We start from the raw sequence: 49277 nt of genomic DNA on the forward strand, positions 1-49277 counted from the left end.
ATAGTTCAGTGACAACAACTAGCGATTCATTATTTGCTTTTAGCTCATTAGATGATGTGTATGTTAGTGCAGTCTATCCACCAATTGAAAACTATAAAACAATCGCTACTGTTGGACAAGAGCCATTAATTCAGCGTTCACCTAAAGGAGATATTGTTATATTAGCGGATATTGAGGATACTGACTGGCCACTTCATCCATCGTTCCCATTATTTTTATGGAGTGTTGAGCAGGCGTTATCAGAATCAATAGGCTCAATCGGACTTTTCGTACCAAATGAAGAGCGGGCTGTTGCGTTAGCACAGGGTGACTGGAGTGTATATTCACAAGAGGATGAGTTTTTATCCATAATTGATAATGGCTCGTTGACAGCACCTATGAAACCTGGAATATATACTGCACGTACCAATGACGAAGAAAAACATCTAATTGTACAACTACAGTCACAGGAACGCGTTATCGAAAAAGGCACGAGTTATACGCTTGGTGAACTACAGGAAAATGGCAAGGAAGAACAATCAAAATCTTCATTTATGCCATGGCTTATTCTAATAATTTTAGTGTTACTCGTTATGGAGTGGGAGGTGCAACGACGTCGTGGATTTACGAATTGATGTTCCAATAGCCTTGCTATTATTACTACCACTTCTTGCGTATTTTGTATGGACGTTTTGGCGTGAACGTCAGCGTCTGAAAAAAAATCATATGGTCGTGCTAACCATACGAATCTTAGCAGTTTGCTGTTTAGTATTTGCCTTGGCCGCGCCGTATATCATATTGCCAGTGAAGGAAGAACAAGTACTGTTTTTAGTAGACCGTTCTGCTTCGATGAATGGTACAGAGACTGCTATGACAAGTTTTATAGAGGAAAGTTTGCAATCGAAAAAGGATGAACAACTTGCAGGGATTTATTCTTTTTCATCAACACTTAGAACAGAAGCGATTCTCTCAAATACGTTAGATGAAGTTCCAAAATTTACAGCAATGACAGCAACTGATCAAACGAATATTGAACAAAGTTTGCAATTAGCAACAGGAATTGTTGACCCGAAAAAAGCGACAAGACTAGTTTTATTAACGGATGCTAATGAAACAAATGGCAATGTCCGTGAATTTATGACGAAACTAAAGGGCTCAAATATTAGCGTGGATGTTGTACCATTCAATAGACCTGTTGCGAATGATGTATCGTTAAAGAGCTTTGTATCACCTCAAGTTGCCTATGTTGGCGAACAACAGCAGCTTGTTACAGAAATTAATGCGACAACAGCAATACAAGGTGAAATATTACTATACGAAAATGATGCTTTGATTCACCGTGAGGCAGTCGAGTTAGCAGAAGGCTCAAATGTATTTACGTATAAGCACGCTGCAACAGCAGAAGGTCTTGTGAAATATGAAGCACTTGTACAAGTAGGACAGGATGCTATCTTTGAAAATAATAAATTGACGAGCGTTACGATGGTACAAAGTGAGCCGAAATTACTGATTGTCAATGGTCATGAAACAGCATCACCAATTGCGGCGGTGCTTGGACCAAATGCAATTTCCTATGATGTGGTAGATGCAAGAAGCTTGCCGAATGAACTCTCAAGTTACCTACAATACAATGCTATTATTTTTGATAATGTACCTGGCCATTTAGTCGGTGAGGCAAAAATGAGTGTGATAGAGCAGGCAGTTAAAAACTTTGGAGTTGGCTTCATGATGACAGGTGGGGAGAATAGCTTCGGCTTGGGTGGCTATTTTAAAACTCCAATTGAAACACTACTACCAGTTGAAATGGAGATAAAAGGCAAAGAACAGTTGCCTTCGCTTGGTTTAGTAATCGTCTTAGACAGATCAGGTAGTATGCATGGTTCAAAGCTAGAACTAGCTAAGGAAGCAGCTGCACGTTCTGTGGAGATGCTACGTGATGAAGATACGCTTGGTTTTATCGCCTTTGATGATCGACCATGGGAAATTATCGAAACAGGACCACTAGCCAATAAGGAAGAGGTGGTTGACACTATTCTATCGGTAACACCAGGTGGCGGTACAGAAATTTATAGTTCGCTCGCCGTGGCATATGAAAATTTAGCTAATCTAAAACTACAACGAAAACATATTATTTTGTTAACTGACGGACAGTCGCAGGCTGGGAATTATGAGGGGTTAATTGAGGAAGGTAAGGAAAACGGAGTGACGTTGTCAACGGTTGCGATTGGGCAAGATGCAGATGGCAATTTACTTGAAGCTTTGAGTGAAATGGGTAGTGGACGTTATTATGATGTCATTGATGAACAGATGATACCTTCGATTTTATCTCGTGAGACAGCGATGATTTCACGTACTTATATTGAAGACAACCCATTTTACCCGACAATTTATAATGCGCCGGGCTGGAATCAATTATTTGCAGGCGGTGTTCCGCAAATGAATGCTTATATTGGCACAACAGCAAAGCAAGGAGCAACTGTTATCGCAGAAAGTGAGAAAGAAGATCCAGTGCTTGCACAGTGGCAATATGGTCTTGGAAAAACTTTTGCTTTTACGTCTGATTCGACAGGAAAGTGGACAGGAGACTGGGCAAGATGGCAGGAATGGGGTACATTCTGGCAAACAGCCATTTCGCAAATGCTACCAAGTTATAATGATGTAGCTTACGATATACGTTTAGATGCAGACGGCTCATTCGTTATAACAGATCCGACTAATGAAGCAGCGTTTTTAGACATCGTAGCAGTTAACGAAGCGGGTGAAGAGCTAGAGATGCAACTTGAAACAATTTCTGCCTCGCAGATTCGAGCAGTCGTTCAGGCTGAGCCAGGGCTTATTTTCTTCCGTATTACGGATGAACAACAGGCTATTTATCAGGCAGGACTCAGTGTACCGTATAGCGCAGAATATGAATTGCGACCAGTGAACGACAAGCTGGTAGAGGAATTAACCAAGCAAACGGGCGGTGCAGTATTAGAAGAACCACAAGAAGTATTCCGTGACTTTACAAAAAAAGGGGCTGAACGTCAAAATATTGCAACGTGGCTATTATTGGCGGGAATGTTATTATTCTTCATCGATATTACCATTCGTCGATTTGGCTGGAGCATCTTCACTACCAAGAAACGTAAGGAAAAAGTTGTTGCTGAAACACCAGTGAAGGAAGAGGATACGAATGTGGCACAGTTATTAAAGGGAATGAAAAAACGTTAATAGTTGAAAATGAAAAACGATGGTTCATACATACGGGGTATATATGAACCATCGTTTTCATTGTTTTAGAGTTAAAACGGAGCATGTCGAGTGGTAAAAAAACACTTTGATGTCGTATTACAATGTTGAGTTAAGTTTATTAGCAATAACAGATTTTTGAAGACTTTTAGCAATGACTACGCCCAAGGTAGCCCCAATAACGCTAGATGTTATAAAAGCGGGCATGAAAAAGAATGTAGCTACAGATGTACCCAAAAGAAGGTGAGAATAGGGTACGGCTACGAGAGAAGCAAGAATACCCGTACCGAATATTTCACCAGCCCCAGCTAGCCACGCTTTTCCACTGTATTTAAAGGTAATAGATGCAAGGAGGGCGCCGATAACACTCCCGGGAATTGCTAAGAGTGAGCCTGTACCTGTTAAGATTCGGATGAGCGCTGTTACAAAGGCAATCATTACGGTAGGGATAGGTCCGAGCAAGATGGCGCTTATGACATTAATTGCATGTTGCACAGGGTAGGCGCGGGCAATACCTGTTGGAATGGAGACAAACGTTGAGCCAGCTACTGCAATCGCTACTAATAAGGCCATAATAGTTAATTTTTGAATAGACAATTTTTTCACTCCTTCAATAATCGTAAAAAAACCGCTTCCTTACAAATAGAAGGAAGCGGCTTTGCGTTTAAATATAAAAAAAGCAAGTAGTCGCCACTTCCCTACGCTAGTGTGAACTAGATCAGGTTCGAAGGGTCCGTATGAAATAAATACGTCTCAGTCTTAAAAAGACTCCCCTAGTGGTTTTGAAGCGATTTGATTTTCATTAATAATGTAACATGTTACTAATAATCGTCAATAAATATTCACGTTATTCTGAATCGGGCTTCATTAAATGTGGTGCTTTTTTTATTGTCCAGATAAGGGCAAGAAGGAAGCACGCAAATAAAATAATAGCACCGAAAATATAAGGGCTGTCCATATTCCAGTCAAATAATATGCCAGCTAATGCTGGACCAATCATATTACCAAGACTCATATAGGCATTATTGAGTCCAGCGGCAAAACCTTGTTCTTTACCTGCTAACTTGGAAATCAGCGTATTGACTGCTGGACGAATGAGCGTTGTTGCAGTAGAGAAAATCGTTGCAACAACTAAAATTAAAGCAAAGCCTGATACATATAAAATTAAGAAGATTGATATTGATGCAATGAGCAAATTGACTAAAACGACTTTCATCTCACCGAAACGCTTAAACAGTGGTGTAATGATAAACATTTGAACAACGACACCTACAGCACCACCAACTGTTAGAATTATTGCAATATCTGTTGGTGTGTAGTTGAATTTCTGTGTGACGAATAAAGATAAAGTCGCTTGGAAATTTGCGATGCCAAACGAGAAAACAAGCATGATGATCAGCATAACAAAGTAGGGCATTTTGACTGAGCGTACCATCTGCTTAGCGAGATTGTCCTGTTTTTGTGTTTTTTGTGATGCGTTTGGTTTTGTGTTTGGTAATAACACAAATGATAAGATGGCTGCTAAAACTGCAGCAACTCCAGCCATATAAAATGGAAAGTGAAGACTAACTGTAGATAAGAAGCCGCCAATTCCGGGACCAATCATAAAGCCTAATGACATGGCAGCCCCAAGCATCCCCATACCTTTACCACGTTCTTCATATGTAGTGACATCCGCTACAAACGCCATAATCGGGGGTGCGATGAAAGCAGAACCTAAACCTCCTAAAAAGCGAGCGACAAAGAGCATCCAAACTTCCGTAGAAAGTCCAAAAGCAATTTGTGAAAGACCAGTTACCACAAGTCCAAAAATAATAAGATTTTTACGACCATATTGATCTGAAAGGTTCCCAGCTATCGGTGAAAACACGAATTGTGCTAGTGCAAATGTTGCAATGAGCATGCCGAGAACTTGTCCTGCTGCACCAAAAATTTTCAAATACTCAGGCATGACGGGAATGATGATACCAATGCTTCCCATGGCTATGAACATATTAAACATTAAAATATATAGAGCGGTTTTATTTGATGTCTGTTGGGCCATTTTATAGCCTCCTTTTGTGTAATCTATTCAAATATACTACAGTCTAACATAACGGGTACTCAGTTGCTATTGACTAAAAGTCTGACTGTATACTTTTATTTTCAATTACAAAAAGCTATCACTCCAGTGACTAACTGGAGTGATAGCTCTATTTAATTTAACGAATACTCATTTTAAATTCTAAAAACAATTCGTTGTATTTGCCTAAATAATCAGGTCCTAAGTTTTTATAAACCTCTAACGTATCACGTTGTTCTTCAGTTGGATAATAACGTTCGTCCATGACAACTTCCTCATCCATTAATGCCATAGCAGCAATGTTTGGTGTTGAGTAGCCAACAAAATCAGCATTTTTCGCACCAGAGTCAGCATCTAACATGAAATTAATGAAAGCATGTGCACCATCTATATTTTTCGAAGTTTTTGGAATGACCATATTATCAAACCATAAGTTTGAACCTTCTTCTGGTACTGCAAAGTCCAAGTCTTCATTTTCATACATCATGTCAGCGGCTTGGCCAGACCAAGTAAGTGCAACTGTCGCCTCGTTATTAACCATTAGTGGTGTTATTTCATCACCGATAATGGCTTTGACGTTTGGTGCAAGTTTAATTAACTTATCCGTCGCTGAATGTAACTCATTATTATCTAAAGAATTTAATGAATAACCAAGACTGTTTAAGCCCATTCCGATAACCTCACGTGCACCGTCTACTAAAAAGACTGTTCTTTTTAATGAAGGATCCCATAAGTCTTCCCAAGAAGAGAAGTCTAAATCTCCAACCAAACTGGGATTATAGACAATCCCAACTGTACCCCAAAAATACGGGACAGAATATTTATTGTCGTCGTCGAAAGGTAAATCTAAAAAGTATGGGTCAATATTTTTCATGTTCGGAATTTTTGAATGGTCAAGAGGAATGAGTAAATCTTCCTCTTTCATTTTTTCAATCATGTATTCAGAAGGAATCGCAATATCGTAAGCTGTTCCACCTTGTTGAACCTTTGTCATCATGGCTTCATTTGAGTCAAATGTTTCGTAAATAACATGGATACCTGTTTCTTTTTCAAATTGCTTTAGTAAATCAGGATCGATGTATTCACCCCAGTTGAAAATGGTAAGCGTATCTTTTCCACCTTTTCCACTACCAGCACTCATTGCGTTCCCAGCATACATTAAAAGGGCGGTAACGACAAGAATGGCGATTGTTGCTTGAATTAATGATTTCATTAATGTCCCCCCGTTCTTTTACTTGTACGACTTGTCACGAAGTAATAACCGATTACGATTAACACAGTCACGAAGAATACTAAACCAGAAATTGCATTTACAGTTAAGGAAATTCCGGCACGTGCCATCGAGTAGATTTCAACTGATAGCGTACTGAAGCCGTTACCCGTTACGAAAAATGTCACCGCAAAGTCATCTAAAGAATACGTTAAGGCGAGGAAGAATCCTGCGAAAATACCTGGCTTAATATAAGGCAAGATGACACGCATCATCACATCTTTTTTTGTTGCACCAAGGTCAAGTGCAGCATCAATTAAAGATTTATTCATTTCAAGTAATTTTGGTAATACCATTAAAACGACGATTGGTACACTAAACGCAACGTGCGCTAGTAGTACAGATGCAAAGCCCAGCTTAATACCAACCATTGTGAATAATATTAAAAAGCTAGCTCCAATAATAACGTCTGGGCTGACGATTAATACATTGTTTAACGATAGTAATGTATTGCGCATTTTTGAATCTTTCACTGTCACAATACCGATAGCACCTAATGTACCGATAATTGTAGAAATTAAAGCCGATAACAATGCCACAATAACGGTATTGATTAAAATCACAAGTAACCGAGTATCCTCGAAAACAGCCTTATAATGATCAAATGTGAATGATTCAAAGCTATTCATCGAGCCGCCACTATTAAAGGAGTAAAAGATTAAGTAAAATATGGGCGCATATAAGACGATAAAGACAATCGTTAAATATACTTTTGCTGTTTTAGAAAGTTTAGTCATTATACGCGACCTCCTTTATTCTTTTGGCCCGTTACTAACATGATGATGACCATGAATAAAATTAGGAATACAGCGATTGTTGAACCCATGCCCCAGTTTTGTGTGACAAGGAACTGTTGTTCAATGGCTGTACCAAGTGTAATCACTCGGTTACCCGCGATTAAACGTGTAATCATGAATAGTGATAACGCAGGGATGAAGACCACTTGAATACCTGCTTTTACGCCATCCATTGTCAGTGGCAGTACGACACGACGGAATGTAGTAAAGGCAGAAGCCCCTAAATCACGTGCTGCATATACCAATGCCGGATTCAAACGGTCTAATGAGTTGAAAATCGGTAAAATCATAAATGGAATGAAAATATATACAGATACGAAAACAAAGCTCATATCAGTAAAAAGCATCTGCTGCGGATCAAAGCCAAATACTTCGATAAATGCATTGATTGGCCCATATAGACCAAAAATCCCGATAAATGCATAAGTTTTCAATAATAAGTTAATCCAAGATGGGATAATAATCAGCAATAACCAAAGTTGCTTATGCTTAGTCTTTGTTAAGTAATAAGCCGTTGGATAAGAAATTAATAATGTAAAGAACGTGATTAAAAACGCATACCAAAACGAGCTTAACGTCATTTTTAAATAAACTGATGTAAAGAACGCTTTATAGTTATCGAGCGTGAAATTGCCATGTAAATCTAGTAGGGAATAGTATACAACGAGGGCAATTGGCGCAATAACGAATAATGCAATCCATAAAACGTATGGGAATAAGGCCGATTTTGAAGCCTTAGTTTGCATCTTCGTCGTCCCCATAAGCTTCTAAACGTTTATCGAATTCCTCTTCTGTTTCGTTTAAGCGCATTACATGAATCGCTTCTGAATCGAAGTCTAAGCCGATTTTTGCCCCTACATCAGCTTTTTTAAGTGAGTGCACTAGCCACTCATTGCCGTCTTCGTCATACGTAGAAATTTCATAGTGAACACCACGGAATAATTGTGTATCGACTGTTACGATTAATTTCCCTTTATCGGCTGTCGTAATTTCTAAATCCTCTGGACGGATCACGATGTCAATTTTCTCGTTAGCTTTCATTCCTTGGTCCACGCATTCAAAGACTTTGCCAGCAAACTTAACTTTAAAGTCTTCAATCATTTCACCTGGTACGATATTGGATTCACCGATAAAGTCTGCTACAAATCGGTTAATTGGTTCATCATAAATATCTACTGGTGTTCCTGATTGTTGAATTTCGCCTTCACTTAAAACGAAAATTTCATCACTCATCGCAAGGGCTTCTTCTTGGTCATGTGTAACGAAGACAAATGTTTTACCAAGGCGTTGCTGTAGTTCACGTAGTTCATATTGCATTTCCGTACGTAGCTTTAAGTCAAGTGCAGATAGTGGCTCGTCGAGTAAAATTACTTCAGGGTCGTTGACAATCGCACGTGCGATAGCAACACGCTGACGTTGACCACCTGACATTTCAGAAATTTCACGGTTACCATAGCCAGCTAAATTTACAAATTTCAGTGCTTCAGCGACACGTTCTTGCACTTCATGTTCAGGTTTCTTTTGAATACGTAAGCCGAATGCCACGTTTTCAAAGACATTTAAATGAGGGAATAGTGCATAGTCTTGGAACACTGTATTAACTTGGCGTTCATTGGCAGGAACTGAATTAATTCTTTTATCGTGAAAAAACACATTTCCTGTTGTTGGCTCTGTGAATCCAGCGATAATACGTAGAATTGTTGTTTTCCCACAACCAGATGGGCCGAGTAATGTATAGAATTTTCCTTTTTCAAGCTCTAAATTAATATTTTTTAAAACGACTGTGCCGTCATCATATGATTTTGATACATTTTCAAATCGAATAATTGAATTCGTTGTCATCGATGCGCCTCCTTAAGCTATAAGTATGAATCCGTTGCGACGAGTAAAATTTTTGTCTCTTCGTCTTGAGCATTAAAAATTTGATGATGGTCTGCCGCATCAAAATATACGGCATTGCCTTCACTTGCTATATATTGTTCTTTCCCTAAAACGAGACGAATACGCCCTTTGACAACATAAATAAATGTTTCAGACAGTGAAGGTTCGAATTGTTTAAATTCACCACCAGCTGCTAGTGTTAAGAATATAGGTTCCATTTCTTTTTCATTCGACGTTGGAATAAGCCATTGAATTTCATATTTCTTATCTTCATCGGTATATATCGATTGGTCTTCTTCTGTATAAACCACTTTTTGTTCAGGTGCCTCGTCATCAAAAAATTCTTTAGGTGTCGATCCTAACACTTCTAACAATGAAAAAAGTGTTTCAATGGAAGGTGAATTTAAATCACGTTCTAATTGTGAAATATAGCCTTTACTTAAATCTGTTCGTTCGCCAAGCTCTTCTTGGGTGAGACCTTTTGTCAAACGAAGCGCTTTGATTTTACTTCCAATTTGCATTATTTCCCTCCTAGAAGAAGTTTATGATTGCTAAACTTCAGATAATTGAAGTTTACTTTAACAAAACTTTTAGTTTACAAAAACATTATTATTATACATAATCAAAAAAAAAAATCAATCGTTTTTATGTAAAAAATATAGATTAAAATTAATGAGTGATTTTTTGAAAAATGAAATACTAAATATGTGTAATATGTAGAAAATATTGGTGTTAAATAGCTAGTGAATAAGATTCGTTTTCGGAATAATTGTGTAATTGAAAAAATGACTTAACTTTGTTATGGTAGAAGGTGGATTCGCATCACTAGCGAATGAGCAAATATTACATAATTGTATTCGGAGGGAATTAACATGGCAGAACGTATGGTAGGTAAACTAGCACCAGACTTCACAATGGAAGCAGTACTTGCTGACAAATCTTTCGGTAAAGTATCTTTAGAAGAAATCAAAGGGCAAGATAAGTGGACTGTACTTTTCTTCTATCCTATGGACTTTACTTTCGTATGTCCGACAGAAATCACTGCAATGAGTGATCGTTACGACGAATTCGAAGACTTAGATGCAGAAGTAATCGGTGTTTCAACAGACACAATTCACACGCACTTAGCTTGGATTAACACGGACCGCACACAAAATGGTCTTGGCGAGTTAAAATACCCATTAGCAGCTGATACAAATCACAAAGTTGCAAAAGACTACGGTGTTTTAATTGAAGAAGAAGGTATCGCTCTACGTGGTCTATTCATCATCGACCCAGAAGGCGAATTAAAATATCAAACAGTGTTTGACAACAACATTGGCCGTGACGTAGATGAAACTTTACGTGTGCTTCAAGCATTACAAACAGGTGGACTTTGCCCAGCTAACTGGCGCCCAGGTCAAGCAACACTATAATTTTGATCAACAATGTGAATCCCCACGGTGTTTATTGTGGGGATTTTTCAAACGAAAAGAGTCATTTGTACTTTACTTTAATTGAAGTAATGTCTGCGACCAGATATTGTGGTGTAGAGCTAACTAAGGAGGATTATATTAATGAAACTTCGTGAACAAATGCCTGAACTTACAGGCGCAACAACTTGGTTAAATGGTGAAGTAACGAAAGCAGATTTAGTTGGGGAAAAACCGACACTTATTCACTTTTGGTCGGTAAGCTGCTATTTATGTAAAGAAGCAATGCCTGAAGTTAATAATTTCCGTGATCAATATAAAGATGAGTTAAACGTTATCGCTGTGCATATGCCTCGTTCAGAGGAAGATACAAATTTAGAAACAATTAAAGCAGTTGCAGCTGAACATGATATTACACAACCTATCTTCGTTGATGGCGAATTAAAATTAACAGATGCATTTGCAAACCAATACGTTCCAGCGTATTTTGTATTCGATAAAGATGGTCAACTTCGTCACATGCAAGCTGGCGGAAGTGGCATGAAAATGTTAGAAAAACGCGTAAATCGTGTGTTAGATGAAATGCGTAACGTATAATTACTATGATTGAAGGGCGAGGATGAGTTAGATTCCTCGCCCTTTTTTATCATCAATCAATGTACCGGAGAATAACTAGTTAAAACGCTATTTAGTTTACTACTTTTTACGGTACATATGTCATTGAATAAGGTACACTAGGAGCAATAGTAGTATTCGGAGGAGTTTAATATGATGAAAAAAGAATTTGCCGTTATTGGATTAGGACGTTTTGGAGGGAGTATCGTTCGTGAATTGATCAGTCTGGGCGCGCAAGTAATGGCGATTGACAATTCTTCTGAACGAGTGGACGAGTACGCCTCAATAGCAACACAGGCCGTTATTGCCAATTCAACAGACGAGTCCGTACTGAATTCATTAGGCATTCGTAACTTCGAACACGTTATCGTGGCAATTGGAGAGGACATCCAGGCTAGTATTTTAACAACTATTATTTTAAAAGAATTAGGTGTAGAACAAATTACTGTGAAGGCACAAAATGATTATCATGAAAAAGTGCTACGTAAAATTGGAGCAGATTATATCGTCCATCCTGAGCGTGATATGGGGATTCGTATTGCCAATAATATAATGTCGAATACTGTGCTCGATTACTTAGAACTTTCTGATGAGCACTCCATTATGGAGATAAAAGCGAATGATGCAATTGCTGGCTATTCTGTTGTAGATCTGGATATTCGCGCGAAGTATGGCATTAATATCGTTGGTATTAAACGAGGCGATGAAATCATTGTTTCTCCACAGGCAAGTGATAAAATTTTACTAGGGGATATTATGCTGGTTATTGGTGCGGATGTTGATATTAATCGCTTTGTAAAAAAGGCGTTACATGGATAAGGTGAGAGTATGACAAAGCGAAGAGGGCGGCTTATACTATTTGCAGCTTTATTACTCGTAGGAGGCTTCACGATGCAGTTTCGTGAAAAAGGCGAGAAAGAAGCGATTATGAATATAGTAGATCATGCATATGAGCGAGATGCATTGGAATTATTTCGAAATGAGAAAAGGTTAGTGCGCGTGGAAGGTGCAGACCTTCAGTCGTATATGGAGAAAAATCCACTAAGTCACGTAAGAGAACTGTCGAAAAAAGAACGAAACTTATTTGAAGAACAACCTGCCTATCATATTGTATATGAAATAGGTGGCGAACCTTTATATGAGGTCGATATTTTAAAAGTAGCGATTAGTGCTGAACTTAGTGAAGAGCTGAAATCGATGTTATTCACGTTGGAGGACAGTCAGTATTTAATTTATTGGGCTGATGAGAAAAAGGCACTTGAACAATCGACGAATACAGAGCTTTTACTCGAACGATATGGTAAGTAAAATGGGTAGTGGCGACAGTAAAATACTGTTACCACTACCCATTTTTATGATGTGATGTTTATTTTCCCTTGTAGAGCTCTTTCTTGCATACTTACATCAAATTCTTTTTCAGATTTTGAGACAACAACGCATGCTACACCATTACCGATTAAGTTCGTTACGGCACGAGCTTCTGACATAAAGCGGTCAACACCAATCAGTAGCGCAATCCCTTCAACTGGAATCATAGGGAAGGCTGCAAGAGTTGCTGCAAGTGTGATGAAACCGGAGCCAGTTACCCCAGCTGCACCTTTCGATGTAATCATTAAAATCCCAAGTAGTGTAATGATTTGAATCCACGTTAAGTCCATTCCATAAGCCTGTGCGATGAACAAAGCAGCCATCGATAAGTAGATGGAAGTACCGTCAAGGTTGAATGAGTAGCCGGTTGGTACGACTAATCCAACTACTTGTTTTGAACAACCGAAGTTTTCTAATTTACGCATCATTGAAGGTAAAGCAGATTCTGATGATGAAGTTCCAATTACTAAGAAAATTTCGTCTTTAAGGTAGGCAATAAACTTGAAAATATTAAAGCCAAAGAATTTTGCAATTGAGCCTAATACAAATACAACAAATAGGAACATTGTAATGTATACTGACGCCATTAATAATCCTAGATTACTTAATGATTCTAAACCGAAATTACCGATTGTATAAGCCATGGCACCGAACGCACCAATTGGTGAAATTTTCATGACCATTCCAACGATTTTGAAGAAAATTTCTGCTACTTGCTCAAAAAATGTAATAACAGGTCGTGCAGGAGCGCCAATAGAAGCGGCTGCTAAACCAAATAATACTGCTGAAAATAATACCGGAAGTAAATCACCGTTTGCTAACGCACCTACTACGTTGTCTGGAATAATGTTGTAGATGAAAGCACCTAAGCCTTGATCAGCTTCTTCAGCTGCTGTTGTATATTTTGAAATATCTGCATCATTAGCGCCTGATGTATCTAAGCCTGTACCAGGGCTAACGATTAATGCAACAGTAATACCGATTGCAAGTGCAATTGTTGAAACAATTTCGAAGTAAAGCAATGCTTTTCCTCCGATTTTCCCAACCTTTTTCATATCGCCCATGCTACCAATACCGATGACAACCGTTAAGAAAATAATCGGAGCAATTAACATTTTAATCAGCTTGATGAATAAGTCTGCTAAAATTTTAAGACTTGCGCCGAATTCAGGGAACATTGCCCCGACGATGACACCTAAAATGATGGCTATAATAACCTGAACCGTTAAGTTTTTCAGTAATTTCATTTTTCGCTACCCCTTATCTAAATATTCTATTTGTTATCGCTTTCAATCTTGTTAGCATTATCATAGCGAATATTTGTTGAAAAAAGGGGTTTAGAAAATAAGGAACATAACGTTCATTAAGTACATAAAACAAAAAAATACTGAAATTGCAGTAGTTTCAAGTCTTTAAACTGTTATGGTACGGTGTTAATAATGTAGAATTGTTATAATACAAAAATATTGAGAGAATGAATTATTAGGTTTTATGCAGAATTTTTGTAATATTGTTCATTAAGTTCAGAGATCATTGTGCACACTATTAGAAAAATTGCAGAAATAATATTTTGACCATAGTCTAATAAGGATATTACTATATTATAGTAATGACCTACCGAATCGAAAAGAAATGATATATGCGACTATTTGGTGGATTGCCAATAGTGCAGTTATAGATTAGAAAGGGGAACTTACTAAATGGTGAAAATGCCTGTGAATGGGAAAATACTTTTAGTGACATTTTTAATCATTGCGTTTTCCTTTTTACTTGGTGGCATTTTTGTCCTTAGTAATCTACTTTCAGAGCAGGAGAAAGATATTGAACAACGTGCAATGCTTGTAGCACGTACAGTTTCAAATATGCCAGAGTTGAATACGCATTTGAAAAAGACGGATATTAAAGAAACTGCGACAAATATTAATGCGCTTGTAGAGGGAATTCGGATTATTAATAAAGCGGAGTATATAGTCGTCATGAATATGGATCGTATGAAGCTTTCGCATCCATCACGTAAGGAACTAGGGAGACTTAGTGAATCGAAAGATTTAAGTGCTGCATTTAGTGAACATTATTATATTTCAAAGGCGCGAGGGGAAGCTGGCGTGATGATCCGTGCATTTGCGCCCGTAATTGATGATAGGAAAGAACAGGTTGGTATTGTTATTGTTGGGTATCCGATGCCTACATTCATAAAAATGATTGAAAGTTACAAGCATGAAATAATTATCACGATACTGATGTCTCTGATTTTCAGTACTTGGGGCGCATATACACTGGGAAAACATATAAAAAGACAAATGTTTGGACTTGAACCTCACGAAATTGCCAAAATGTATGTTGAGCGAACAGAAACATTTAATGCGATGCATGAAGGTATCATAGCTGTCGATAAAGACATGAATATTACGATTTTTAATGAAAAGGCTGGTAATATTTTAGGTGTTGGGACGGGAACTGAAAATTATATAGGTAAGAAAATTTATGAAGTATTACCAGATACACGCCTACCTGAAATTGTAGAAACGGGAACAGCTATTTATAATCAGGAACTATACATTAACCATCATAGTATTTTGAGTAATCGTGTACCAATCAGTGTGAATGATGAGATTGTTGGTGCGGTAGCGATGTTTAAGGATTTAACTACCGTGAAGAAACTCGCTGAAGAAGTCACAGGAGTTAAAGCGTTTGTTCAGGCATTGAGAGTACAGACACATGAGCATAAAAACAAATTACATACAATTGCCGGTTTACTGCAGTTAGGTCATACGCAGCAAGCGCTCGAATATGTAACGACGGCGACAGAAAGTGAAGCATCCTTAACAAAATTTTTAAATGAACGCTTCCATAATGAAAATATTTCTGGGTTGCTGCTAAGTAAGATTAGTTATGGTAAAGAGTTAGGTATACAGGTGGAAATTGACCAAAAGAGTCATTTTAAACGTTTTCCAGCGTTATTAGATCACCATGATTTTGTCGTGTTATTTGGTAATTTAATTGAAAATGCGTTTGAAGCGTTAAATATTTTATCGAAAGAAGATAAGTATGTATCGATTTCAGTTGATGAGCATGACGGCTTTCTCGCTATTGCAGTTTCCGATAATGGAATAGGGATGAGTGAAGAGGTGCGTGCTCGAATGTTTGAAAATGGCTTTTCCACTAAGGAAAGAGAAAATCGAGGTATCGGCTTACATTTAATTCGTGAAATAGTGACAAAAGGACACGGGGAAATTGAAGTAACTAGTGAATTTATGGAGGGTACAAGCTTTCTAATACTGTTTGAGTTAGGAGAAAATAATGATGGAGACAATACACGTATTACTCATTGAAGATGATCCGATGGTGCGAGAGGTGAACAGGCAATTTATCGAGCGTATTGAAGGATTTACGCTTGTCGGTTATGCAGGGAATGGCATTGAAGGTCTAGAAAAGGTTAAGGTGTTAAAACCGGACCTGGTGTTTATGGATATTTTTATGCCGGAGCAGGATGGCATGGTGACGTTAGGAAAAATTCGTGAGGAACATCTTATTGTTGATGTGATTGCAGTAACAGCGGCGAATGATATGCCAACGATACAAAGAATCCTACACCTTGGCGTCTATGATTACATTATGAAGCCCTTTACGTTTGAGCGTATTGAGCAAACGTTAAAAAATTATCAGGCATATAAAGCCAAAATGAAGGATATGCAAGATTTAACACAACATGATCTTGACCATTTAATGCAGCAGCGTTTACCCGAGCTAAACAATGTACTGATACCAACTCAGAAGATTGAAATTGAAGAATTGCCGAAAGGTTTTAATCGTGCAACGTTAGATAAGGTACTGTCGTATATAGAAGAAAGTAATGAAGCAGTATCTGCGGAGGAAGTAGCGACCTATATAGGTACTGCTCGAGTAACTGCGCGCCGTTATTTAGATTTTTTAGAAAAACAATCAAAGTTAAAGGTAGATATTCAATATGGCAGTGTTGGTCGTCCCATTCATCGCTATTATATTTAAGTCAAAAAGCCCCTATAAGATAGCCTTTTTAAGGTCTATTTTATAGGGGCTGAATTTTTAGTTTTCTGCTATATCTTTACGGTTTTTCTTAAACATTTTTGATAATACCTCGTATACAATCGGTACAATTACAAGTGTTAGTAATGTAGAACTTGTTAAACCACCGATAACTGTTACAGCAAGGCCTTTAGAAATTAATCCGCCACCAGCTGCACCGAATAACATAGGTACTAATGCGCCAACTGTTGCAATAGCTGTCATCAGGATTGGGCGTAAACGTGTAGCCCCTGCTTCGAGGATAGCGTCACGCATTATCATTCCGTCGCGTTCCATGTGGATAATTCGGTCAACGAGTACGATCGCATTCGTGACCACGATACCAATTAACATGAGAAGGCCCATCATAACAGATACTGAAATCGTCTCGCCAGCAATAAAGAGACCTACGAATGAACCAATTACAGCAAACGGTAGTGAGAATAGAATTGCAAATGGTGCAATCCCTTCACCGAATGTTACGACTAAAATGAAATAAACAATCGCAATTGCTGCAAGCATTGCTACAGCTAATTGTGTAAATGTTTCTTGCATATCAGCTGCAACGCCTGCAACACCAACAGATACACCTTTAGGTAAATCTAATTTATCGATCGCTGCATCTACTTCAGATGTTGCTTTTGAAATATCTGCGTCTAAAATCGTACCAGATACTGTTGCATAGTATTCGCCAGCACTACGAGATAATGTATTCAATGTTGTACCTTCTTCAACTGTTACTAGTTCAGAAAGTGGCATTGTTGTACCTAGAGCAGTAGGGATTTGCGTTGCTAGTACATCCTCAATGGATGTGGCAGCAGCTGCTTTTTCTTTTTGTACGACAACTTCAAGTATATTGCCGTCAGTTTGAAGTGTTGTTAACACCTCTTTTGTGGAAGTTGTATTTAGTGCCATTACAATTTGACCTGTTGTTAAGCCATATTGTAAGACATTTGCTTGATCTACTTTAAATACATGCTCTACGTAAGCATCTTCCATACTTGTAGAAACATCTTTAAGACGTTTATTATCTTTCATAACGTCTTCTACCATTTTCACAGCTGAGCCCAGTTTATCTAAACTTTCGCTGTAGAATGTGTAGCTGACTTCATTAGAAGACATCGACATCGCCGAGAAGTTTTGGCTCTTCCATTCACCCGATTGACCGATATTGAAAACATATTCCTCGATTTCTTCACGAGCTGCCGGGAAGTCTTCCATATCTGGATCAAAAATCAGATACATTAAGGCGCCACCAGCACCGCCGCCCATCATCATCGATTGCATATCGGCACTGTCACTATCTGTAACAGATAATTGTAAAATGTCGATATCGTCGTTTTTCATTAATTCTTTTTCAACTGTTTCGATATTAGCTAAAGTCTCATCTTTTAACTCACCTGTAGCTGGTGTGTATGTTAAGTACATCACTTTTTCTTCTTCACTACCCATGAAGCTGAAACCAATTAAAGGTGTTAACGCTAAACTACCGACTAATAATAATACTGAAAGCACAGATGTAATAATTTTATGGTTTAAAGCTTTTTCTAAAATTCCTTTGTACCATAGTGCTAGTTTTCCAACTTCTTTATGGCTACTAGCAGTTTTTGTTCCATACAATTTCTTCTTAAATAAGAAGTGGGATAGGGCAGGTACGATCGTAATTGCCACAAGTAGGGAAGCCCCAAGTGCAAATGTCATCGTTAATGCGAAAGGCATGAATAATTCGCCAACCATACCACCAACGAAAATAAGTGGTGCGAATACTGCAACGGTTACTAATGTTGACGAAGCAATTGGTTTAAACATTTCAATCGTTGCTTCTCGAATTAACGCACGGCCCGTTAGTTTTTCATCTTCAAGATGCATACGACGATAGATATTTTCTACTACAACGATGGAGTCATCGATGACACGACCTATCGCTACTGTAATAGCACCTAGCGTCATAATGTTTAATGAAATATCCATCCAGTTTAATAGTAAGAGTGCCATAAATAATGAAACTGGTATAGAAACGATTGAGATAATCGTTGATTTGAAATCTCTTAGGAATAGCAGGATAATTAAGACCGCGATTAAACCACCGAATACAGCTTTTTCAATCATTGTGAAAACAGAATCTTCAATTGGTTTACCTTGGTCAAGCGAAATATCAACGATTAATCCATCGATATTTTTTTCTTCTTCTTTAATTAAGTCTTTAACTTGGTTGACAACATCAACTGTGTTGTCTGCTTGGCCTTTGACAATTTGAATTGCAATTGCATTTTCACCGTTTGTACGTGAAATCGATTGTACTTTACCAATCGTTTCAATTTTCGCGATATCACTTAATTTCACAAATGGTGATGGATTTGTTGCGCTAGGTGTGACAGGGATGAGCATTTCTTTCAGTTCATTGATTGTTGTGAATTTACCATCAACGGCAACGGCTTGCTCGCCTTCTTTAAATTCATATAAACCTAATGAAATAGCCATATCACTTGCTTGAATCATTTGTTTTACAGAGTCTTCTGTTAACCCAAGTTCAGCCATTTTTGCTTCATTATACGTAAACGCAACTTCTTCGATATGTTGACCTGTAATTGTAGCAGAGGCAACACCATTGATTTTTTCGATTTTCGGTAATAGTATATCTTGAACCGTTGATGTCAGTTCGACGATATCTTCTTCAGAGCTACTTACTGAAAGAGCGATGACTGGCATCATGTTCATACTAATTGCAGTAATCATTGGTGCTTGTGCGCCCTCAGGTAAACTCACATTATCTAATGCTGATTCAAGCTGACGTTTTTTTTCGTCCATATCGACACCATAATCGTATTCAACCTGAATACTAGCAATATTCGAGCTTGAATTTGAATAGACAGTCTTTATGCCTTCGAGCCCCTCGATAGCTTTTTCAAAAGGAATCGATACTTCATCCATTACTTTTTCGGGTGTTGCACCAGGATATACACCCATTACCATTAAATAAGGGATTGAGATATCTGGTATTGTTTCCATTTTCATACGAGTACTTGAATAAATACCCGAGACAGTGATGATGATTGTTAGTAACCAAACTGCCAATTTATTTTTCAATACAAAATTAACTAAACCTTTCACCTTTACACCTACCCTTTATTGACTTACTTGATTCAATTATTTATACTAATGACCAATTAGTCATTTGTCAATGATATGCCCTAGGAGCGATTAATAACTATGATGAAAAAACAATTAATTATGGAAAAAGCATTAGAGCTTTTTTCAGAACAAGGCTTTGAAGCTACATCAGTACAGCAAATTACAGAACGTTGCGGGATTTCTAAAGGAGCGTTTTACTTATCGTTTAAAACTAAAGATGAATTGATTTTATATATGATCGACCACTATATGCAACAGTTTATTGTCGATGTTGACTTGGTAGTCAGAAGTGCAGAAACTAAACGGGATTTGTTGGTTGAATTTTATAAATGCATTTTTAAAAGATTCAATGAGAAGTCTCAAGCAGCGCGTTTTTTGATGAAAGAGCAAGCACTAACACCTAATAAGGAGCTGTTCAAGAAAGTAAATTCTTATGAAATAATTATGACGCAATCGATTATTCGCATGTTAGAAGAACTCTACGGAGAAAAAATGAGCGATAATAAATATGATCTTGTCTATTGTATAAAAGGTTTTATGAGGAGCTATTCTGAGTTGTTTTTATTTCATGAGTTACCATTGGACTTAGAAATTATATCAAATTCGTTAGCTGAAAAAACAAATATACTAGCAAAATACATGACCATTCCATGTGTTCCAAAGGAATTGGCACAAATCGTAGAAAATCCATTTGACCAGGATATTTCTATTGGTAAGTTACATGAATTACTTGACCAAAATATTGAAGGTTTAGAAGAATCAATTGAACGCGAATCATTAGAGCTTTTAAAAGAACAAATTGATCATCAAACACTAAGCAAAGCAATCGTTAAAGGATTAATTGGAAATGTTAGACATTTAGAAGATTGCAAATGGACAGCTTATGTACTTTTCAAATATTTTGAGTTGTAGAAGCGAGCGTTATGATGTTTCGCTAGTAAAGAGATAGATACAATTGTAAGTTAGGTACATGCGATAAATAGAAATGTTCACAAGTAATGTTGAACATTTTTATTTTTTTATTGGTAATGATTTCAAAGCATCTTCGGCATTTTTGAAAGGTTCGTTGATGCAAAGTAACGTTTCAAGATAACAAGCGACTTCTATTGGCAGAGAAAGTTCCTCCTGCCAGCTTTTTTCTTTGCGTGAAGTAGGCTCGTAGGTGGAGTATAGTAAAAATAATAAAAAATGTCCTACAAAATATAAGTCGCTAATATGATTTTCAGCTCGCTTAGGATTACGAATTGTTGCAAAATCAACTTCCTTTATATAGGTTGCCAGGCCGAAGTCGATTATATGAAGATTTCCTTTCACAAGTAGGATGTTAGGAATACGTAAATCACGGTGCACGATGCCTTTATTATGTAGTGAGATGACTTGTGTTAACAAATGTTGTGTAATAGAAAGTGCTTCAGTGATTGTAAACTTTTGCCCATCGTCAAATATTAATTGTTCAAATGTTTGCCCGTCTAAATAATCCATCACAAAAAACGGTAAATCTAGAAGTATACCTGTCATTTTTATAGAAGGAATAAAGGGTAGAGCTAATTGTTCAAGCATTTGAATTTCTTGCATAAATTTTCGTTTCGTTTTTTGAGAACGACGGTGTTTGGGCCGAAGACATTTCAATACATATTGTTTTTGAGAAAAATTCTCTTCAACTAAGTAAGCTCTACCGTATGAGCCGTACCCAAGAAATTTGATAAATGTAAAATCAGTATGCTTTGTAATATAGTATTGAACATTTTTATCGAACTTCGTTTCACGTGATTTTTGCCACCACATTAGCTACTGAAGAAGCTGTGTGAGCTAAAGAAACTACGTGAACTTTTTCGACGACTGCCTTTATAAAGCTTGTGACCGTAATAATTATGGTGCTTTGAATATTTACGGCGACTGCTTGACGAATGGCGACGGTGGCTTGATGATGTACCTTTTAATAAGGATTTGATGATTTTATCGAACGTATACCGCTCCTTTTTTGAGTTTGTATTACTATATACGAAAAAAAAATAAAGAGGTTTCAATGTTTTGAAAATAAAATAAAAAAAGAAGCTAGGCAAAATTTGCGTAGCTTCTCTAATCATAGAAAACTATACTTCCATAATTATAGGTAAGATCATTGGACGACGTTTTGTTTTCTCGAATAAGTAAGGTCCTAAAACGTCAGTAATTTCATTTTTAAGTTCAGTCCATTGAGGCGTTTTGCCTTGGATTGCCCCGTTTAAATGACGATTTAACATTTTTTGTGCTTCGTTTATCATTGTACCTGATTCACGCATATAGACGAATCCACGTGAAATAATGTCAGGTCCAGAAACCATTTTTTGTTGCTGCATATCCACGCTCACGACAACAATTACTAAGCCTTCTTCAGAAAGTATACGGCGATCGCGTAAAACGATATTGCCGATATCTCCAATACCATTTCCGTCAATATATACATCACCAGAAGGGATGCGACCAGTTACGTTTGCTTCGTTCGTGCTTAATGCAAGAACATCACCATTTTCCATAATGAACGTATTTTCAAGAGGGACATCACAATTTTCCGCTAAATGAGTATGCATTTTTAACATGCGGTACTCACCGTGAATCGGCATAAAGAATTTAGGTTTCATTAGGCGTAACATCAGTTTTTGTTCTTCTTGAGAACCGTGTCCTGATGTATGGATATTATTAAGTGCGCCATGAATAACCTCTGCACCTGCACGGAAAAGTAAGTTGATAATTTTATTGACGCTCACTGTGTTACCTGGTACTGGTGAAGAAGAGAAGATTACAGTATCACCAGGCTGAATTTGGATTTGACGGTGTGTACCATTGGCAATACGAGAAAGTGCAGCCATTGGTTCACCTTGAGAGCCTGTACATAATATCATTACTTCGTTAGCAGGTAAGCGATTAATGCTTTGTGCGTCAATGAAAGTATCTTTAGGTGCATTAATATAACCGAGTTCACGGCCAATTGTAATAGCATTGTCCATTGAACGCCCGAATACAGCAATTTTACGACCGTATTTTATGGCTGCATCTGTAGCTTGTTGCAAGCGATGGATGTTTGATGCAAAGGTAGCAAAGATAATACGGCTATCCACTTTGCGGAAAATCTCATCAATGCTTTTACCAACTGTACGTTCAGACATTGTAAAGTTAGGTTTTTCAGCGTTTGTACTATCAGATAGTAAACATAGTACGCCATCGCGCCCGATTTCAGCCATTTTTGTTAGGTTAGCTGGTTCACCCACGGGCGTAAAGTCGAATTTAAAGTCACCAGTATGCACGATGTTACCTGGTGGCGTTTTTACCACAATACCATAAGCATCAGGAATACTGTGTGTCGTTCTAAAGAAGCTGACAGATGTTTTTCGGAATTTAACAATATCTTCTTCTTTAATCTCGATAAGTTTTGTTGTACGTAATAAGCCATGTTCTTCTAGTTTGTTACGTAGTAAACCAAGCGCAAGCTTACCGCCATATACAGGAACATTTATTTGACGCAGTAGGTACGGGATACCACCAATGTGATCTTCGTGTCCGTGCGTAATAAATAACCCTTTGATTTTATCGACATTACGTACTAAATACGTGTAATCTGGAATTACATAGTCAATTCCTAGTAAATCATCTTCTGGGAATTTAATGCCGGCATCAATTAGAATAATCTCGTCTTGAAATTGAACGCCATAAGTGTTTTTGCCGATTTCGCCCAGTCCGCCAAGTGCGAAAACAGCTGCTTGGTCATTCTTAACAAACTTCATGTTTGTCAAATTTCCTCCAAGATGAAGTTCGGACTAGCTTGTTCGTAATCAAGGTAGTTACCTTCAAGCAGTTGGATGAACTCGATGTTGTAATTACGGTCTTGTAACTTTTGACGTACTTCGCGCTCTGAAGCAGCTTCAAGGTATAGACTTTTAGTGTTTTCGCGAACTGGAATATCATTTGCTTTTTCTTGATAATAAACTTTGTAAATCATGGTTTACTCTCCTTTATTTGCGTACATTATTATTGCATTTTTGTCTATTACCACACACGTACTACAAGAAAAAATCGCGAATTTCTAGTATACTGTAAAAGAAATGAGCGTTTGACTTTCTTGTACCTCATTACCTAAATTGTTCAATTAACAACAATTTTTAAATAATGAGACAGTGGTTGCGCATAGCCAAATAAATGCATTTCCTTTATATTATCACGCGGTTACACTAAAATAAAGAAAAGCCCTTCAAATAATGAAGGGCAAATGTTAGGCAATTGATTTTTTACCGAGCAGGCCGCGAAGTTGCTTTAACAATTTTTGTTTAAGTCTCTTCATCATGGCACATCACTCCTTAGGATCATTATAGTGGATAAATTTGTAATTGTAAAGTGATTAAGCTTTGCAGATAAAACATAAATAAAGAAAGGAATTCAACGATGAAAAAAATATTATTTTTTGATGTAGATGGCACACTTTATGATAGTACAAAACAGTTACCAGCTTCAGCGAAAGCAGCTTTACTAGAAGCGCGTAATAATGGATATGAGTTAGCAATTGCTACGGGACGAGCGCCGTTTATGATTGAGTCATTACTAGACGAGCTTGACATAAATACGTATGTGACGTTTAACGGTCAGTATGTTGTCTACCAAGGTGAGGTTGTCTATGCAAATGGCGTAGATAAAGAAACTTTAAGTCAGATTGTAGCTTTTGGTCAGGCCCGTAATGAACCAGCCGTATTTCTAGACGACAAGCAGATGATTGCTTCTGTTGATGACAATGATAGGGTTGCAGAAAGCTTAAATACGTTGGAATTTCCGTACCCTAATCTCGACTCATCTTATTATATGCAGAACGATGTCTATCAAACACTTATATTTATTGAAGAGAAAGACGAAAAATTGTATCAACAAAAGTTTCCAGAAGTGCAATTTGTACGTTGGCATAAGTATTGTTGTGATATTTTGCCAAAGGGAGGTTCGAAGGCTGCAGGTATCGAGAAGTTGCTAGCCAAAATGAACTTGACGATGGAGGATGCAATTGCCTTTGGGGATGGTTTAAATGATGTCGAGATGCTAGAGGCTGTTGGTGTCGGTGTCGCGATGGGGAACGGGCACGATAAAGCAAAAGCTGTCGCTACACATATAGCAGATCACGTAGATGCGGATGGCCTTGCAAAAATAATGCGAGAGTTAAAAATTATTTAACATAAGCACTGATTAATGAGGACGATAATAATCGATTTCTATATATAGAAAATGAAAGAAGCAACTAGTTCGAGGGATTAATTCCTGAACTAGTTGCTTTTTGATTTAACTCATGAAATAGTCGTACTTACGGTTTTTAATTGTACTCCTGCTTCGTTAAATCGTTTTATAGAATTGGGATCCAGGGTGTCATCCGTGATAATCATGTCTACCATATCGAGTGGACATACTTGAATGGCAACATTTTTATTGAATTTTGAAGCATCTGTTGCGACATAGACAGATTGAGAAATATTGATAATTTCTTTTCTAGTAATTGCCTCGTCTATATTGAAATCTGAAATGCCTTTTTCAAGGGTGATACCACTTGTGCAAATAAAGGCTTTGTTAATGTTGAGATGCTTAAAATGGAATAGAAAATCATTTGATGTTACCGATTTCTCTGAATGGCGGATTTTCCCGCCGATTATCATCACTTCCACATTAGAGCCAATCAGGTCGAATGCAATCGGAAGTGAATTGGTGATAATAGTAATGTTCTTTTTGTCTAGTAAGAATTGTGTGATTTGATAAGTTGTCGATCCGCTATCTAAAAATATACAATCCCCATCTTCTACTAATGCAGCACACCCTTTAGCAATGGCGATTTTTTCGTTTAATTGTTGATTGAAACGACTGTCTATTAATCCTTCTACGGGCTCAATGTATTTCACCCCACCATAAAACTTTTCTATTTTTTTACCTTGTACAAGTTGATGGATATCCCGACGAATCGTTTCCATTGATACATTAAATTCTTTTTGTAAGGTTTTTAATTTTACGACTTTATTCTGCCTTACAAATTGCAAAATTTGTTGTTGTCTTTCTATTGTATACATCGAATCACCTCAAATGTTATTTACTCAAATTAATCATAAGTTTGTCAACAAGTGGTCAGGATTTACTCAACATTTACAAAAAACCGATATCACCTTTACAAATGAGCCCTATACTATGCTTAAGAACAAAAAATAAAGAGGTGAACAACTTGTTGGAGCTAAAAGATATTTCAAAAAGTTATAAAGATAAAAATGTCTTACATGATATAAATTTAAGCATTGCACCTGGCGAAATTGTTTCTTTACTTGGACCTAGTGGCTGCGGAAAAACAACTTTGCTTAACATTATTTTAGGGCTAACAGATCAAACAGCTGGACAACTTCTTTATAACGGGCAAGACATTTCGAATCAGCCAATGCAAGAGCGTGGCTTTAATATTGTTTTCCAAGACTTTGCCCTATTTCCGCATCTGAATGCTTATGACAATATCGTATATGGATTACGCAATAAAAAAGAAAAAATGTCAAAAGATGAGGTGCAAGAGTACATTGAGTTTTTAGAACTCACACCACATTTACATAAAAAAATCCACGAATTATCGGGTGGTCAAAAACAACGGGTTTCGATTGCGCGAACTCTTATGATGCAACCTAAAATCTTGTTGCTCGATGAACCTTTAAGTGCGCTCGATGGCGTAATCAAAGAGTCGATTAAAGAACGAATTAAATCTATCGCACGGCAATTTAATTTAACGACAATTATCGTGACGCACGATCCTGAAGAAGCGTTAACATTATCGGATAAAGTATTGATCATCAATGAGGGTACGATATCGCAATATGGAACGCCTCATGAAATATTGAAATCACCAAAAAATCAATTTATAGAAGATTTTATATTAAGGCAGCTAGATATTAAGCGTCATAACATATATCAGTTGTTTGGAGAATCATATGCTTAAAACTAATAAAACCGTGAAAACACTATTCATTCCGATTATCTTCTTTTTTATCTCTTTCTTATTTGTACCTTTATTATGTATGTTCTGGCAGTCGATTAGGATGGGGAAAACTTTTACGCTTCAAAACTATGTGGAAGCATTAGGGAGTGCGGAAATTCGGGTAGCATTTATAAATAGCTTTCAAGTATCATTTGTAGCTGCCATTCTTACGACATGTTTAGCTTTTCTTTTGGCATATGCGGTGCACTTTACTGTCATGAACCAATTTATTAAAAGGCTTTTGCAAATCGGCATTACATTACCGATGCTGTTGCCAACAATTACATATGGATTTGTACTAATTTACACTTTTGGCAATCAAGGCATTGTAACGAAACTATTCGGCGAACCGTTATTTACGATATATGGATTTAATGGGCTACTGATTGGCTACGTACTGTACACGCTACCTGTTGCTTTTATATTAATGCAAAACTCAATGCAGTATATTGACAAGCGTTTTTTACTCGTATCGACACTTATGCATGATAAACCATCACGACGATTTTACCATACAGTTTTCCGCCCGATGATCGGTACGATTGGTGGCGCATTTATTTTAACATTCATATTAAGTTTTACTGATTTTGGGATACCAGCTTCCGTTGGTGGTAATTTCGATGTCATCGCTACAACACTTTATCAATCTATGCTTGGATCTATTGTAAAGTTTGAACAAGGTGCTGTGATTTCAGTACTAATGCTCATACCTGCTGTTCTTGGAATTGTGATGTTAAGTATGTTAGAACGGTTTAACTTTCAGTATAAGCATGTTAGTCAAAGTGAACTCGTCAAGCATCGTGTACGTGATATAACGTTTGGAATAATTTCACTTATCAGTGTTGGTGTCATATTCGTAATTTTTTCTACAATGATTATTGTGCCTTTTACAAAGGGTTATCCATATGATTTAAGCTTTACCTTGGAGCATGTACAAAACGTACTTGCAGAAAAGGAATTGACGAAAGTATATGTCAACTCACTAATCGTCGCGTTTTTAACCGCAGCTTTTGGGGTATGTATAACGTTCATCTCCGCATTATTAAATGTGCGAACACCGCTTAAAGGACGTAAAAGCTTGGACTTTGTATCGATGGTCACGAACACAGTACCTGGTATGGTCCTCGGTCTTTCTTACTTATTTCTCTTTAATAATAGTTCATTAAAAGGAACTTTTCTTATTATTATTGCCTGCAATATTGTTCACTTCTTTACTACTCCATATTTAATGGCGAAAAATTCGCTACAAAAAATGGATCCAACTTGGGAAGTGACGGGGGAATTGCTAAAGGATTCATGGATAAAAACTGTCATTCGCATCATTTTGCCGAATGTCCGTCCGACGATTATTCAAATGTTTAGCTACTATTTTTTAAATGCAATGGTGACTGTGAGTGGAGTTATTTTCCTTGTGAGTACAAGTACTATGCTTGTATCGACACGCATTAAAGAACTACAGCACTTTGCGAAATATACAGATATTTTTGTGTTATCAATTTTCATTTTGTGCACGAACCTCATTGTGAAATTAGGTTGTGATTATATAACAACAAATAAAGAAAAGACGAAGGGGCTTTGATGATGAAAAAATCAACGGCAATGATGTTAGGTACAGTTAGTTCAGCGATTGTATTAGCGGCATGTGGTGGAACAGCTGCAGAGACAAAAGACCAAGTGATTATTTACTCAAATGCAGATGATGAAGCAGTTGAAGTAATGGAGGCTACTTTGGATAAAAAAGGATATGAAGGGAAGTATTTAATCCAGTCATTTGGTACGTCTGAATTGGGTGGCAAAATGATGGCGGAAGGAACGAAGATTGAAGCGGATGTCGTTACGATGGCTTCGTACTTTATTGAAAGTGCGCAAAGCTCAAAGCCGATGTTTGTGGAACTATCTTCGGATTTAAAGCCATTAGATGAAAGTTCTTCATATGCATTGCCGATTTTAGGGAATACAGGGTCGATTTTCATTAATACTGATTTGTTAGCGCAAAAGGGGCTCTCGGTACCAAAGACAATCAAGGATTTAACAGATCCTAAGTATAAAGATTTAGTGTCATTTCCAAACATTTTGGATTCATCAACGGGCTGGCTATTAGTGCAGGCAATTATTAATGAGTATGGAGAAAAAGAGGGGAAACAAGTCTTAGCCGATTTAATTAAGAATGCGGGCCCTCATATTGAAAGTTCAGGATCGGGTCCTATAAAGAAAGTGAAAACTGGTGAGGTGGCAGTTGGATTTGGTTTACGTATTCAGGCTATTGATGCAAAAAATGAAGGTCTACCTATTGAATATATTGACCCAACAGAAGGGAATTTTACATTAACTGAATCGGTTGCTGTTGTAGATAAAGAAGGGGATGATGCGTTAGCGCTCGAAATAGCGAAAGTTATTGCTACAGAGGCACGAACGGATTTGCTAGAACAATACCCAGTAGCTCTATATGAGGGTGAGCAAGTAAAAGTAGAGCATATTCCTGCACACCTGAAAAAATGGGAAACAACATTAACGGTCGATTTATTAGAGAAACATCAAGCGTTTTTCAAGGAAGCAAAATAGGGGGATTCACATGAACACATACAAATTACTAACACCAGGACCATTAACAACAACAGCGGCAGTAAAAAAAGAAATGCTAGAAGATCGTTGCACTTGGGATGACGACTATAAGCAGGTTACACAAACGATTCGTAAGCAGTTAGTCGACTTAGCACAAGCTGAAGAAACTGAATATACAGCGGTTCTTATGCAAGGTAGTGGTAGCTTCGTTGTGGAATCGGTTTTAACAACAGCTATCGGTGACAATGATAAGGTACTAATACTTACAAATGGTGCGTACGGTGAACGTATTGCGGAAATGGCGAAAACATTGCAATTTCAACATGTTGTTTATAGTGTGCCGTACAATGAGCAACCTTCACACTTAGAAGTTAGAGCGCTTTTGCAAAATGATTCTGCAATTACGCATGTAGCTGTTGTCCATTGCGAGACGACTACAGGTATGTTGAATCCAATTGCTGAAATAGGAAAAATTGTGAAGGAGTTCGGTAAAACATATATCGTAGATGCCATGAGTAGCTTTGGTGGAGTACCGATGGATGTGCCGAGTCTACAAATTGACTACTTAATTAGTAGTGCCAACAAATGCGTTCAAGGTGTCCCGGGATTCGGCTTTGTTATTGCGAAAATTGAAGCGTTGGAAAAATGCGAAGGGCAAGCTAAAAGTGTTGCGCTTGATTTATATAGCCAATGGAAAGTCATGGAGGTTGATGGTAAATGGCGTTTCACATCACCTACGCACGTTGTAGCAGCATTTGCAAAGGCGTTAGAAGAGCTAATTGAAGAAGGTGGTGTCCAAGCGCGTTATAGCCGATATGCTAAAAATAATGAAATTGTTCGTAAGCGATTAGCTGCAGTTGGCTTTGATGCGTACATTTCGGAAGCTCAGCAATCAGCAATTATCACAACGTTCTTATTTCCACATGAGGGCTTCTCATTCGAGCATTTTTATAATGAGATGAAAAATGGCAGCTTCGTCATCTATCCAGGGAAGCTAACTGATTTTGATACATTCCGTATTGGGAATATCGGGGATGTTCATGAAGAAGATATGAATACTTTATGTGAAATTATCGAAAACTATATGGCGGTGAATACAAAATGAGAGTAGAAGCGATTGTATTGGATTGGGCAGGAACAGCGGTTGATTTTGGATGTTTTGCACCAGTGAATGTTTTTCTAAGTATTTTTGAAAATGCAGGGGTACCTGTAACGTTGGAAGAGGCACGTAAGCCTATGGGGATGTTGAAAATTGATCATATTCGTACGATGCTTGAGATGCCGAGAATTAATGAAGAATGGAAACAAGTGCATGGGCAGGCATATAAGGAAGAAGATGTTCACGCGATGTATGCTGAATTCGAAACAAAGCTAATGGAATCTCTTGCAACTTATACAGATCCGATTCCTCATGTGATCGATACAGTGGCTACAATAAAATCAGAAGGTATTCGTATCGGCTCTACAACGGGCTATACAGATTCAATGATGGCTGTAGTAACAAAGAACGCGGAGGCAAAAGGATATAAACCGGACTTTTTAGTAACACCTGATCAAGTAGGGAATGTAGGTCGACCATATCCGTATATGATCTTTAAAAATATGGAGAATCTTGGTGTGAAATCTACAAAGCAAGTCGTGAAAGTAGGCGATACGACATCTGATATTCAAGAAGCACTAAATGCGGGTGTGTGGGCTGTTGGTGTCATTATTGGGAGCTCAGAAATGGGCTTAACGGAAGATGAATTTAATGCGTTAACTGAAGAACAACAACAGCGCGTGATTGAAAAAACTAAACGCATCTTCGAGGATGCAGGCGCACAATATACAATTCAAACAATGGCAGAACTTCCTGCATTACTTGAAGTAATCAATGAGCGTTTAGGGAATGAGTTAGTACAATCATAGGATTTAGGAAAAGTATTTTGAGGTTTCTTAATGCGTCTACATTTTATTAGTTTTTGAATTCTAACAACTAAAAGAAGGCATCCTGTATAGCTCGCTATACAGGATGCCTTCTTTTAACAGATAAGAAAGTATAGGTGTTTAGTGATGCCTAGGCATTCGTACCATTGTTTGTCGGAGCAAAAAGGTCCCGAATGTGCTTTTCTTAGTCACGATCATATGGTATAGAATTTGGAATATCCGCATATGGATTTTTCTCATTAATACGGTCATAAAACATAACGCCGTTTAAATGGTCTAATTCATGTTGGAATGCGATAGCAGCTAGTCCTTTAAGTCGCATCTTTTGCTCTTCGCCTTCTATAGTTTTGAACTTCACTGTAATACGCGCGTGTCTTGGTACATATCCAGGAACATTACGGTCGACAGAAAGGCAGCCTTCACCAGCTGTAATGTAAGTACTTTCAACAGAATGGCTAACGATTTTTGGGTTGATGGCAGTAAAGCTTACTAGTTCGCCGTTATCATCTGTTAAATGTAGTGCAAACATACGATGTAAACTATTTACTTGGTTGGCAGCTAAGCCGATACTTCCGCGTAAATTATACTTTTCAATCATTTCAGGGTCTTGGCTATTTTTTACATATTGTAGCATATCCTCAGCTAATTGCTTTGTTTCTTCAGATAAAGGGAATTTTACTTCTACAGCTTTAGTGCGTAAAGTTGGATGTCCTTCGCGAATAATATCATCCATTAAAATCATATGTAAATCTTCCTTTCAATTACATTGTACGTTTTTTTCTAGTATACCTCACTTTTAAATGCATTCAATGAAAAATGACTTTGTTAATTTATTTTCTAATTGTGATTGTTTTGGGGGAATAAGGGTATTCTACTATTGTATTTTATGACTAGAAACGTAATGGTGTTATAAGGTGGATGAATTGTTATAATACAGAATGTGTGTAATTGTAGTACAGTATAGGACAGGTTGTGATTAGTATTTTCTAAAGAGAAATGTTTGGAAATGTCCGTAATATTTGATTGACCGACGATATTTAATTCAGTATACTAAGTGCTAAGAAGTAGTTGTACTAGTGAATTAGTGATTTATTTTAATACAGTTGAAAGGGAGATGTGACAAATGAGTATGAAAAACAATAATATTTTTGATCCGAAACAAACGCTAGCTGAAATTGAAGACAAATTTGAAATGTTTCAAATCCTAAATGAAGATGGCGAAATTATAAATGAAGAAGCTGATCCGAAATTATCGGATGAGGAGCTAGTAGAATTAATGACGCGTATGGTCTATACACGTATTCTAGACCAACGTTCGATTTCTCTAAATAGACAAGGTCGTTTAGGTTTCTATGCACCAACAGCAGGTCAAGAAGCTTCACAATTAGCATCTCAATATGCTTTAGAAAAAGAAGACTGGATTTTACCAGGTTACCGTGATGTTCCACAAATTGTGTGGCATGGATTGCCGCTTGAGAAAGCGTTTTTATTCTCTCGAGGTCACTTCATGGGCAATCAAGTACCTGAAGGTGTAAACGTTTTAGCGCCACAAATTATTATTGGCGCACAATACATTCAAGCGGCAGGGGTGGCGCTTGGTCTTCAAAAACGCGGTAAAAAAGCAGTAGCTGTTACGTATACAGGTGACGGTGGTTCATCACAAGGTGATTTCTACGAAGGCATTAACTTTGCAGGTGCTTTTAAATCACCGGCCATTTTTATCGTACAAAATAACCAATTTGCGATCTCAACACCACGTGAATTGCAAACAGCAGCAAAAACAATTGCACAAAAAGGTATAGCAGCAGGCTTACCGAGTATTTTAGTAGATGGAATGGATGCCCTTGCAGTTTATGTTGCAACACGTGATGCGCGTGAACGAGCTGTAAACGGAGAAGGTCCTACGCTAATTGAAACAATGTGTTACCGTTATGGTCCACATACGATGGCTGGCGATGATCCTACACGCTACCGTACATCAGATACTGATAGTGAATGGGCATTAAAAGATCCATTAGTACGTTTCCGCAAATATTTAGAAGTAAAAGGTTTATGGGATGAAGCGAAAGAGGAATCTGTCATTGAGCGTACTAAAGAAGAAATTAAAGAAGCCATCAAAAAAGCAGATGCAGCCCCTAAACAAAAAGTAACAGAGTTAATGGAAAATATGTATAAAGGCGAAATGCCTTCGAACTTAAAAGAACAGTATGAAATCTACAAAGAGAAGGAGTCGAAATAAGCTATGGCACAAATGACAATGATTCAAGCAATTACAGATGCACTTCGTGTGGAATTAAAGAACGATGAAAACGTTCTTGTATTCGGGGAAGATGTCGGTGTAAATGGCGGGGTATTCCGAGCGACTGAAGGCCTACAAAAAGAATTCGGTGTGGATCGAGTTTTCGATACGCCGTTAGCTGAATCGGGTATTGGTGGCTTAGCTGTTGGTCTTTCTCTACAAGGTTTCCGCCCAGTACCTGAAATTCAGTTCTTTGGTTTCGTATTTGAAGTGATGGACTCAATCAGTGGCCAATTGGCACGTATGAGTTATCGTAGTGGTGGTGTATATAATGCACCAGTAACAATACGTTCTCCGTTTGGTGGTGGGGTACACACACCAGAAATGCACTCAGATAGTTTAGAAAGTTTAATGACTGCACAACCTGGTTTAACAGTAGTGGTACCATCGACACCATACGATGCAAAAGGGTTACTAATTTCATCTATCCGAAATGATAATCCAGTTATTTTCTTAGAACATTTAAAACTATACCGTTCATTCCGAGAAGAAGTACCTGAAGAAGCGTATACAATTCCGCTTGGCAAAGCTGATGTGAAGCGTGAAGGGAAAGATTTAACGATTATCGCTTATGGATTGATGGTACATGAAAGTTTGAAAGCAGCGGAAGAATTAGAAAAAGAAGGTCATTCTGTAGAAGTGATTGACTTGCGTACAATTCAACCTTTAGATATTGAAACAATTATCGCCTCTGTTGAAAAAACAGGTCGTGCAATCGTAGTACAAGAAGCACAAAAACAAGCAGGTATTGCAGCAAATGTAGTTGCTGAAATTACAGAGCGAGCAATTTTAAGTCTAGAAGCACCAGTACTTCGTGTTGCGGCACCTGATACAATTTACCCATTCCCACAAGCAGAGGGCGTATGGTTACCAAACTTTAAAGACGTAATGGAAACTGCAAAAAAAGTTTTAACATTCTAAGGACGAAGAGGAAGGATGGTCTAAATGGCATTTGAATTTCGATTACCAGATATAGGAGAAGGTATTCATGAAGGAGAAATCGTAAAATGGTTCGTCAAAGCTGGCGATACAGTAAAAGAAGACGACATTCTTTGTGAAGTTCAAAATGATAAAGCAGTTGTAGAAATTCCGTCTCCAGTAGATGGAAAAGTTGAAGAAGTATTAGTAGGCGAAGGTACGGTTGCTGTTGTAGGTGATGTTTTAATTCGTCTTGATGCACCAGGTTACGAGGATTTAAAACTAAAAGGCGACGACCATGCGGCTGCTAAAGAGGAAGCTCAAGTACAACCTAATGCTGAAGCAACTCCAGTAGCAGAGGCAGCACCGGTGATGGAAGAAGTTTCCGATACAACAAAACGTGTCATTGCAATGCCTTCTGTTCGTAAATTTGCACGTGAGCATGATGTGGATATTCAGATGATTGCCGGGACTGGAAAAAATGGTCGTATTTTAAAAGAAGATATCGAGAATTTCCTAAATGGTGGCGGTGTAGCACCAGCTGTAGAAGCAACGCCTAAAACAGAGGAAGTGGCAGTACAACCAGAAGCATCGACTGTTGCAGCACCAGTTGTACTTGAAGGTGAATTCCCTGAAACACGCGAGAAAATGTCAGGTATTCGTAAAGCAATTGCTAAAGCAATGGTACATTCGAAACAAACAGCTCCGCATGTTACTCTAATGGATGATGTTGATGTAACAGAACTTGTTGCACATCGGAAAAAGTTCAAAGATATCGCCGCTCAAAAAGGTGTGAAATTAACGTACTTACCATACGTAGTAAAAGCCCTTGTTTCGACATTGCGTGAATTTCCAGAATTTAACCGTTCGTTAGATGACGCAACACAAGAAATTATTCAAAAACATTACTACAATATCGGGATAGCAGCAGATACAGAAAAAGGATTACTTGTACCAGTAATTAAACATGCTGAACGTAAATCTATATTTGCTGTATCGAGTGAAATTAATGAGCTAGCGACAAAAGCACGTGATGGCAAACTTGCACCGCATGAAATGAAGGGTGCATCTATGTCAATTACGAATATTGGTTCAGCAGGAGGACAATGGTTTACTCCAGTAATTAACCATCCTGAAGTAGCGATTTTAGGTATTGGCAGAATTTCAGAAAAACCTGTAATAAAAAATGGTGAAATTGTAGCTGCACCTGTGTTAGCATTATCATTGAGCTTTGACCATCGTATGATCGATGGAGCCACTGCACAAAATGCTTTAAATCATTTGAAGCGTTTGTTAAGTGAGCCAGAATTATTATTAATGGAGGCGTAACAAAAATGGTAGTAGGAGATTTCCCAATCGAAACAGATACTCTTGTCATTGGTTCAGGTCCTGGAGGATACGTAGCTGCAATTCGTGCAGCTCAAACTGGCCAAAAAGTAACAATCGTTGAAAAAAATGTACTTGGTGGTGTGTGCTTAAACGTAGGTTGTATTCCATCGAAAGCATTAATTTCAGTTGGTCACCGTTTTGAACATGCTAAACATTCAGATGACATGGGTATTATCGCTTCTGATGTAAAATTAGATTTTTCAAAGGTACAAGCATTCAAAGACAGCGTTGTTAAAAAATTAACTGGCGGTGTTGAAGGCTTACTTAAAGGTAATAAAGTTGAAATCGTACAAGGTGAAGCTTACTTCGTTGACGCTCATTCAGTACGTATCATCAATGGTGAATCTGCTCAAACTTACACATTCAATAATGTAATTTTAGCAACAGGTTCTCGCCCTGTTGAAATTCCAACTTTCAAATTCTCTGACCGCGTACTAAGCTCTACTGGTGCACTTTCTTTAAAAGAAATGCCGGGTAAATTAGTTGTAATTGGAGGCGGTTACATAGGTACTGAATTAGGTTCTGCTTATGCAAATCTAGGTGCTGAAGTAACAATTATTGAAGGCGGAAAAGACATTTTAGCTGGCTTTGAAAAACAAATGACTCAAATTGTGAAAAAAGGCCTTAAAAAGAAAAACGTTGCTATCGAAGTAAACGCTTCTGCTAAAGGTGTTGAAGAAACAGAGAATGGTGTAGTAGTAACTTATGAAGTTGGCGGAGAAGAGAAAAAAGTTGAAGCTGACTACGTATTAGTAACTGTTGGTCGTCGTCCAAATACAGACGAAATGGGTCTTGCTGAAATTGGTATCGAATTCGGAGAACGCGGTCTGATCAATGTAGACAAACAATGTCGCACAAATATTCCGAACGTTTATGCAATCGGTGATATTGTTGCTGGTCCTCAACTTGCACATAAAGCTTCTTACGAAGGTAAAGTTGCTGCTGAAGCAATCGCAGGCGAAAAATCAATCGTGGATTACTTAGCGATTCCAGCTGTATGCTTCACAGACCCAGAAATGGCAACTGTAGGTTACAATGAAGAACAAGCAAAAGCAGAAGGTATTGAATACACTGCGGCAAAATTCCCATTTGCAGCAAATGGTCGTGCACTTGCGCTTAATCAACCAGAAGGCTTTGTGAAGCTTGTTGCTCGTAAAGAAGATGGTTTATTAATCGGTGCTCAAATCGTTGGTGCTGGTGCATCTGATATGATCTCAGAGATGGGCTTAGCAATCGAAGCTGGCATGACTGCGGAAGATATCGCATTAACAATTCACGCACATCCAACTTTAGGTGAAATTACAATGGAAGCTGCTGAAGTGTTACTTGGCAACCCAATCCATATCGTAACTAAAAAATAATATAGATCTACTTATATGGCTACAAAGCGATCATGCTTTGTAGCCATATTTTTTTGACGTATCAGAATCTATATACGTTATATATAAATCATTGCTTTGAAAGTGGTAGATTGATTTCCGCTACGGGATGCTCGCTTTCCATGGGCGAGCACCGAGCCGTTTCCTCCATGTCGTTTCATATAGGGTCTCGGTATCCTTGTATTTCCTGCAGGAAACTTTTCTCTGCGACGCTACAATAAGCAAAAATTACGCTAGCGTTGAACATAGAAATCACCAAACTTCTGATAAATAACAATTTGAAGTTTTACATTTTTCTGAGAATAATATCTATTTATAGTGTAATCTAATAGTAAAAATACTAGATAACATATAAGATAGAATTATAAATATTCTAATAATTTTGTAGAGGTGAATAGAATGGAATTGGGGTTACATGGGAAAGTGGCGGTCATTACAGGTTCAAGCAAAGGGATAGGTTACTATACGGCAATGCAGCTAGTGAAAGAAGGAGCGAAAGTCGTTCTTTGTGCACGTGGGGAGAAACAATTACAAGTAGCGGCAGCCTGTATTAAGAATGAAACTGGCGAAGATGTATTGGTAGTACCAGCGGATATTATGAAAGAAAAAGACTGCCAAGAATTGATTGAACGTACGGTATCACATTTTGGACGTCTTGATATTTTAGTAAATAATGCTGGTACGGCATCAGCCAATCCATTCGAAACTGTAAGTAGCGCTTTATGGCAAGCGGATTTAGATTTAAAAGTATTTGGCGCTATTCATTGTTCGAAATATGCAGCCCCACATATGCGCAAAGTTGGTGGTGGTGCGATTGTCAACGTGGCGGCTGTCATGGCTAAAACACCACCAGCGAGCTCACTACCTACAACAGTGAGTCGGGCTGCTGGTCTTGCGTTAACAAAGGCGATGAGCAAAGATCTAGGAAAAGACAAGATCCGTGTGAATTCAGTGTGCATTGGACTTATTCGAAGTGATCAAATCGAGAAGAAGTGGAAATCTGAAGCGCCAGATTTAACTTGGGAAGAGTACTCACAAAAAGTAGGGCAAAGCATTCCGCTAGGGCGAGTAGGAGATACGGAGGAAGCGGCGAATGTCATTACATTTTTAGTATCTGATGCTGCAAGCTATGTCACTGGTACAGCTCTAAATATTGACGGTGGATCAGGCCACGCTTTATAACAACAAAAAATTATGGCCTAATCATTTTAAGTAGTAGCATAAATAGCTGTATGAATACCCATAACAATAGAAATTAAATGTTTTTTTACAAAATCAATTGATAAATTACTCGATATGAGGAAAATAACAACCTAAAAATACCAATCTGTTTTAAAAGGGATTTATCATCATGGGTGAGGGTGGTTTCCATTCCGGCTGGGCGCTTTCCGGGGGCGTCTGATGAGCAGCTTCACTCGCTCTAGGGTCTTATCTGGGACGCTAATCCCCCAAGGAGCTTTGCTCTGTAGCGAAAGTCAAAAGCCGTCAGCTATATTCGCCCAGCCTCCACTCCAATCTAATCAAAAAGCATACTAAAATAAATGTACTCTTTAATAGAATGCTTACATCCATTGATAGAATCCTGTCTACCACCTTATTAGATGGAAATAAATGTTTGATATTTTGCTCGTAATGAGTAAATTACATGCTTTTTCTGCATAGATTAATTTAGATCTATTATATTATTTTTCCAATATTATAATAGACAGAAAATTTCAACAGATGTAGAATGGGGATAAGGAGGTGAAAAGTGGCAAAATTATGAACAGAATTTTGCTACGTAGTTAATGAAAATCATTCGAATAATTGTCCAAGTAGGTATATTAAATATTTTTTATTACATAGGTGTTGGAATTGTTTCATTATTACACTTACCTTTTCCAGCAAGTATAGTGGGTCTATTGCTGCTTGCGCTCTCTCTACAATTTAAAATTATTAAAGTGGAATACATTCAAGATGGTGCTGGATTTTTAATTGGTGTATTAACATTATTTTTCATACCGGCAACAGTAGGTGTCATCGATTATCCACAACTCTGGACGTCAACTGGTTTACTGGTCATGTTAGCAGTAACAGTGAGTACGCTAATTGCGATTTATGTTACTGGTTCAATTAGCCAAGTAATTGAGAGGAAGGAAGCTGCTAAAAAGGATAGATCGGTAGAGAAGGCGAAGGGGGGCGTAACCGTTGAATGAAATTATTGTTGTCCTCGGCACAATTAGCTTATTTATGCTTTTCACTAAATTTTACCAACGATTTCCGCATCCGTTAACGATTCCACTAGTAACAACGACTCTAGTGAGTGCATTAACGTTAGTCGTATTAAAAATTCCATATGCAACGTATATGGAAGGAGGCGAGTGGCTACAAAAAATGCTTGGACCTGCAGTGGTGGCACTTGCCTACCCTTTATACAATCAACGGACGATCGTGATGAAGTATAAGTTTTCAATTCTTTCTGGGATTGTCATTGCAATGGTGACGGGTTTAATGTCTGTTTTTGTGATGTTGAAATGGATTGGCGTTAATGAAAGTTGGTTGCTCACGGCGATACCTAAGTCATTAACGACACCGGTTGCTATGCAAGTAAGCGAAACGATTGGTGGCATTGCTCCTTTAACTGCTGTGTTAGTCATGCTAGCAGGATTTGTTGGGGCAATTATTGGTCCGCTTGTTATTAAATATGGAAAAATCGAATCGGCTGTAAGTAGAGGTGTGTCGGTTGGTAGTGCCTCACACGGTGTAGGGCTTGTAAAATTGAAAGATTACGGTGAACAAGAGTTATCGGTAGGTTCATTGTCGATGGGTTTAACAGCGATAGTTGGAGCATTTTTATGTCCGCTCTTTGTATATATATTTATGTAGAAAAAAGGCTGTCTCAAGCTTGAGGCAACCTTTTTTTCTATTGGTGAGTAGGAAAGTGGCAATAAAGGGTCAATGTTTAAACAGTCCATCTAACCTCTCTGAATGATGAGTTGGATTGTGTGCGCAAGACCTGTATGAAGTATGCCTTCATTCCGTACTTGTTCTCCTGTAAAGAAATGAATGATTTTATGTGGTTTGCACCAAGCGAGAACTTCGGTTGGATCATATAAAAAGTCAAGATGTTTTGGGCCACCTGAAGCATATGAAAGTTGGTATGTAGAATATAATTCCATCATAACTACGCCTCCGGGTTTTACAGAGCTTACGATGCGCTCAAATACATTGTATTGTTGTTCGTGTTGAAAATGCCCAAATATCATAATAGCAGCATCAAAGGTATCAACTGGAATATCATCATGCAATAAATCAATAAGTTTGGTTTGTACTCTAACAGCATGCTTTTTTGCGAGTTCCTCGGTTTTAGCTAAACCGCTTTGGGCATAGTCAAATGCTGTCACTGAATGTCCTTTTGAAGCCAAATAAACAGCATTCCGTCCTTCCCCTTCCGCATAAGCTGCTACTGTTCGATAATCTTCTAAATGTTGTGCAAAGTTTTTAATAAAAGTATTTGGTTGTTCACCGTAAATATATTCTTTTGTTTGAAATCGTTCGTGCCATGGATTCATAAGATCACTCCTTTATTGCCATTGTAAGTAAGTGGTAACGTAGAATCGACTTTTTTGCTCAAAAAAGCAGACTAGTGAGAATTTACTAGTCTGCAATATGCTTTTTTCACATAATCGCTTTTCTCTCTTTTATGACACGAATCGTCTGTAACGTATTATCCTCTGGGCCTTGTACAGGTAACCCGGCCTCGATATTCATCTGAACATATTGAATGTTTTCCTCAGTTATTATTTCCCCGGGAATAAATATTGGAATACCGGGTGGATAAACCATAATGAATTCTGCACAAATACAATTATGCGCGTCAGCAAGAGGTACGACCTCTGTATCTGCATAAAAGGCATCACGTGGGGACATTGCTAGCGCAGGTATTTCCGGTACAGATACATGTGTTTCTGTAATCGTAGCTTCAGAATCAAATGCCTTGGACATACGTTGTAAGGCATTAGCGAGTAGATTCATTTCTTTCTTTGTATCACCAAGTGTGACAAGACATAAAATGTTGTATAAATCCGACAATTCGACCTCGATATTGGCGTTATGTCGCAACCATTCTTCGGCTTGATGTCCTGTAATACCTAAATCCTTTACGCTAATAAGTAGCTTTGTTGGGTCCATGTCATAAGTTGCAGAAGAGTGTAACTTCTCTTTACCAACGCATGTTAGATGTGGGATTTGGTTTATACGCTTCCGTGTATCTTTTGCTAGGCGAATGGCCTCATCAATTAAATCGTGACCATGAATCGCTAGCTGACGTCGTGCTGTATCCAGTGATGCTAAGATTGGATACGATGTGGATGTTGTCGTCAGCATTGAGAATACAGCTTGTACACGTTTCGCTGAAATACGACCTTCACGTACGTTAAGTACAGAGCTTTGTGTCATAGAACCACCAAGTTTATGGACGCTCGTTGCTGCCATATCTGCGCCTGCTTGCATCGCGGATAAAGGCAGGTCATCATGGAATTTAATATGTACACCATGTGCTTCATCTACAACAACAGGTATGTTACGACTATGCGCAAGCTCAACAATTCGTTTTAAGTCTGCAGCAAAGCCAAAGTAAGTTGGGTTAATAACAAGCAATGCTTTGGCATCAGGGTACGCATTAAGTGCCTTTTCTACAGCCTCCGCAGAAATACCGTGTGATATTCCGAGCTCACTATCAACTTCTGGATGAATAAAAATTGGAATTGCGCCTGCAAAAACAATAGCTGACATGATAGATTTATGAACATTCCGTGGTACTAAAATCTTATCACCTGGACCGACGACGGTCAGGATCATCGTCATAATGGCGCCACTAGTACCTTGAACGGAAAAGAATGTATGATCAGCACCAAAAGCGTCAGCTGCTAGTTCTTGAGCTTCTTTAATCGCGCCTTTTGGTGAATGTAAATCGTCTAGTGGAGCAATATTAATTAAATCGATTGATAAAACGTTGTCGCCGACGAATTCGCGGAAAGCTGGATCCATTCCGCGCCCTTTCTTATGGCCTGGAATATGGAACTGAATTGGGTGTCTGTTCCGGTGTTTTAATAATACGTCGAACAATGGAGTCTCTAATTGTGACAACGCAGGTACCACCTCACTTTTTTAATATTTTGAAAACAAATGAATTATAGCACCTAACAACTTCCATGAATAGACTTTTAATAAAAAAAATGAAGGATTTTCTAGCAACCTTAAAGAAGTACTTAAGTGTAGAAAGGGGAGATCATATGAACTGGCATACACGAGTAACGGAATTATTAGGAGTTAAATACCCAATTATTCAAGGGGGATTAGCGTATTTAGCCTATGCAGATTTAGCTGCAGCGGTGTCGAATGCGGGAGGACTTGGTCAAATTACAGCAATGAGCTTACGGGATGCAGATTTATTGCGCGCTGAAATTCGTAAAGTACGCACATTAACTGATAAACCATTCGGCGTCAATTTTGCGATTGGTTTGCATGGTACAGGCTATGAGGATATGGTTCGCGTCGCAGTAGAGGAAGAAGTACCTGTAGTCACGATGACGGGCGGCAATCCGGCACCTATTTTTGATATTTTGGCAGGGACCAATATAAAAAAGTTAGTCCTTGTTGCTGCACGTAGACAAGCTCAGAAAGCAGAAGAACTTGGTGCAGATGCTGTGATGGTCGTAGGACAAGAAGGTGGCGGTCATTTGGGGCGAGATGATGTTGGGACGATGGTGCTTGTACCCCAAGTTGTCGACAGTGTGAAAATTCCAGTCATTGCTTCAGGTGGTATTGGAGATGGGCGTGGTTGGATGGCAGCACATGCGTTGGGTGCAGAAGGGATCGAAATGGGTACGCGTTTTATCGCGACAAAGGAATGCATTAATGCTTCGGAGGTTTATAAAGAGGCACTTCTTGCAAGCTCAGAAGTGGATACGACAGTCATTAAACGCTCAATAGGCGCACCTGCTCGTGCAATACGGAGTGAGTTTACTGAGAAAATTTTAGAAATTGAACGTACAACACCGACATATGAGGCATTAAAAGATTATATTAGCGGTGAAGCAAATAAACGCTTTATCTATGATGGTAAGAAAGATGCAGGTATAGGATGGGCAGGACAAGTGACTGGCATGATACACGATATCCCAACAGTGGAGGAGCTTCTAACACGAATGGTTGCAGAAGCGGAAAGTATCCGGTTAAAATGGGGTCAGTAATGTAAAGGTGGTTTTGTCTAAATGGAATATTCATATCCGTTTTCAATTGATTGGTCGACAGAAGAAATTGTTGACGTTATAAAGTTTTTTGAAGGAATCGAGCAGGCTTACGAAAAGGGGATTAAACGTGAAACGATGATGGTGAAATATCGTCGTTTTAAAGAAATTGTGCCCTCACAAGCTGAAGAAAAAACAATTTTTCGCGAGTTTGAAGAAGCGAGTGGTTATGTAAGTTATCCTGTCATCAAACAAACAAAAGAGGCGGCAGATGGAACGATGATCAAAATTGTACCAAAGCAGCGCCGTTAAAAGTTTTTAATAGCTAATGTGTATGAATATCGAATGTATATTTGTTTTAAGTTTTGGTTAATAAAATTTCATTTGATTAAGAGGGAGTGCTGTTTTTTAGCACTCCTTTTTATATCCTTGTCAAAAGATATGACACTTTCTAGGCGTTTTAATTTTGTGAAATAGGTGTTGTTGGCAGTTTTATGGTCATAGTATGAAAGAAAAGGAAGTTGCACCATCGAGTGATGTCGCAACACTAGATATTATGTGAGCTTCTTTCGTTTTTAGAGATAGTACCTAAAAAATATTTATTATAATATTTTTTCTATCTTTGTTGGAATAATTCAGAGGTTAAAGACTAAAACTACATAAATATACGCACTTAGTTATTTGTAATGGCTTTGTAAATTGGTAATAGGCTATCGAATGTTTCCTCGATTAAATGATGTAAGTTATCAGCAGAAAGTGTAATAGTTTTTTCACGCGAGATATGGCGACCTACTAAAAATTCCCCTTTTTTCACATCACGTAAGCGAACGAGTAATTGCTCGAGTTTATCATCTTTTGCTTTACTTAGAGGAATTGCTAAAGGTGACATATGATCCCCAGAAACGATGTAATCATTTGGAAGTTCATTGAAAAGCGTTTTTTTCGCTAATAAACGTTCTGCAAACATATTTTTTTGAGGCGCTTCATAAATGATTGCTAAGACGATGAATAAATGTGTGCCCCAAAGACCAATCTGAAAGTGTGGAAGTGCCTTATACCCTCTTTTGTAAGGAGCAAAGGCAACCCAACTATCTTTAGGAGGATTAACAGTACGGCGAGCATGTTTTGCTACATGAGGGTAAAACTCTTCTCCTAATTTGCTGGAAAAGTAAGTGGAATACTCTTCTCCAAGTATATTAAATTTTGGTCGTACTAATGAAATTAGCGCATCCATTCGTTGTTCTAAGCCATTTATTTGAAAAACTTCGAAGTCCTGATTTGTCCATTGTGTTTTTTGCATTTTTGATAATTCCTTTCGATTTTCATGTTTATTTTATTAAGTTTTTGGGAAAAAATCTTATAACAGCAACTTTATCGAGAACAATAAGATTTTGTGAAAAATAAATTAAAGGAAGTGATTTTTATGAAACAGATCGTAAAAATTATACGTAAAGTTGACATTGAAAAGCAATATAAACACATCTTACAATTAGAGATTGATTATGAGTTAGCCTCATTATTCTCTGCAATGAATGAACAGAATGAGGGCGAAATTGAAAAAAGTAAAAAACGACTAGCTGAAATTAGAGAAGAGCTTGAGGGTTTACACGCTTATGCGTAAATGCAGTTTTAAACCAATTTAAAAATCACTTGCTGAATATTCCGACAGCAGGTGATTTTTGTCGTTACAAAGAGTAAAATAGACAATATATCATAATGGTTCATGTTATTATGTAGAGGTTCTATTCGAAAGGTGGGTTTTTATGGATTTACAACTTATCGATCAATTTGCGAAAAATATTATTTTTGAAGCGGGTAGACGAATTCGAAATGCATTTACTTACGATTTAGTCGTAGAAACAAAATCAAACGCAAATGACTTAGTGACAAACATTGACCGTGAGACAGAATTATTCTTCATAGAACAAATTAAATCATTTGATTTAACGCATAAAATAATTGGTGAAGAAGGCATGGGTGAAAAAGCCGATTCACTAGAAGGTGTTGTCTGGATCATTGATCCGATTGACGGCACAATGAATTTTGTTAAGCAACATCGCCATTTTATGATTTCGATTGGTATTTTTATCGATGGCGTAGGGAAACTTGGTTACATATTTGATGTTATGCGTGAAGATTTATTTTACGCTATTGAAGGTGTAGGTGCTTGGTATAATGACTCTCCTTTACGTAAACTCCAACCAGTGAAAATTGAAGAAGCAGTGATTGGAATTAATGCAAGTTGGGTTGCACCAAATCGAAGAATTCATCATGAAAAAGTAATTGATTTAGTAAGAACTGTTCGGGGTACGCGATCTTATGGCTCAGCGGCGATGGAAATTGCATTTGTGGTGAGTGGTAAGCTAGATGCATACGTTTCGATGCGATTATCACCTTGGGATATTGCGGGTGGTACGATCATTGCGAAGGAAGTCGGAGCGATTGCGACAAATCTTCGTGGAGAAAGTTTTGATTTTTTACATCAAGATACATTTATTATTGCAAATCCTTATATTCATCAAGAGTTATTAGAAAAATATATTGTGCCTCATGATTAAAAAAACGTACCTAGAGAAATTGACTTCTCTTAGGTACGTTTTCTAATTGCTAAGGTAATTATAGATTTTTAGCTGTTGGATAACCTAGGACATTGTCGTCTAGGCTAGAGCGCTACATCCTCGAGGTCACGATTTGCTCCCTCGGGCGAAAATGGTGAAGCGTTTGCTCTGCTAGCAACTATCGGATGCGAACGAGCGCGTTAACGAATTTGATCCTTTATAGAAGTCCTTGCTCGCGGAATTTGCGTTTCATTTTAAATGCTGTCATGAAAACAACACATGTAGCAACAATCCCTGCTAAGATGCCTAACCAACTACCTAGAGCAACAGAATAACCGATTGCACACATTGCTAAAACAGCCGCTAATGCATAAATGCCCATTACTAATTTTGCACGATTCATAGCTGTGCCTCCTAAATTATTATGGTTTATTTCTGGGTTTTTAGCCAAAATATATACTTGACAGCACATGCCGCGGGCGTGGCTTGTGCCTCCGCCTTCTGTTCTATGTGCCTAAATAGCATGAAATTAATTATAAATCAAGTGTGTATTGTGGTAATGACCCATTTTGTTTATAAAAATATATTTTTAGAATGATAGATATTCTAATAAGGACATTTTCACCCTTCATGTGCTATAATAACACAGTTAAACATTCGAAAAAAGAATATGGAGTGGAATAATGACAAACTTACGTCAAGATCTTCGCAATATCGCAATTATCGCCCACGTTGACCATGGTAAAACTACTTTAGTCGACCAACTATTAAAACAATCAGGTACATTCCGTTCAAACGAACGTGTTGAAGAACGTGCAATGGACTCTAACGATATTGAACGCGAACGCGGGATTACAATTTTAGCAAAAAACACAGCAGTAAATTATGAAGGAACTCGTATTAACATCCTTGATACGCCTGGACACGCTGACTTCGGTGGTGAGGTAGAACGTATTTTAAAAATGGTAGATGGCGTTGTACTAGTTGTCGATGCGTATGAGGGTTGTATGCCACAAACACGTTTTGTGTTGAAAAAAGCATTAGAGCAACGTTTAACACCAATCGTTGTTGTTAACAAAGTAGATAAAGATTCAGCTCGTCCATTAGAAGTAGTAGATGAAGTGCTTGAATTATTCATCGAGCTAGGTGCAGATGAAGACCAATTAGAATTCCCTGTTGTTTATGCTTCAGGTGTAAATGGTACAGCTTCTTTAGACGCTGATCCTTCTAAGCAAGAAGCAGATATGAAATGTCTATTTGAAAAAATCATTGAAGCTATTCCAGCTCCAGTTGATAACTCAGAAGACCCATTACAATTCCAAGTAGCTTTACTTGACTATAATGACTTCGTTGGACGTATCGGAATTGGTCGCGTATTCCGCGGAACAATTTCTGTAGGACAACAAGTATCTCTTATGAAGTTAGACGGTACAGTGAAAAACTTCCGTGTAACGAAAATCTTTGGTTTCTTCGGCTTAAAACGTGAAGAAGTACAGACTGCAAAAGCTGGTGATTTAATCGCCGTTTCAGGTATGGAAGACATCAACGTTGGTGAAACAGTTTGCCCTGTTGAGCATCCAGAAGCTCTTACGCCATTACGTATCGATGAGCCAACTTTACAAATGACTTTCTTAGTAAACAATTCTCCATTCGCTGGTCGTGAAGGGAAATGGGTTACTTCTCGTAAAGTAGAAGAGCGTTTACGTGCTCAATTACAAACTGACGTATCTTTACGTGTTGAAGATACTGATTCTCCAGATGCTTGGACAGTATCAGGCCGTGGAGAGCTTCACTTATCTATCTTAATCGAAAACATGCGTCGTGAAGGTTTCGAATTACAAGTGTCTAAACCACAAGTAATCATTCGTGAAATCGACGGCGTGAAATGTGAACCATTCGAACGCGTTCAAATCGATGTACCTGAAGAAAATGTTGGTTCAATTATTGAATCGATTGGTACACGTAAAGGTGAAATGCTTGATATGGTGAACAACGGCAGTGGCCAAGTTCGTTTAACGTTCTTAGTACCAGCTCGTGGATTAATCGGTTATACAACTGAATTCATGTCAATGACAAAAGGTTTCGGTATTATCAACCATACATTCGATTGCTACCAACCGGTAATCCCAGGTAAAATTGGTGGACGTCACCAAGGTGTACTTGTTTCAATGGAAACTGGTAAATCAACAACTTATGGTATGATGCAAATTGAAGACCGTGGTACACTATTCTTAGAACCAGGTACAGATATTTACGAAGGTATGATCGTTGGGGAAAATACACGTGACGCTGATATCACTGTAAACATCACAAAAATGAAACAAAAAACAAACATCCGTTCAGCCAATAAAGACCAAACGAATGTTATTAAAAAACCACGTATCTTGTCTCTAGAAGAAGCACTTGAATACTTAGGTGATGACGAGTACTTAGAAATCACACCTGAATCTATTCGCCTTCGTAAACAAATTCTAGATAAAAACGAACGTGAGAAAGCAGCGAAAAAATTACGTAACGCTGAAGTATAATTTTCCGCTGTCATGAAAGGAAGAGGAGTCTTGGATATGAAGTCCGCTTTAATGGGTGAACTGAATGTTATTCAAGTTGCTGCACCAGCAAATGCAGGAGAAACAGAATTTGTATTTAACCGTATGGCTGGGATTACTCGTTTTTTATATGAAAACCTGCCTAGCTATAACATGGCTGGATATGTTGTTTTCATCCTTGTATTTTTACTTTCCGCGCTTGTCTATAAATTAGGCTTTGCGAAGAAACTAAAAATGTCACAAAATATCGTAATTTACGTTTTTCTGTTTTTAGGATGTATTATGCTGACATTTTTAGCGTTATTCCTGCCGATGGTTGAAGGACTAATCGTTGCAGCGTTAATATTAATATTATACAAAACGCGTTTATGGCGTGAGAAAAGAGAAGAGCAACGAGCTGCTAATTAATAACAGTAGTTCGGCTCCTATGAAAGCAGTCTTAGCATAGTAATGTGCTAAGGCTGTTTTTATGTGCGCCTAGCATGGGTGTAGTCTATAGGGTGCAAGTCCCGAACTGTGAAGGCAGAAGTAATAGTTAGCTTAACGCAAGGGTGTTCGTGGTGACGCGGAATCTGAAGGAAGCGAGCGGCAAACCTCCGGTCTGAGGAACACGAACTTCATAGAAGGCTATGTACGACTGGGTGAGTTTGCATAACAAAACGAAGCCCTTTCT

46 protein-coding genes and 1 riboswitch (1 of these 47 running past the window's edge) are annotated in these 49277 nt (G+C 38.0%); of the genes, 28 read left to right on the forward strand and 18 right to left on the reverse strand.

Annotated elements, in window-relative coordinates:
* On the forward strand, positions 1-614 hold the 3' portion of the coding sequence (locus ACIQZG_RS05380; RefSeq protein WP_402754139.1) for a vWA domain-containing protein. It extends 1132 nt beyond the left edge of the window; only the last 614 of its 1746 coding nucleotides appear in the window; its start codon lies off the left edge, out of view; its stop codon occupies positions 612-614.
* Positions 598-3192 carry a VWA domain-containing protein gene (locus tag ACIQZG_RS05385; RefSeq protein ID WP_402754140.1) on the forward strand — a complete coding sequence of 865 codons (2595 nt, stop codon included), beginning with the start codon at positions 598-600 and terminating at the stop codon, positions 3190-3192. Before ACIQZG_RS05380 ends, ACIQZG_RS05385 begins: the two co-directional genes overlap by 17 nt.
* 117 nt (positions 3193-3309) lie before the next feature.
* Here ACIQZG_RS05385 and thiW read toward each other — a convergent pair whose 3' ends face one another.
* The 7 genes from thiW to ACIQZG_RS05420 form a co-directional block, all read right to left on the reverse strand.
* Complete coding sequence (gene thiW, locus ACIQZG_RS05390) at positions 3310-3807, reverse strand: energy coupling factor transporter S component ThiW (protein ID WP_402754141.1); 498 nt, start codon at positions 3805-3807, stop codon at positions 3310-3312.
* An 81-nt stretch (positions 3808-3888) separates the two neighbouring features.
* Positions 3889-3995: riboswitch (TPP riboswitch) on the reverse strand.
* Positions 3996-4057: 62 nt separating this feature from the next.
* Positions 4058-5254 carry an MFS transporter gene (locus ACIQZG_RS05395; protein WP_402754142.1) on the reverse strand — a complete coding sequence of 399 codons (1197 nt, stop codon included), beginning with the start codon at positions 5252-5254 and terminating at the stop codon, positions 4058-4060.
* Between the two features lie 157 nt (positions 5255-5411).
* Positions 5412-6485: an ABC transporter substrate-binding protein gene (locus tag ACIQZG_RS05400; protein ID WP_402754143.1), complete on the reverse strand. Its 1074-nt coding sequence runs from the start codon at positions 6483-6485 to the stop codon at positions 5412-5414.
* Positions 6485-7279, reverse strand: a complete 795-nt coding sequence (locus tag ACIQZG_RS05405) for an ABC transporter permease (protein ID WP_402754144.1) — start codon at positions 7277-7279, stop codon at positions 6485-6487. The genes ACIQZG_RS05400 and ACIQZG_RS05405 overlap by 1 nt, the downstream gene beginning before the upstream one ends.
* Positions 7279-8085 (reverse strand): ABC transporter permease, encoded by an 807-nt coding sequence (locus ACIQZG_RS05410; protein ID WP_402754188.1) that lies wholly within the window; start codon positions 8083-8085, stop codon positions 7279-7281. The genes ACIQZG_RS05405 and ACIQZG_RS05410 overlap by 1 nt, the downstream gene beginning before the upstream one ends.
* Complete coding sequence (locus ACIQZG_RS05415) at positions 8075-9181, reverse strand: ABC transporter ATP-binding protein (RefSeq protein ID WP_402754145.1); 1107 nt, start codon at positions 9179-9181, stop codon at positions 8075-8077. The genes ACIQZG_RS05410 and ACIQZG_RS05415 overlap by 11 nt, the downstream gene beginning before the upstream one ends.
* A 17-nt stretch (positions 9182-9198) precedes the next feature.
* Positions 9199-9741 (reverse strand): helix-turn-helix domain-containing protein, encoded by a 543-nt coding sequence (locus tag ACIQZG_RS05420; protein ID WP_402754146.1) that lies wholly within the window; start codon positions 9739-9741, stop codon positions 9199-9201.
* Positions 9742-10092: 351 nt separating this feature from the next.
* Here ACIQZG_RS05420 and ACIQZG_RS05425 point away from each other — a divergent pair, with 351 nt between their 5' ends.
* The 4 genes from ACIQZG_RS05425 (at position 10093) to ACIQZG_RS05440 (ending at position 12555) form a co-directional block, all read left to right on the forward strand.
* Positions 10093-10635, forward strand: coding sequence for a peroxiredoxin (locus tag ACIQZG_RS05425; protein ID WP_402754147.1), 543 nt, complete (start codon positions 10093-10095; stop codon positions 10633-10635).
* A gap of 141 nt (positions 10636-10776) precedes the next feature.
* Entirely contained in the window at positions 10777-11229 is a 453-nt protein-coding gene (locus ACIQZG_RS05430) for a TlpA family protein disulfide reductase (protein ID WP_402754148.1), read from the forward strand.
* A gap of 174 nt (positions 11230-11403) precedes the next feature.
* Complete coding sequence (locus ACIQZG_RS05435; RefSeq protein ID WP_402754149.1) at positions 11404-12066, forward strand: potassium channel family protein; 663 nt, start codon at positions 11404-11406, stop codon at positions 12064-12066.
* Positions 12067-12138: 72 nt separating this feature from the next.
* The gene (locus ACIQZG_RS05440; protein WP_402754150.1) at positions 12139-12555 is read left to right on the forward strand and encodes a hypothetical protein; all 417 of its coding nucleotides are present in this window, start codon (positions 12139-12141) and stop codon (positions 12553-12555) included.
* Positions 12556-12599: 44 nt separating this feature from the next.
* On the opposite strand, the gene ACIQZG_RS05445 is transcribed toward ACIQZG_RS05440, so the two are convergent.
* A complete protein-coding gene (locus ACIQZG_RS05445; protein ID WP_402754151.1) occupies positions 12600-13862 on the reverse strand; it encodes a dicarboxylate/amino acid:cation symporter in 1263 nt (420 codons plus the stop codon).
* 453 nt (positions 13863-14315) lie between these two features.
* On the opposite strand from ACIQZG_RS05445, the gene ACIQZG_RS05450 reads away from it, so the two are divergent.
* A complete protein-coding gene (locus ACIQZG_RS05450) occupies positions 14316-15947 on the forward strand; it encodes an ATP-binding protein (protein WP_402754152.1) in 1632 nt (543 codons plus the stop codon).
* A complete protein-coding gene (locus ACIQZG_RS05455; protein WP_402754153.1) occupies positions 15919-16623 on the forward strand; it encodes a response regulator in 705 nt (234 codons plus the stop codon). The genes ACIQZG_RS05450 and ACIQZG_RS05455 overlap by 29 nt, the downstream gene beginning before the upstream one ends.
* A 57-nt stretch (positions 16624-16680) precedes the next feature.
* Here the strand turns inward: ACIQZG_RS05455 and ACIQZG_RS05460 are convergent, their stop codons facing one another.
* Positions 16681-19770, reverse strand: a complete 3090-nt coding sequence (locus tag ACIQZG_RS05460) for an efflux RND transporter permease subunit (RefSeq protein WP_402754154.1) — start codon at positions 19768-19770, stop codon at positions 16681-16683.
* A 102-nt stretch (positions 19771-19872) separates the two neighbouring features.
* Between ACIQZG_RS05460 and ACIQZG_RS05465 the strand changes: the two genes are divergently transcribed.
* Entirely contained in the window at positions 19873-20703 is an 831-nt protein-coding gene (locus ACIQZG_RS05465; RefSeq protein WP_402754155.1) for a TetR/AcrR family transcriptional regulator, read from the forward strand.
* Positions 20704-20802: 99 nt separating this feature from the next.
* Here ACIQZG_RS05465 and ACIQZG_RS05470 read toward each other — a convergent pair whose 3' ends face one another.
* From ACIQZG_RS05470 to ACIQZG_RS05480, 3 genes are all read right to left on the reverse strand, one after another.
* Positions 20803-21576 carry a serine/threonine-protein kinase gene (locus ACIQZG_RS05470; protein WP_402754156.1) on the reverse strand — a complete coding sequence of 258 codons (774 nt, stop codon included), beginning with the start codon at positions 21574-21576 and terminating at the stop codon, positions 20803-20805.
* 308 nt (positions 21577-21884) lie between these two features.
* Complete coding sequence (gene rnjA / locus ACIQZG_RS05475; protein WP_402754157.1) at positions 21885-23552, reverse strand: ribonuclease J1; 1668 nt, start codon at positions 23550-23552, stop codon at positions 21885-21887.
* Between the two features lie 5 nt (positions 23553-23557).
* Complete coding sequence (locus ACIQZG_RS05480; RefSeq protein ID WP_402754158.1) at positions 23558-23767, reverse strand: DNA-dependent RNA polymerase subunit epsilon; 210 nt, start codon at positions 23765-23767, stop codon at positions 23558-23560.
* A 440-nt stretch (positions 23768-24207) separates the two neighbouring features.
* Between ACIQZG_RS05480 and ACIQZG_RS05485 the strand changes: the two genes are divergently transcribed.
* Positions 24208-24978, forward strand: a complete 771-nt coding sequence (locus tag ACIQZG_RS05485) for a Cof-type HAD-IIB family hydrolase (RefSeq protein ID WP_402754159.1) — start codon at positions 24208-24210, stop codon at positions 24976-24978.
* Positions 24979-25088: 110 nt separating this feature from the next.
* On the opposite strand, the gene ACIQZG_RS05490 is transcribed toward ACIQZG_RS05485, so the two are convergent.
* Positions 25089-25856: a DeoR/GlpR family DNA-binding transcription regulator gene (locus tag ACIQZG_RS05490; protein ID WP_402754160.1), complete on the reverse strand. Its 768-nt coding sequence runs from the start codon at positions 25854-25856 to the stop codon at positions 25089-25091.
* 149 nt (positions 25857-26005) lie between these two features.
* On the opposite strand from ACIQZG_RS05490, the gene ACIQZG_RS05495 reads away from it, so the two are divergent.
* Genes ACIQZG_RS05495 through phnX form a run of 5 tightly spaced genes read left to right on the forward strand, consistent with a single transcriptional unit; the run spans position 26006 to position 31267 of the window.
* A complete protein-coding gene (locus ACIQZG_RS05495; RefSeq protein ID WP_402754161.1) occupies positions 26006-26758 on the forward strand; it encodes an ABC transporter ATP-binding protein in 753 nt (250 codons plus the stop codon).
* Entirely contained in the window at positions 26751-28376 is a 1626-nt protein-coding gene (locus tag ACIQZG_RS05500; RefSeq protein WP_402754162.1) for an ABC transporter permease subunit, read from the forward strand. The genes ACIQZG_RS05495 and ACIQZG_RS05500 overlap by 8 nt, the downstream gene beginning before the upstream one ends.
* 2 nt (positions 28377-28378) lie before the next feature.
* Complete coding sequence (locus ACIQZG_RS05505; RefSeq protein ID WP_402754163.1) at positions 28379-29359, forward strand: extracellular solute-binding protein; 981 nt, start codon at positions 28379-28381, stop codon at positions 29357-29359.
* A gap of 10 nt (positions 29360-29369) precedes the next feature.
* The gene (gene phnW, locus ACIQZG_RS05510; protein WP_402754164.1) at positions 29370-30464 is read left to right on the forward strand and encodes a 2-aminoethylphosphonate--pyruvate transaminase; all 1095 of its coding nucleotides are present in this window, start codon (positions 29370-29372) and stop codon (positions 30462-30464) included.
* On the forward strand, positions 30461-31267 hold the full coding sequence (gene phnX, locus ACIQZG_RS05515) for a phosphonoacetaldehyde hydrolase (protein ID WP_402754165.1): 807 nt from the start codon (positions 30461-30463) through the stop codon (positions 31265-31267). Before phnW ends, phnX begins: the two co-directional genes overlap by 4 nt.
* A gap of 202 nt (positions 31268-31469) precedes the next feature.
* Here the strand turns inward: phnX and def are convergent, their stop codons facing one another.
* Positions 31470-32027 carry a peptide deformylase gene (def, locus tag ACIQZG_RS05520; RefSeq protein ID WP_402754166.1) on the reverse strand — a complete coding sequence of 186 codons (558 nt, stop codon included), beginning with the start codon at positions 32025-32027 and terminating at the stop codon, positions 31470-31472.
* A 381-nt stretch (positions 32028-32408) separates the two neighbouring features.
* On the opposite strand from def, the gene pdhA reads away from it, so the two are divergent.
* From pdhA to ACIQZG_RS05555, 7 genes are all read left to right on the forward strand, one after another.
* Complete coding sequence (gene pdhA / locus ACIQZG_RS05525) at positions 32409-33524, forward strand: pyruvate dehydrogenase (acetyl-transferring) E1 component subunit alpha (RefSeq protein WP_402754167.1); 1116 nt, start codon at positions 32409-32411, stop codon at positions 33522-33524.
* Positions 33525-33527: 3 nt separating this feature from the next.
* Positions 33528-34505: an alpha-ketoacid dehydrogenase subunit beta gene (locus ACIQZG_RS05530; RefSeq protein WP_402754168.1), complete on the forward strand. Its 978-nt coding sequence runs from the start codon at positions 33528-33530 to the stop codon at positions 34503-34505.
* A 24-nt stretch (positions 34506-34529) separates the two neighbouring features.
* Positions 34530-35831: a dihydrolipoamide acetyltransferase family protein gene (locus ACIQZG_RS05535; protein ID WP_402754169.1), complete on the forward strand. Its 1302-nt coding sequence runs from the start codon at positions 34530-34532 to the stop codon at positions 35829-35831.
* Positions 35832-35836: 5 nt separating this feature from the next.
* Complete coding sequence (lpdA, locus tag ACIQZG_RS05540) at positions 35837-37252, forward strand: dihydrolipoyl dehydrogenase (protein ID WP_402754170.1); 1416 nt, start codon at positions 35837-35839, stop codon at positions 37250-37252.
* Between the two features lie 417 nt (positions 37253-37669).
* The gene (locus ACIQZG_RS05545; RefSeq protein ID WP_402754171.1) at positions 37670-38452 is read left to right on the forward strand and encodes an SDR family NAD(P)-dependent oxidoreductase; all 783 of its coding nucleotides are present in this window, start codon (positions 37670-37672) and stop codon (positions 38450-38452) included.
* 605 nt (positions 38453-39057) lie between these two features.
* On the forward strand, positions 39058-39465 hold the full coding sequence (locus ACIQZG_RS05550; RefSeq protein ID WP_402754172.1) for a CidA/LrgA family protein: 408 nt from the start codon (positions 39058-39060) through the stop codon (positions 39463-39465).
* Positions 39458-40135 (forward strand): LrgB family protein, encoded by a 678-nt coding sequence (locus ACIQZG_RS05555; protein ID WP_402754173.1) that lies wholly within the window; start codon positions 39458-39460, stop codon positions 40133-40135. The genes ACIQZG_RS05550 and ACIQZG_RS05555 overlap by 8 nt, the downstream gene beginning before the upstream one ends.
* Positions 40136-40224: 89 nt before the next feature.
* On the opposite strand, the gene ACIQZG_RS05560 is transcribed toward ACIQZG_RS05555, so the two are convergent.
* Complete coding sequence (locus tag ACIQZG_RS05560) at positions 40225-40821, reverse strand: class I SAM-dependent methyltransferase (RefSeq protein ID WP_402754174.1); 597 nt, start codon at positions 40819-40821, stop codon at positions 40225-40227.
* A 106-nt stretch (positions 40822-40927) separates the two neighbouring features.
* Complete coding sequence (locus ACIQZG_RS05565; protein WP_402754175.1) at positions 40928-42397, reverse strand: aminotransferase class I/II-fold pyridoxal phosphate-dependent enzyme; 1470 nt, start codon at positions 42395-42397, stop codon at positions 40928-40930.
* A gap of 146 nt (positions 42398-42543) precedes the next feature.
* Here ACIQZG_RS05565 and ACIQZG_RS05570 point away from each other — a divergent pair, with 146 nt between their 5' ends.
* On the forward strand, positions 42544-43503 hold the full coding sequence (locus tag ACIQZG_RS05570) for an NAD(P)H-dependent flavin oxidoreductase (RefSeq protein WP_402754176.1): 960 nt from the start codon (positions 42544-42546) through the stop codon (positions 43501-43503).
* Between the two features lie 21 nt (positions 43504-43524).
* Complete coding sequence (locus tag ACIQZG_RS05575; protein ID WP_402754177.1) at positions 43525-43812, forward strand: UPF0223 family protein; 288 nt, start codon at positions 43525-43527, stop codon at positions 43810-43812.
* Between the two features lie 361 nt (positions 43813-44173).
* Here the strand turns inward: ACIQZG_RS05575 and ACIQZG_RS05580 are convergent, their stop codons facing one another.
* Positions 44174-44800, reverse strand: a complete 627-nt coding sequence (locus ACIQZG_RS05580) for a YktB family protein (protein WP_402754178.1) — start codon at positions 44798-44800, stop codon at positions 44174-44176.
* Between the two features lie 123 nt (positions 44801-44923).
* Here ACIQZG_RS05580 and ACIQZG_RS05585 point away from each other — a divergent pair, with 123 nt between their 5' ends.
* Together ACIQZG_RS05585 and ACIQZG_RS05590 are read left to right on the forward strand one after the other, a co-directional pair.
* Entirely contained in the window at positions 44924-45121 is a 198-nt protein-coding gene (locus tag ACIQZG_RS05585; protein WP_402754179.1) for a hypothetical protein, read from the forward strand.
* A 142-nt stretch (positions 45122-45263) separates the two neighbouring features.
* Positions 45264-46058: an inositol monophosphatase family protein gene (locus ACIQZG_RS05590; protein WP_402754180.1), complete on the forward strand. Its 795-nt coding sequence runs from the start codon at positions 45264-45266 to the stop codon at positions 46056-46058.
* A 217-nt stretch (positions 46059-46275) separates the two neighbouring features.
* On the opposite strand, the gene ACIQZG_RS05595 is transcribed toward ACIQZG_RS05590, so the two are convergent.
* Entirely contained in the window at positions 46276-46461 is a 186-nt protein-coding gene (locus ACIQZG_RS05595) for a DUF5325 family protein (RefSeq protein WP_402754181.1), read from the reverse strand.
* Positions 46462-46741: 280 nt separating this feature from the next.
* Here ACIQZG_RS05595 and typA point away from each other — a divergent pair, with 280 nt between their 5' ends.
* Both typA and ACIQZG_RS05605 read left to right on the forward strand, forming a co-directional pair.
* A complete protein-coding gene (gene typA, locus ACIQZG_RS05600; RefSeq protein ID WP_402754182.1) occupies positions 46742-48586 on the forward strand; it encodes a translational GTPase TypA in 1845 nt (614 codons plus the stop codon).
* Positions 48587-48637: 51 nt separating this feature from the next.
* Positions 48638-49012: a YlaH-like family protein gene (locus ACIQZG_RS05605; protein ID WP_402754189.1), complete on the forward strand. Its 375-nt coding sequence runs from the start codon at positions 48638-48640 to the stop codon at positions 49010-49012.
* Positions 49013-49277: the final 265 nt, after the last annotated feature.

The sequence above is a fragment of the Lysinibacillus sp. NPDC096418 genome (assembly GCF_044762775.1).
Taxonomy (GTDB): domain Bacteria; phylum Bacillota; class Bacilli; order Bacillales_A; family Planococcaceae; genus Lysinibacillus.

Excerpts from the sequence above, each read along its gene's own strand:
- ACIQZG_RS05395 (WP_402754142.1), bottom strand. The coding sequence starts at position 5,254 with ATGGCCCAACAGACATCAAATAAAACCGCTCTATATATTTTAATGTTT.
- ACIQZG_RS05400 (WP_402754143.1), bottom strand. The coding sequence starts at position 6,485 with ATGAAATCATTAATTCAAGCAACAATCGCCATTCTTGTCGTTACCGCC.
- ACIQZG_RS05405 (WP_402754144.1), bottom strand. The coding sequence starts at position 7,279 with ATGACTAAACTTTCTAAAACAGCAAAAGTATATTTAACGATTGTCTTT.
- ACIQZG_RS05410 (WP_402754188.1), bottom strand. The coding sequence starts at position 8,085 with ATGCAAACTAAGGCTTCAAAATCGGCCTTATTCCCATACGTTTTATGG.
- ACIQZG_RS05415 (WP_402754145.1), bottom strand. The coding sequence starts at position 9,181 with ATGACAACGAATTCAATTATTCGATTTGAAAATGTATCAAAATCATAT.
- ACIQZG_RS05420 (WP_402754146.1), bottom strand. The coding sequence starts at position 9,741 with ATGCAAATTGGAAGTAAAATCAAAGCGCTTCGTTTGACAAAAGGTCTC.
- ACIQZG_RS05425 (WP_402754147.1), top strand. The coding sequence starts at position 10,093 with ATGGCAGAACGTATGGTAGGTAAACTAGCACCAGACTTCACAATGGAA.
- ACIQZG_RS05430 (WP_402754148.1), top strand. The coding sequence starts at position 10,777 with ATGAAACTTCGTGAACAAATGCCTGAACTTACAGGCGCAACAACTTGG.
- ACIQZG_RS05435 (WP_402754149.1), top strand. The coding sequence starts at position 11,404 with ATGAAAAAAGAATTTGCCGTTATTGGATTAGGACGTTTTGGAGGGAGT.
- ACIQZG_RS05440 (WP_402754150.1), top strand. The coding sequence starts at position 12,139 with ATGCAGTTTCGTGAAAAAGGCGAGAAAGAAGCGATTATGAATATAGTA.
- ACIQZG_RS05445 (WP_402754151.1), bottom strand. The coding sequence starts at position 13,862 with ATGAAATTACTGAAAAACTTAACGGTTCAGGTTATTATAGCCATCATT.
- ACIQZG_RS05450 (WP_402754152.1), top strand. The coding sequence starts at position 14,316 with ATGGTGAAAATGCCTGTGAATGGGAAAATACTTTTAGTGACATTTTTA.
- ACIQZG_RS05455 (WP_402754153.1), top strand. The coding sequence starts at position 15,919 with ATGGAGACAATACACGTATTACTCATTGAAGATGATCCGATGGTGCGA.
- ACIQZG_RS05465 (WP_402754155.1), top strand. The coding sequence starts at position 19,873 with ATGAAAAAACAATTAATTATGGAAAAAGCATTAGAGCTTTTTTCAGAA.
- ACIQZG_RS05470 (WP_402754156.1), bottom strand. The coding sequence starts at position 21,576 with ATGTGGTGGCAAAAATCACGTGAAACGAAGTTCGATAAAAATGTTCAA.
- rnjA (WP_402754157.1), bottom strand. The coding sequence starts at position 23,552 with ATGAAGTTTGTTAAGAATGACCAAGCAGCTGTTTTCGCACTTGGCGGA.
- ACIQZG_RS05480 (WP_402754158.1), bottom strand. The coding sequence starts at position 23,767 with ATGATTTACAAAGTTTATTATCAAGAAAAAGCAAATGATATTCCAGTT.
- ACIQZG_RS05485 (WP_402754159.1), top strand. The coding sequence starts at position 24,208 with ATGAAAAAAATATTATTTTTTGATGTAGATGGCACACTTTATGATAGT.
- ACIQZG_RS05490 (WP_402754160.1), bottom strand. The coding sequence starts at position 25,856 with ATGTATACAATAGAAAGACAACAACAAATTTTGCAATTTGTAAGGCAG.
- ACIQZG_RS05500 (WP_402754162.1), top strand. The coding sequence starts at position 26,751 with ATGCTTAAAACTAATAAAACCGTGAAAACACTATTCATTCCGATTATC.
- ACIQZG_RS05505 (WP_402754163.1), top strand. The coding sequence starts at position 28,379 with ATGAAAAAATCAACGGCAATGATGTTAGGTACAGTTAGTTCAGCGATT.
- phnW (WP_402754164.1), top strand. The coding sequence starts at position 29,370 with ATGAACACATACAAATTACTAACACCAGGACCATTAACAACAACAGCG.
- phnX (WP_402754165.1), top strand. The coding sequence starts at position 30,461 with ATGAGAGTAGAAGCGATTGTATTGGATTGGGCAGGAACAGCGGTTGAT.
- def (WP_402754166.1), bottom strand. The coding sequence starts at position 32,027 with ATGATTTTAATGGATGATATTATTCGCGAAGGACATCCAACTTTACGC.
- pdhA (WP_402754167.1), top strand. The coding sequence starts at position 32,409 with ATGAGTATGAAAAACAATAATATTTTTGATCCGAAACAAACGCTAGCT.
- ACIQZG_RS05530 (WP_402754168.1), top strand. The coding sequence starts at position 33,528 with ATGGCACAAATGACAATGATTCAAGCAATTACAGATGCACTTCGTGTG.
- ACIQZG_RS05535 (WP_402754169.1), top strand. The coding sequence starts at position 34,530 with ATGGCATTTGAATTTCGATTACCAGATATAGGAGAAGGTATTCATGAA.
- lpdA (WP_402754170.1), top strand. The coding sequence starts at position 35,837 with ATGGTAGTAGGAGATTTCCCAATCGAAACAGATACTCTTGTCATTGGT.
- ACIQZG_RS05545 (WP_402754171.1), top strand. The coding sequence starts at position 37,670 with ATGGAATTGGGGTTACATGGGAAAGTGGCGGTCATTACAGGTTCAAGC.
- ACIQZG_RS05550 (WP_402754172.1), top strand. The coding sequence starts at position 39,058 with ATGAAAATCATTCGAATAATTGTCCAAGTAGGTATATTAAATATTTTT.
- ACIQZG_RS05560 (WP_402754174.1), bottom strand. The coding sequence starts at position 40,821 with ATGAATCCATGGCACGAACGATTTCAAACAAAAGAATATATTTACGGT.
- ACIQZG_RS05570 (WP_402754176.1), top strand. The coding sequence starts at position 42,544 with ATGAACTGGCATACACGAGTAACGGAATTATTAGGAGTTAAATACCCA.
- ACIQZG_RS05575 (WP_402754177.1), top strand. The coding sequence starts at position 43,525 with ATGGAATATTCATATCCGTTTTCAATTGATTGGTCGACAGAAGAAATT.
- ACIQZG_RS05580 (WP_402754178.1), bottom strand. The coding sequence starts at position 44,800 with ATGCAAAAAACACAATGGACAAATCAGGACTTCGAAGTTTTTCAAATA.
- ACIQZG_RS05585 (WP_402754179.1), top strand. The coding sequence starts at position 44,924 with ATGAAACAGATCGTAAAAATTATACGTAAAGTTGACATTGAAAAGCAA.
- ACIQZG_RS05590 (WP_402754180.1), top strand. The coding sequence starts at position 45,264 with ATGGATTTACAACTTATCGATCAATTTGCGAAAAATATTATTTTTGAA.
- ACIQZG_RS05595 (WP_402754181.1), bottom strand. The coding sequence starts at position 46,461 with ATGAATCGTGCAAAATTAGTAATGGGCATTTATGCATTAGCGGCTGTT.
- typA (WP_402754182.1), top strand. The coding sequence starts at position 46,742 with ATGACAAACTTACGTCAAGATCTTCGCAATATCGCAATTATCGCCCAC.
- ACIQZG_RS05605 (WP_402754189.1), top strand. The coding sequence starts at position 48,638 with ATGGGTGAACTGAATGTTATTCAAGTTGCTGCACCAGCAAATGCAGGA.